General features: G+C 63.3%; 55 protein-coding genes and 3 pseudogenes. 31 read left to right on the plus strand and 27 right to left on the minus strand.

The genetic code is table 11. From position 1 onward, the window contains the following. Positions 1–139: 139 nt before the first annotated feature. From LB559_RS21350 to LB559_RS21360, 3 genes are all read right to left on the minus strand, one after another. Entirely contained in the window at positions 140–790 is a 651-nt protein-coding gene (locus tag LB559_RS21350; RefSeq protein WP_224674917.1) for a dihydrofolate reductase family protein, read from the minus strand. A 126-nt stretch (positions 791–916) separates the two neighbouring features. Continuing rightward, positions 917–1741: a protein-L-isoaspartate O-methyltransferase family protein gene (locus tag LB559_RS21355; protein ID WP_224674918.1), complete on the minus strand. Its 825-nt coding sequence runs from the start codon at positions 1739–1741 to the stop codon at positions 917–919. 87 nt (positions 1742–1828) lie between these two features. Then, positions 1829–3193, minus strand: a complete 1365-nt coding sequence (locus LB559_RS21360) for an Nramp family divalent metal transporter (protein WP_013530120.1) — start codon at positions 3191–3193, stop codon at positions 1829–1831. A 235-nt stretch (positions 3194–3428) separates the two neighbouring features. Between LB559_RS21360 and mntR the strand changes: the two genes are divergently transcribed. The 4 genes from mntR to LB559_RS21380 all read left to right on the plus strand — a co-directional run bounded on the left by mntR (position 3429) and on the right by LB559_RS21380 (position 6703). After that, on the plus strand, positions 3429–3878 hold the full coding sequence (gene mntR / locus LB559_RS21365) for a manganese-binding transcriptional regulator MntR (protein WP_024504117.1): 450 nt from the start codon (positions 3429–3431) through the stop codon (positions 3876–3878). A gap of 89 nt (positions 3879–3967) precedes the next feature. Next, the gene (locus tag LB559_RS21370; RefSeq protein WP_013530122.1) at positions 3968–4156 is read left to right on the plus strand and encodes a hypothetical protein; all 189 of its coding nucleotides are present in this window, start codon (positions 3968–3970) and stop codon (positions 4154–4156) included. Between the two features lie 198 nt (positions 4157–4354). Next, on the plus strand, positions 4355–5281 hold the full coding sequence (locus LB559_RS21375; protein WP_224674919.1) for a neutral zinc metallopeptidase: 927 nt from the start codon (positions 4355–4357) through the stop codon (positions 5279–5281). Positions 5282–5437: 156 nt separating this feature from the next. Continuing rightward, a complete protein-coding gene (locus LB559_RS21380; RefSeq protein ID WP_063168787.1) occupies positions 5438–6703 on the plus strand; it encodes a TCR/Tet family MFS transporter in 1266 nt (421 codons plus the stop codon). A gap of 73 nt (positions 6704–6776) precedes the next feature. Here LB559_RS21380 and carA read toward each other — a convergent pair whose 3' ends face one another. Next, the gene (gene carA / locus LB559_RS21385) at positions 6777–7994 is read right to left on the minus strand and encodes a glutamine-hydrolyzing carbamoyl-phosphate synthase small subunit (RefSeq protein WP_013530125.1); all 1218 of its coding nucleotides are present in this window, start codon (positions 7992–7994) and stop codon (positions 6777–6779) included. 276 nt (positions 7995–8270) lie between these two features. On the opposite strand from carA, the gene LB559_RS21390 reads away from it, so the two are divergent. Then, positions 8271–8720 carry a GatB/YqeY domain-containing protein gene (locus LB559_RS21390; RefSeq protein WP_013530126.1) on the plus strand — a complete coding sequence of 150 codons (450 nt, stop codon included), beginning with the start codon at positions 8271–8273 and terminating at the stop codon, positions 8718–8720. 479 nt (positions 8721–9199) lie between these two features. On the opposite strand, the gene LB559_RS21395 is transcribed toward LB559_RS21390, so the two are convergent. Then, positions 9200–9772 (minus strand): TetR/AcrR family transcriptional regulator, encoded by a 573-nt coding sequence (locus LB559_RS21395; protein WP_224674920.1) that lies wholly within the window; start codon positions 9770–9772, stop codon positions 9200–9202. Between the two features lie 136 nt (positions 9773–9908). On the opposite strand from LB559_RS21395, the gene LB559_RS21400 reads away from it, so the two are divergent. After that, complete coding sequence (locus LB559_RS21400; protein WP_024504113.1) at positions 9909–10613, plus strand: DUF4336 domain-containing protein; 705 nt, start codon at positions 9909–9911, stop codon at positions 10611–10613. Here the strand turns inward: LB559_RS21400 and LB559_RS21405 are convergent. Then, entirely contained in the window at positions 10576–11541 is a 966-nt protein-coding gene (locus tag LB559_RS21405) for a LysR family transcriptional regulator (RefSeq protein ID WP_013530130.1), read from the minus strand. The two genes, LB559_RS21400 and LB559_RS21405, sit on opposite strands and share 38 nt — an antisense overlap. A 101-nt stretch (positions 11542–11642) precedes the next feature. Between LB559_RS21405 and LB559_RS21410 the strand changes: the two genes are divergently transcribed. The 3 genes from LB559_RS21410 (at position 11643) to LB559_RS21420 (ending at position 13242) form a co-directional block, all read left to right on the plus strand. Then, positions 11643–12545: an alpha/beta fold hydrolase gene (locus LB559_RS21410; protein ID WP_064994553.1), complete on the plus strand. Its 903-nt coding sequence runs from the start codon at positions 11643–11645 to the stop codon at positions 12543–12545. Positions 12546–12723: 178 nt separating this feature from the next. Further along, positions 12724–12969 carry a hypothetical protein gene (locus LB559_RS21415; protein ID WP_013530132.1) on the plus strand — a complete coding sequence of 82 codons (246 nt, stop codon included), beginning with the start codon at positions 12724–12726 and terminating at the stop codon, positions 12967–12969. Positions 12970–13026: 57 nt separating this feature from the next. Then, a complete protein-coding gene (locus LB559_RS21420; protein ID WP_013530133.1) occupies positions 13027–13242 on the plus strand; it encodes a hypothetical protein in 216 nt (71 codons plus the stop codon). Positions 13243–13304: 62 nt separating this feature from the next. On the opposite strand, the gene LB559_RS21425 is transcribed toward LB559_RS21420, so the two are convergent. Continuing rightward, a complete protein-coding gene (locus LB559_RS21425; RefSeq protein WP_013530134.1) occupies positions 13305–13745 on the minus strand; it encodes a DUF2267 domain-containing protein in 441 nt (146 codons plus the stop codon). Between the two features lie 580 nt (positions 13746–14325). On the opposite strand from LB559_RS21425, the gene LB559_RS21430 reads away from it, so the two are divergent. After that, positions 14326–14661 (plus strand): hypothetical protein, encoded by a 336-nt coding sequence (locus tag LB559_RS21430; protein WP_224674921.1) that lies wholly within the window; start codon positions 14326–14328, stop codon positions 14659–14661. Positions 14662–14693: 32 nt separating this feature from the next. Here LB559_RS21430 and LB559_RS21435 read toward each other — a convergent pair whose 3' ends face one another. From LB559_RS21435 to LB559_RS21445, 3 genes are all read right to left on the minus strand, one after another. After that, complete coding sequence (locus LB559_RS21435) at positions 14694–15611, minus strand: NADP-dependent oxidoreductase (protein WP_224674922.1); 918 nt, start codon at positions 15609–15611, stop codon at positions 14694–14696. A 212-nt stretch (positions 15612–15823) separates the two neighbouring features. Beyond that, a complete protein-coding gene (locus tag LB559_RS21440) occupies positions 15824–16180 on the minus strand; it encodes an SPW repeat protein (protein ID WP_027162069.1) in 357 nt (118 codons plus the stop codon). Positions 16181–16759: 579 nt separating this feature from the next. After that, on the minus strand, positions 16760–17737 hold the full coding sequence (locus tag LB559_RS21445; protein ID WP_224674923.1) for a murein L,D-transpeptidase catalytic domain family protein: 978 nt from the start codon (positions 17735–17737) through the stop codon (positions 16760–16762). A gap of 583 nt (positions 17738–18320) precedes the next feature. On the opposite strand from LB559_RS21445, the gene LB559_RS21450 reads away from it, so the two are divergent. Continuing rightward, positions 18321–19034, plus strand: a complete 714-nt coding sequence (locus tag LB559_RS21450) for a DNA helicase (protein WP_013530139.1) — start codon at positions 18321–18323, stop codon at positions 19032–19034. 20 nt (positions 19035–19054) lie between these two features. Here LB559_RS21450 and LB559_RS21455 read toward each other — a convergent pair whose 3' ends face one another. After that, positions 19055–20008, minus strand: coding sequence for a hydrogen peroxide-inducible genes activator (locus tag LB559_RS21455; RefSeq protein ID WP_224674924.1), 954 nt, complete (start codon positions 20006–20008; stop codon positions 19055–19057). Between the two features lie 265 nt (positions 20009–20273). Here LB559_RS21455 and katG point away from each other — a divergent pair, with 265 nt between their 5' ends. Together katG and LB559_RS21465 are read left to right on the plus strand one after the other, a co-directional pair. After that, on the plus strand, positions 20274–22469 hold the full coding sequence (gene katG, locus LB559_RS21460; protein WP_224674925.1) for a catalase/peroxidase HPI: 2196 nt from the start codon (positions 20274–20276) through the stop codon (positions 22467–22469). A gap of 182 nt (positions 22470–22651) precedes the next feature. Continuing rightward, positions 22652–23209 (plus strand): GNAT family N-acetyltransferase, encoded by a 558-nt coding sequence (locus LB559_RS21465; RefSeq protein ID WP_224674926.1) that lies wholly within the window; start codon positions 22652–22654, stop codon positions 23207–23209. A gap of 8 nt (positions 23210–23217) precedes the next feature. On the opposite strand, the gene LB559_RS21470 is transcribed toward LB559_RS21465, so the two are convergent. Beyond that, positions 23218–23634, minus strand: coding sequence for a MerR family transcriptional regulator (locus LB559_RS21470; protein WP_013530143.1), 417 nt, complete (start codon positions 23632–23634; stop codon positions 23218–23220). A 105-nt stretch (positions 23635–23739) separates the two neighbouring features. Here LB559_RS21470 and LB559_RS21475 point away from each other — a divergent pair. After that, positions 23740–25955 (plus strand): annotated as a pseudogene (locus LB559_RS21475) (heavy metal translocating P-type ATPase). Between the two features lie 60 nt (positions 25956–26015). Here the strand turns inward: LB559_RS21475 and LB559_RS21480 are convergent. Then, positions 26016–27200 carry an MFS transporter gene (locus LB559_RS21480; protein ID WP_013530145.1) on the minus strand — a complete coding sequence of 395 codons (1185 nt, stop codon included), beginning with the start codon at positions 27198–27200 and terminating at the stop codon, positions 26016–26018. A gap of 220 nt (positions 27201–27420) precedes the next feature. Next, positions 27421–29085 (minus strand): Na/Pi cotransporter family protein, encoded by a 1665-nt coding sequence (locus LB559_RS21485; protein ID WP_013530146.1) that lies wholly within the window; start codon positions 29083–29085, stop codon positions 27421–27423. A gap of 387 nt (positions 29086–29472) precedes the next feature. Between LB559_RS21485 and LB559_RS21490 the strand changes: the two genes are divergently transcribed. From LB559_RS21490 to LB559_RS21520, 7 genes are all read left to right on the plus strand, one after another. Beyond that, entirely contained in the window at positions 29473–29844 is a 372-nt protein-coding gene (locus tag LB559_RS21490) for an RcnB family protein (RefSeq protein WP_013530147.1), read from the plus strand. Positions 29845–29985: 141 nt separating this feature from the next. Further along, complete coding sequence (gene dnaG / locus LB559_RS21495) at positions 29986–31923, plus strand: DNA primase (RefSeq protein WP_063168778.1); 1938 nt, start codon at positions 29986–29988, stop codon at positions 31921–31923. Between the two features lie 426 nt (positions 31924–32349). Next, a complete protein-coding gene (gene rpoD / locus LB559_RS21500) occupies positions 32350–34371 on the plus strand; it encodes an RNA polymerase sigma factor RpoD (RefSeq protein WP_013530149.1) in 2022 nt (673 codons plus the stop codon). 182 nt (positions 34372–34553) lie between these two features. Next, entirely contained in the window at positions 34554–34847 is a 294-nt protein-coding gene (locus LB559_RS21505) for a GYD domain-containing protein (RefSeq protein ID WP_027162061.1), read from the plus strand. A 131-nt stretch (positions 34848–34978) separates the two neighbouring features. Beyond that, positions 34979–35347, plus strand: coding sequence for a thiol-disulfide oxidoreductase DCC family protein (locus LB559_RS21510; RefSeq protein WP_224674927.1), 369 nt, complete (start codon positions 34979–34981; stop codon positions 35345–35347). Positions 35348–35506: 159 nt separating this feature from the next. Beyond that, positions 35507–36202, plus strand: coding sequence for a PadR family transcriptional regulator (locus tag LB559_RS21515; RefSeq protein ID WP_013530152.1), 696 nt, complete (start codon positions 35507–35509; stop codon positions 36200–36202). Between the two features lie 111 nt (positions 36203–36313). Then, a complete protein-coding gene (locus LB559_RS21520; RefSeq protein WP_024505488.1) occupies positions 36314–36613 on the plus strand; it encodes an HlyU family transcriptional regulator in 300 nt (99 codons plus the stop codon). A gap of 147 nt (positions 36614–36760) precedes the next feature. Here the strand turns inward: LB559_RS21520 and LB559_RS21525 are convergent, their stop codons facing one another. Further along, positions 36761–37531 carry a hypothetical protein gene (locus tag LB559_RS21525; RefSeq protein ID WP_224674928.1) on the minus strand — a complete coding sequence of 257 codons (771 nt, stop codon included), beginning with the start codon at positions 37529–37531 and terminating at the stop codon, positions 36761–36763. Between LB559_RS21525 and LB559_RS21530 the strand changes: the two genes are divergently transcribed. Beyond that, positions 37521–37793: a hypothetical protein gene (locus LB559_RS21530; RefSeq protein WP_145923780.1), complete on the plus strand. Its 273-nt coding sequence runs from the start codon at positions 37521–37523 to the stop codon at positions 37791–37793. The genes LB559_RS21525 and LB559_RS21530 overlap by 11 nt on opposite strands. A 48-nt stretch (positions 37794–37841) precedes the next feature. On the opposite strand, the gene LB559_RS21535 is transcribed toward LB559_RS21530, so the two are convergent. The 6 genes from LB559_RS21535 to LB559_RS21560 all read right to left on the minus strand — a co-directional run bounded on the left by LB559_RS21535 (position 37842) and on the right by LB559_RS21560 (position 41710). After that, on the minus strand, positions 37842–38051 hold the full coding sequence (locus LB559_RS21535) for a hypothetical protein (RefSeq protein ID WP_013530154.1): 210 nt from the start codon (positions 38049–38051) through the stop codon (positions 37842–37844). Positions 38052–38143: 92 nt separating this feature from the next. Beyond that, positions 38144–38779: an outer-membrane lipoprotein carrier protein LolA gene (locus LB559_RS21540; protein WP_063168774.1), complete on the minus strand. Its 636-nt coding sequence runs from the start codon at positions 38777–38779 to the stop codon at positions 38144–38146. Between the two features lie 56 nt (positions 38780–38835). Next, on the minus strand, positions 38836–39099 hold the full coding sequence (locus tag LB559_RS21545; RefSeq protein ID WP_013530156.1) for a YMGG-like glycine zipper-containing protein: 264 nt from the start codon (positions 39097–39099) through the stop codon (positions 38836–38838). Positions 39100–39217: 118 nt separating this feature from the next. Beyond that, complete coding sequence (locus LB559_RS21550; protein WP_224674929.1) at positions 39218–39826, minus strand: hypothetical protein; 609 nt, start codon at positions 39824–39826, stop codon at positions 39218–39220. A 96-nt stretch (positions 39827–39922) separates the two neighbouring features. Next, positions 39923–41125: an MFS transporter gene (locus tag LB559_RS21555; protein ID WP_224674930.1), complete on the minus strand. Its 1203-nt coding sequence runs from the start codon at positions 41123–41125 to the stop codon at positions 39923–39925. Positions 41126–41251: 126 nt separating this feature from the next. After that, a complete protein-coding gene (locus LB559_RS21560; protein ID WP_063168771.1) occupies positions 41252–41710 on the minus strand; it encodes an Lrp/AsnC family transcriptional regulator in 459 nt (152 codons plus the stop codon). A 170-nt stretch (positions 41711–41880) separates the two neighbouring features. Here LB559_RS21560 and LB559_RS21565 point away from each other — a divergent pair, with 170 nt between their 5' ends. Both LB559_RS21565 and LB559_RS21570 read left to right on the plus strand, forming a co-directional pair. Continuing rightward, positions 41881–42615: an AzlC family ABC transporter permease gene (locus LB559_RS21565; protein ID WP_224674931.1), complete on the plus strand. Its 735-nt coding sequence runs from the start codon at positions 41881–41883 to the stop codon at positions 42613–42615. Next, positions 42612–42910, plus strand: a pseudogene (locus LB559_RS21570) (AzlD family protein). The gene LB559_RS21565 and the pseudogene LB559_RS21570 overlap by 4 nt, the downstream one beginning before the upstream one ends. Before the next feature lie 54 nt (positions 42911–42964). Here the strand turns inward: LB559_RS21570 and LB559_RS21575 are convergent. After that, positions 42965–43600: an FMN-dependent NADH-azoreductase gene (locus tag LB559_RS21575; RefSeq protein ID WP_224674932.1), complete on the minus strand. Its 636-nt coding sequence runs from the start codon at positions 43598–43600 to the stop codon at positions 42965–42967. A gap of 113 nt (positions 43601–43713) precedes the next feature. Here LB559_RS21575 and LB559_RS21580 point away from each other — a divergent pair, with 113 nt between their 5' ends. Then, a complete protein-coding gene (locus LB559_RS21580; protein ID WP_024505493.1) occupies positions 43714–44670 on the plus strand; it encodes a LysR family transcriptional regulator in 957 nt (318 codons plus the stop codon). Here the strand turns inward: LB559_RS21580 and LB559_RS21585 are convergent. Beyond that, positions 44603–45229, minus strand: a complete 627-nt coding sequence (locus LB559_RS21585) for a TetR/AcrR family transcriptional regulator (protein ID WP_024505494.1) — start codon at positions 45227–45229, stop codon at positions 44603–44605. The genes LB559_RS21580 and LB559_RS21585 overlap by 68 nt on opposite strands. Positions 45230–45295: 66 nt before the next feature. Here LB559_RS21585 and LB559_RS21590 point away from each other — a divergent pair, with 66 nt between their 5' ends. Continuing rightward, positions 45296–45721: a VOC family protein gene (locus LB559_RS21590; RefSeq protein ID WP_224674933.1), complete on the plus strand. Its 426-nt coding sequence runs from the start codon at positions 45296–45298 to the stop codon at positions 45719–45721. Positions 45722–45730: 9 nt separating this feature from the next. Here LB559_RS21590 and LB559_RS21595 read toward each other — a convergent pair whose 3' ends face one another. Next, positions 45731–46681: a S1C family serine protease gene (locus tag LB559_RS21595; RefSeq protein WP_013530167.1), complete on the minus strand. Its 951-nt coding sequence runs from the start codon at positions 46679–46681 to the stop codon at positions 45731–45733. A 227-nt stretch (positions 46682–46908) separates the two neighbouring features. Here LB559_RS21595 and LB559_RS21600 point away from each other — a divergent pair, with 227 nt between their 5' ends. The 3 genes from LB559_RS21600 to LB559_RS21610 all read left to right on the plus strand — a co-directional run bounded on the left by LB559_RS21600 (position 46909) and on the right by LB559_RS21610 (position 49396). Next, positions 46909–47781, plus strand: coding sequence for a S1C family serine protease (locus LB559_RS21600; protein WP_127369560.1), 873 nt, complete (start codon positions 46909–46911; stop codon positions 47779–47781). A gap of 8 nt (positions 47782–47789) precedes the next feature. After that, positions 47790–48419 (plus strand): helix-turn-helix transcriptional regulator, encoded by a 630-nt coding sequence (locus LB559_RS21605; RefSeq protein ID WP_224674934.1) that lies wholly within the window; start codon positions 47790–47792, stop codon positions 48417–48419. A 110-nt stretch (positions 48420–48529) separates the two neighbouring features. Next, positions 48530–49396: an SDR family oxidoreductase gene (locus LB559_RS21610; protein WP_013530170.1), complete on the plus strand. Its 867-nt coding sequence runs from the start codon at positions 48530–48532 to the stop codon at positions 49394–49396. A 133-nt stretch (positions 49397–49529) separates the two neighbouring features. Here the strand turns inward: LB559_RS21610 and LB559_RS21615 are convergent. After that, a pseudogene (locus LB559_RS21615) lies at positions 49530–50046 on the minus strand (TIGR00645 family protein). A 304-nt stretch (positions 50047–50350) separates the two neighbouring features. After that, positions 50351–52501, minus strand: coding sequence for an OmpA family protein (locus LB559_RS21620; RefSeq protein WP_224674935.1), 2151 nt, complete (start codon positions 52499–52501; stop codon positions 50351–50353). A 197-nt stretch (positions 52502–52698) separates the two neighbouring features. Here LB559_RS21620 and LB559_RS21625 point away from each other — a divergent pair, with 197 nt between their 5' ends. Both LB559_RS21625 and LB559_RS21630 read left to right on the plus strand, forming a co-directional pair. Continuing rightward, a complete protein-coding gene (locus tag LB559_RS21625) occupies positions 52699–53145 on the plus strand; it encodes a YcgN family cysteine cluster protein (RefSeq protein ID WP_013530173.1) in 447 nt (148 codons plus the stop codon). Positions 53146–53401: 256 nt separating this feature from the next. After that, the gene (locus tag LB559_RS21630) at positions 53402–53758 is read left to right on the plus strand and encodes a hypothetical protein (protein WP_013530174.1); all 357 of its coding nucleotides are present in this window, start codon (positions 53402–53404) and stop codon (positions 53756–53758) included. A 213-nt stretch (positions 53759–53971) separates the two neighbouring features. Here the strand turns inward: LB559_RS21630 and LB559_RS21635 are convergent, their stop codons facing one another. Further along, complete coding sequence (locus tag LB559_RS21635; RefSeq protein WP_013530175.1) at positions 53972–54685, minus strand: SIMPL domain-containing protein; 714 nt, start codon at positions 54683–54685, stop codon at positions 53972–53974. Positions 54686–54707: the final 22 nt, after the last annotated feature.

A 54707-nucleotide genomic window follows, 5' to 3' on the forward strand; every position in this document is an offset into this window, starting at 1 on the left:
GGTCCGGGCGGCCACCCGGACCTTGGCTCAATCGCTCTAATCCCACGAAATCTCTCTCGTGTAGATACAAGGTGGCGCTGCGAAGCAGCGACGGAGTGGGGGTCGATCTTTCATCGTGGGGCGAGGAACCCAGGTCCTGCTACTTCCAGTTCTTCCGCCGCTCGAGCTCGGCGTCCGACGGCTCTCCCGTGACAAACGACCCGACCTTGACCTCGCCCGCGCGTTCGTAGGTCGCCATGATGACGCCGGTGCCGGTTGCGTGCGACTTAATGAGCTTGAAGGCGGCCGGGATCGCGCTGTCGCCGAACAGCCGCTTGCCCTTGCCCAGCAACAGCGGGAAGAACATCAGCCGGATCTCGTCGATCAGCCCGTTGGCGAGCAGCGTTTGGATCAGGTTGCCCGATCCCTGGATGAGCAGGTCGGGTCCATCCTCCTGCTTGAGGCGGCGCAACGCCGCAACGATATCAGGCCCGAGCGATTGCGTGTTCTGCCAGGTGAGGGTGTCGGGCCGATGCGTCGCGACATATTTGGTCGCGGGGTTGAAGGCATCCGCGATCGGATCTTTCTGATACGGCCAGTAGGCGGCGAAGATATCGTAGGTCCTGCGGCCGAGCAGCAGGGCGAAAGGCTTGGAGAACAGTTCATCCATCGCCGCGCCCCCCGCCTCGTCGAAGTAATGGAAGGTCCAGCCGCCGAACTTAAAGCCGCCGACCGGATCCTCTTGCGGGCCGCCGGGCGCCTGCATGACGCCGTCGAGGCTGATGAATGTCGCAGAGATAATCTTTCTCATTCCAATGCTCCCGTTCTTCGGTCCACGCCGTCGTGGCGGACTTCAGCCCAAGGACGGGCGACGAGCCACCGGTCCGACAGGACAGGACGAAATTTTGGAAAATCACCGTCATTTGCGAGGTCCGGCTTAGAGAGTTTCCGACGAGAACCAGACATCGCCCGATATGGCGGTGGCGGTGGCGTCCGGCGCCCTGTCCTGGACCAGCCAGATCGAGCGGCTGCGCGCGGCCTGCTCGCCGGTGGGGATCATCGCCGCGGGGTCCGCGACCGAGGCGCCGACACAGGGAATGAACCACGACCGCATGAACGGATCGCAGGCGAAGCCTTTTTGCGTGCGTGTCACCATCACCGCCAGCGGGACGCGCTCGGCCGGCCGCCAGGGAAAGATCATGCGGCCGCCTGGCCGCAGCGCCTTCAGCCATCCGGCCGGGGGCGCTGCGACCCCGGCATTGACATAGATGATGTCGGATGGCGGCAGGGGCGTCGTCACGGCATCGCCATGGACCACCGTCGCATTGCCATAGGCTTCGAGATTTTGCCGCGCCAGATCGGCCAGCTTCTCGTCGAGTTCGAAAGCGGTGACGATGCCGCCTGGCGAAACCAGCCGGGCCAGCACGGCGGTGTAGTAGCCGGTGCCGGCGCCGATATGGCAAACCGCCTCACCGGGTTTCGGTTCAAGCTTTCCAATCCACATGGCGTGCAGGAATGGCTCGCCATTGTTGATGCCCTTGTCGTCGTCGAGCGCCACCAGCACGTTCTGATAGATATGAGCCGGATCGGCGCTCGGTGTTCTGACCTTGCCGTTGCCGGCGACGACCGTCCACGGTCCGGGACCGAGAAACGCTTCGCGCGGCACGTCGGCGAAAGCCGCTTCCAGACGTGGGTCGGGCGAGCCGGCATTGGCGGCCAGCAGCCGCGCGTAGAATTTCCTGATGTCTTCGATCCGGGTCATGATGCCGGAAAACATAGCGCGGATTGCCGATTTGTCGCGAGGCTGCCCCCTGCGCAGAGGGCAGCCGGTTTCCAGGCGAAGCGGAACTCAGCCGACCCCGAACATGGTGTCGTAGAGCAGCTTGAAGTTGAGCACCAGGATGATCGCGGCGACCACCCAGGCAAGGGCTGCGACGCCGCGCGGAATGGCGAGATTGCCCATCTTCTTCTTGTCGGAGACGAACTGCACCAGCGGGACGACCGCGAAGGGCAGTTGCATCGACAGGATGACCTGGCTGAACACCAGCAACTGGCCGGTGCCCTTTTCGCCATAGAGCGCGGTGACGACCACCACCGGGATAATGGCGAGGCCGCGCGTCAGCAGCCGGCGTGCCCAGTTGGGGATGCGCAGGCGCAGGAAGCCTTCCATAACAATCTGGCCGGCGAGCGTGGCCGTCACCGTCGAGTTCAGGCCGGAAGCCAGCAGCGCCACCGCGAACAGGATCGAGGCGATGCCGAGGCCGAGCAGCGGCGACAGCAGCTCGAAGGCCTGGCCGATCTCTGCGACGTCCTGGTGGCCGGTGTTGTGAAAGGCGACCGCGGACACGATCAGGATCGAGGCGTTGACGAATAAGGCCAGCATCAGGGCGATGGTCGAGTCCGTCGTCGCCCATTTGATGGCGTCGCGCTTGCCCTTGTCGGTGCGTTCATAGGCGCGGGTCTGCACGATCGAGGAGTGCAGATAGAGATTATGCGGCATGACGGTGGCGCCGATGATGCCGATGGCGATGTAGAGCATCGCCGGATTGGTGACGATTTCCGACGACGGCACGAACATGGCATGCAGGATCGAACCGGCCGGCGGGGCGGCGACGAAGATCTGGATGGCGAAGCAGCTGAAGATGATGATCAAAAGCGCGATGACGAAGGCTTCGAGATAGCGAAACCCCTTGTTCATCAGGAGCAGCACGAGGAAGGCGTCGAGCGCCGTCAGCATGGCGCCGCCGATCAGCGGAATGCCGAACAGAAGCTGCAATGCGATCGCGGTGCCGATGACTTCGGCCAGGTCGCAGGCGATGATGGCCAGCTCGCAGGCGATCCACAGCACGAAGTTCACCGGCCGGGGATAATAGGCCCGGCAGGCTTGGGCGAGGTCGCGGCCGGTGGCGATGCCGAGCCGTGCCGCCAGCGCCTGCAAAAGGATCGCCATCAGGTTGGACAGCATGATGATGAACAGCAGCGTGTAACCGAACTGGGCGCCGCCGGCGAGGTCGGTCGCCCAGTTGCCGGGGTCCATATAGCCGACCGAGACCATGTAGCCGGGACCCATGAAGGCGAACAGGCGACGGAACCAGACGCCCGAGTTCGGCACGGCGATAGAGGAATTGACTTCGCGCAGGCTGGGCTGCTCGTCCTCGTCGGGCCTGGCGAACCGCCATGAGGAACGGGAGGCTGTGGCTTCGGCTTCGGACATGAAGGATGGCTTTCCGCGAGACTGGACGATGTTGCCTTAAGTTATGCCATGGCTCAATATTATGCAATATGCTATATTTCATTGTCGTTGCTTTTTATCCGGCTGGCGGTCATCGGGTGAAACGGCAATCGGAAGCCCCGGTTGCACCTGTTGCGGAATGCAAATAAACGGCCTGAAGAATCAGAGCCCGTGCTATGAAAGCATGGATGGCAAATAGTCCTGGGAGGAGCGCGTATTGGTGCTGAAGAACAGACCAGTTCCGCGCGAGCCGCTGCTCGACGCCGAAATTCATTCGGAGGGCTTCCGGCAGCAGCGCGAAGCGCGCCGTAGTGCGTTGGTCGAGGATTATGTCGAACTGATCGCCGACCTGATCGAAGACGGCAACGAGGCGCGTCAGGTCGACATCGCCGCACGGCTCGGTGTCGCGCAGCCGACAGTGGCCAAGATGCTGACCAGGCTGTGCGCCGACGGTCTGGTGTCGAGAAAACCCTATCGTGGCGTGTTCCTGACCGAAGCCGGCCGCAAAGTCGCGGAGGAAAGCCGCATCCGCCACCAGACGGTGGAAGCTTTCTTGCGCTCGCTCGGTGTCAGTGCGGAGACAGCGCGCATCGATGCCGAGGGCATCGAGCACCATGTCAGCGCCGAGACGCTGGAAGCCTTCCGCAAGGCGATGACGGCGCGCTGAGCGCCAGAGTTCCCGCGTCGCCGGAACCGTCGCACGCCAGACACGTTTGCACCAGATCCGTGCGATTGGCGCGCGAAAGGGAGGAAACGATGGGCATCGAACAAACGCCGGCGGCAAAGGGCAAGCAGGCAGCCGAGGGACTGAAACAGGCGGCGGCCAGGGATGAGCGCAAGACCGAAGCCGAAACCGGCCATCCGCTGAAAAAGGGCGCGGCGCGTTTCGAGGAGCGTTCGAAGAGCTCCGACGGCAAGAGCGCCGGCGCCAAGCAGGAAGATTAGCTCTCTGTCGGGCTTACGTGATCGGCGTAGGCCACGGGGACGATTGCAACGCCGAGCCGCTCGCCACAACGAACTTGGCCGCAAGGCAACGCGTGTGGCCAAAAAGGCCATCGAAAAATGCTGTGACTTGGCGCAACCGTTGGGATAATTGTTTGTCGCCCCGGAGCAACGGGGAGGTTTGCTGCACGAGGAGTTGCCATGCTCTGGAAGGGCCGTCGTCAGAGTGACAATATCGAGGACGACCGCAGCGACAGCGACAGCGGCGGCGGCGGACTCGGCGGCGGCGGTGGCCAGTTCCGCATTCCGATCGGCGGCCGCACCGGTGGCGGGGGCAGCATCTTCCTCGTCATCCTGGTGGTGCTGGCCGGATGGTATTTCGGCTTCGATCCTTCGACGATCCTGGGTGGCGGCGACGGCGGCCTGCTGCCGGGCGGCGGCGGCCAGATCACCGACAACAGCGGCCAGGACAGCGGCACCGCCCCCGCCAATGACGAGATGAAGCAGTTCGTGGCGACCGTGCTGGCCGAGACCGAGGACACCTGGACCGGCATCTTCAAGTCGCAGGGATTGACCTACGAGGATCCCAAGCTGGTGCTGTTTTCCGGCCAGGTCCGTTCGGCCTGCGGCTTTGCCTCCGCGGCGGCCGGACCGTTCTATTGTCCCGGCGACCACAAGGTCTATCTGGACATGACCTTCTTCCAGCAACTCGACCAGCAGTTCGGCGCTTCGGGCGAATTTGCCCGCGCCTATGTGATCGCGCATGAAATCGGCCATCATGTGCAGAACCTGACCGGCATCATGTCCAAGTTCAACCAGATGCGGCAGAGCATGGGCGAGGTCGAGGCCAACCAGATGTCGGTGCGAATCGAGCTTCAGGCCGACTGCTTTGCCGGTGTGTGGGCCCACTACACCGGACAGAAAGGCATATTGGAGCAGGGCGACATCGAAAGCGCGCTGAACGCCGCCAAGCAGATCGGCGACGACACGCTGCAGAAGAAGATGCAGGGCTATGTCGTGCCGGAAAGCTTCAACCACGGCACCTCGCAGCAGCGGCAGACCTGGCTGGCGCGTGGTTACAAGAGCGGCAAGCTGTCGGATTGCAACACGCTGAGTGGGCCGATCTGACCAGACCGTTGTCGAGCTTCACCTGCCGGCGATGCTGCCGTCAGGTGGTGTCAGGATGAATAGATTCGGCCTGTTCCTGCATTGTTCCTTTCCGCGAGCTCGCCTACAAGGTGCGTCCGCCTGCGCCTGAGGGCGAGCAGAGGAGCTTGATCCTGCATGATCGACCCCAAAACCGCCAGACGGGGCCTTGCGCTCGTCTTCACCACGCTGCTGCTCGACATTATCGGCTTCGGCATGATCATGCCGGTGCTGCCGGCCTATCTCCGGGAATTGACCGGGGTCAGCATCAGCGGCGCGGCGATCGAAGGCGGCTGGCTGTTCTTCGTCTATGCGGCGATGCAGTTCTTCTTCGCGCCGATCATGGGCGGCTTGAGCGACCGGTTCGGGCGGCGGCCGATCCTGCTCGCATCGGTGCTGACCTTCTCCATCGACAATCTGATCTGCGCCGTCGCCTGGTCCTACCCGATGCTGTTCATCGGGCGCGTGCTGGCCGGCATTTCGGGCGCCAGCTATTCGACGACATCGGCCTTCATCGCCGACATCTCGAACGATGACAATCGGGCTAAGAATTTCGGCCTGCTCGGCATCGCATTTGGCGTCGGCTTCGTCATCGGGCCGGTTCTGGGCGGGCTGCTCGGCACGTTCGGGCCGCGCGTGCCGTTCTATTTCGCCGCCGGGCTCGCCTTCGTTAATTTCCTCATCGCTTTGTTTTTCCTGCCGGAAACGCTCGATGACAAGCACCGCCGCCGCTTCGAGTGGAAACGCGCCAACCCTGTCGGCACGCTTCTGCAGATGCGCCAATACCAAGGCATCGGCTGGATCGGGCTTGTCTTCTTCCTGATGACGCTCGGGCATATGATGTATCCGGCGGTCTGGTCGTTCGTCTCCAGCTACCGCTATGGCTGGAGCGAGCAGCAGATCGGCTTCTCGCTCGGCGCCTTCGGCCTGTGCGGCGCGATCGTCATGGCGACGGTGCTGCCGCGCGTCATCCCGAGGCTTGGCGAGTGGAAGACGGCGGTCATCGGCCTGACATTCACGGCAGCCAGCGCCTTCGGCTACGCCTTCGCGTCGCAAGGCTGGATGATCTATGCGGTGATCGTCGTCGGCTGCCTGGAAGCGCTGGCCGACCCGCCGCTGCGGAGCCTCGCCGCCGCCAAGGTGCCGCCTTCGGCGCAAGGCGAACTGCAGGGCGCGATGACCTCGATCTTCTCGATCACCTCGATCATCACGCCGCTGCTCTACACGGCGATCTTTTCCTGGTTCACCGGGCCAAGCGCGCCGGTGACCTTCGGCGGCGCGCCCTATCTGCTGGGAGCGTGCTTCCTGACGCTGGCGGTCATCGTCTTTGTGACGAAAGTTGCGAGACCGGCAGCGCGCACGAATGTCGCCACCGGTGTCGCTGAGGATGGAGCACAGGTGTGAGTCACAACCGCATTGCGCTCACCAGGGAGCGCCATCCCGGCAGGGCAATGAGGGGCGGCGCTACCGGATCGCGCTAAGCCCGTTCGGCCAGCAATTCCTCACCGCGCTTTTCGCGGATCAAATTGACGAAGCGGCGGAACAGGTAGTGTGAATCCTGCGGGCCGGGCGAAGCCTCGGGGTGATGCTGGACCGAGAACACCGGCCGGCCGGTCAGCGTGATGCCGCAATTCGAACCGTCGAACAGCGAGACGTGGGTTTCCTCGACGCCCGATGGCAGCGAGTCGGCATCCACGGCAAAGCCGTGGTTCATCGAGACGATCTCGACCTTGCCGGTGGTGTGGTCCTTGACCGGATGGTTGGCGCCGTGATGGCCCTGGTGCATCTTGGCGGTCTTGCCGCCCAGCGCCAGCGCCAGCATCTGGTGGCCAAGGCAGATGCCGAACACCGGGATGTCGGTCTTCAGCAGATCCCGGATGACCGGAACGGCATAGTCGCCGGTGGCTTCCGGGTCGCCGGGGCCGTTGGAGAGAAAAATGCCGTCCGGCTGCATGGCGAGGATTTCCTCGGCGCCGGACTTGGCCGGCACCACGGTGACCTTGGCGCCGAGGCCGGCGAGCAGGCGCAAGATGTTGCGTTTGACGCCGTAGTCGATGGCGACGACGTGCATTGTCGGTTCGATCTGTTCGCCAAAGCCTTCGTTCCACACCCAGGGCGTCTCGCGCCAGACCGAGGACTGGCCCGAGGTGACCTCCTTGGCGAGATCGAGCCCGATCAGGCCCGACCATGCGGCGGCGCGGCGCTTGAGATCGTCGATGTCGAACACGCCATCGGGCGCATGCGCGATGACGGCGTTGGGCATGCCCTTTTCACGGATCAGCGCGGTGAGCGCACGGGTGTCGATGCCCGACAAAGCGACGATGCCGCGCTTCTTCAGCCACTGGTCGAGACCAGTGCCGGCGCGGTAGTTGGACGGGTTGGTGACATCGGCCTTGAACACGGCGCCGACGGCGCCGGCGCGAGCGACCGGATTGAGATCCTCGATGTCCTCGTCATTGGTGCCGATGTTGCCGATATGCGGGAAGGTGAAGGTGACGATCTGGCCGGCATAGGACGGATCGGTGAGGATTTCCTGATAGCCGGTCAGCGCCGTGTTGAAGCAGACTTCGGCGACAGCGGAGCCGGTGGCGCCGAGACCGCGACCTTCGATGACGGTGCCGTCGGCCAGCACCAGAAGGGCGGTCGGCTTTTCCGTGGCCCAAGCGGGGGTCAAGGCGGGCGTCATCTCGGCCATGCGGCACTCCTGTCAGGCCGCGCGCTGCAACCGGCCCGGCGGGCCATCTGCGCGGCAAACGGCGCGAAGCGGCGATTTCGCGGCTTCCACGCAGTCAAATTTCCGTTCATGCAAGGCCCAGTACATAGGGGAAGGGGGCAGGGCGGTCAATGATCATGCGAAATGCCGCCATATTTTATTTCGCCTAGCAAAATCAGTGGCTTGCCTCGGCACATCAGAGTTTGCCTTGGCTCGCCCGCGGCGCTATTGTCCGCGCCGATCGAAGGAGAATGCACCATGCGCGGCAAAATCGCCGAATCCCTGAAGAGCGCGATGAAGGCGCAGGATAAGCACCGGCTGCCGACATTGCGGCTGATCCAGGCCGCCATTCACGACCGCGACATTGCCAATCGCGGGTCAGGCAAGGAGCCGGCCAGCGACGAGGAGATCCTGCAGATCCTGGCCAAGATGGTGAAGCAGCGCGAGGAATCGGCCAAAGCCTTCGATGACGGCAAGCGGCCGGAACTGGCCGCGCAGGAGCGCGGCGAGATGGAGATCATCCGCACCTTCCTGCCGACGCAACTGGACGATGCGGCGGTAACCGCGGCGGCGCGCGAGGCGATCGCCGCGACCGGTGCGGCCAGCCAGAAGGACATGGGCAAGGTGATTGCCGCGCTGAAACAGAAATATGCCGGCCAGATGGATTTCGGCAAGGCGAGCGGCATCGTCAAGGGTCTGCTGCAGTAGGGTGCTGCTCATCTCGTCGCTTGGGTGGCCGACCGGGCGGAATCCAGATCCGTCCGGAATCCAAGTCCAGGAATTGGAACCCGGATAGCGCCGAGATGTTTATCCGTCATGCAACTGGAGAGATGCCATGACTGAGAACGAAACCCGCTATGAAACCGGTGCGACGAAATATCCGGCAAAGACCGGTGCCGACGCTTCCGATGAATTCTCCCAGGATGCGGCCGCCAACGAGAAGCCTGCCGGCGGAATAGGGCTCACCCGCCGGATGGGCGAAGTGGAAGACCGCACCCGCCAGTCGGAGGGACAAAACCCGCCAAGACAAGTCACGCCGAGCGCCGCAACCGAAAAGACGTCCGGGGCCGGCCCCGCTATCGCGGAGCGTTCAAAGGACGCCAAGGCTCCGAAGAGCAGCCAACGAAGCGAAGGCCGGGAGCACTCCTGCGGCGCTTTGGAGATCGGCGGACAAGTGGTTCGCGTAGTTAGCGTTTGCCGATCCCTTCAACGACGATGCGGATGAGGTGCCTGATCTCGTCCTCGCTGAATGACCCGGCCGAAAGCGCCGAAAGCATCGCCTGGCCGTATATTCCAAGCAGGACCAGCGCCATGAAATTGGCATCGTCATCCCTGCGAATGACACCTTGCCGTTGGCCGAGCACCAGAAGGTCCCGGACCAGGCGCTGGAATGAGGGCCGGTCGGGCGGCGGCTGCAGGGACGGACGCTCGGCGGGGGCAAGAGCCAGCCTGGCAAGCGAGGGATTGGCCAGGCACCAGCCGGCGCTGTCGAGAAAGACTGTCTCGAGCATGACGAATACATCTTCGTTCGCCGCCATGCGGGCGCGGTAGGCGGCATCGCCCGCCTCCACGCGGGCGATGAGCCGCAACGCGATTTCTTCTTTCGAACTGAACAGATTGTAGACCGTTTTGCGGGTCAAGCCGGCGCGCGTCGCGATCTCCTCGACCGAGGTGTTGGCAAACCCCATCTCCCGAAACGCCAGGTCGGCGGCATAGAGGATGAGGCTTCGCGACCGTTCGGTCCGCTTTGGGGTTGTCATTTTTATACCCTAGTGTAAATTTACACATATGTAAACTTTTGCTGCGTGACCGCCGCATTGCGGCAGCCGCCAATCCCGCGAAGGGTCGACCGTGGCGCATCGGAATTCAAGCGGCTCTATGGGAAGCAATGTGCAAATGGCTGGTAGTCTCAAGGAATTCGGCCTTGGGATCTGGATTGCGGATGGTCCGATCGTCACGGCGGCCGCCGGCTTTCACTATCCCACGCGTATGGCCGTTATCGGATTGTCCGGGGGCGGTTTGTTCATCTGGTCACCGGTAGAGCTCACGAACGAGCTGCGCGCCGATGTGGACGCTCTGGGCGTGGTGCGCTTCCTGATCCCGCCCAATTCGCTTCACCACGTGTTTCTCGCTGACTGGCAACGCGGCTATCCCGATGCCAAGGTCTATGCGCCACCCGGCCTGCGGGAAAAGCGCCGAGATATCCTCTTCTGCGGCGAGCTCGGCGATACGCCTGCCGCCGACTGGGCGGACGATCTCGACCAGGTCGTCGTGCGCGGCAACAGGATCACCACCGAGATTGTCTTCTTCCACCGCGCAAGCAGGACAGTGTTGTTCACCGATCTGATCCAGCATTTCCACGCCGGATGGTTCAAGGGCTGGCGGGCGCTCGTAGCCCGGCTGGATCTGATGGTGGCCGCAGAGCCCTCAGTGCCGCGAAAATTCCGCGCCGGCTTTACCGACCGGCGCGCCGCGCGTGCCGCTCTTCAACGCATACTGGCATGGCCGGCCGAAAGAGTGCTGATGGCGCACGGCGAACCAGTGACGGAGGACGCTCAAACGTTCATCCGTCGCGCTTTTCGCTGGCTGGTTGGCCGCTGACTTCCTCGGCGGATTTCGGCGCTTCGAGCACACGGCGCAATGCCGGCGCTTCCTGCTGGATATGATCCCACAGCCGGTTCGCGATCGGCCCATGCGGCCGGTCGCGGCGGCGCGCCACCACCAGTTCGTCGGTGCGGCCCGGCAGATGACGGCCGGCAATGGAGTGCAGGCGTCCGTCCTGCAGTTCTTCCTCGATCAGGAAGCGGGGCAGGTGGCCCCAGCCAAGGCCCTGCAGGATGATCTCCTTCTTCATGCCCTGGTCGGCGACGAGGCATTGCGGCGCGCCTTCGATCAGCGAATAGTTTTGTTGTGGCGAATGGCGGGCGCTGTCGCGCATGACGCATTGGGTGAGTGCCTGCATCTGGTCCGGGGTGATCGGCTGCTCGATACGCTGAGGCAGAAAGCCCGGCGCCACCACGGGAATGAAGGACACCTTGCACAAATCGACCCATTCCACCCGCGCATCGCCCTTGTCGACCCAGTGCAGGATCAGGTCGGCTTCGTCGTCGAAGAGACGCTCCCATGGGCCGCCCACCGCTTCGAAATGCAGATGCAGGCGCGTGCCGGGCAACTGTGCGAAGAATCGCCCGAGCATGCCGAGCACCTGCGGGCGCGGGCATAGGTCGCCGATCACCACATGGATCTCGCTTTCCTCACCCATCGCCAACTGGGCGGCATGGACGCGCAAACCGTCCATCTCGCGCAGCAGCGATAGCGCTCGGCGGTGGAACGACAGCCCGGCCTCGGTCGGACGCACGCGATAGCCGCTGCGATCCAAAAGGACGAGGCCGAGCTGTCGCTCCAGCTTGGCGACGGCGGCGAACACCGCGGGGTGCGAGCGATACAGCATGGCCGCCGCAGGCTGAAAACCGCCGGTGCGGACCACCGCATCGAAGCATTGCAGATCGTGCAGGGTGAATTCGGCCATGTCAGTTTTTGTTACAGAGATTGTCTTATCTTTGTAATATCAACAAAATCGCTCCACAGCTAGGCTCTGTCTCGTTCAACGTTCCAGAAGGAATCTTCATCATGAATGAGCTGAATTTCGTCACAACGGGCGACGGCACGCGCATCGCCTACCGCTTCGACGGCGAGGCAAGCAAGCCGGTGCTGGTGCTGTCGAATTCCATCGGCACCACGCTGCACATGTGGGATGGGCAGGTCGGCGAATTGTCGAAGCATTTTCGTGTCCTGCGCTACGATTTTCGCGGCCATGGCGGATCGAGCGTTCCGGTCGGCGCCTATTCGCTGGACCGGCTTGGCCGCGACGTCATCGAGTTGCTCGATGCGCTCGACCTGCAACGCGTACATTTCCTTGGCCTGTCGCTCGGCGGGTTCGTCGCGCAGTGGCTCGGCATCCACGCGCCCGAGCGGATCGACCGGCTGATCCTGAGCAACACCTCGTCGCATCTGGCGCCGGCAAGCTATTTCGACGAGCGGATCGCTGCGGTGCGCCAGGCGCCGGACATGTCGGAAACCGCCGAGACGTTCCTGAGCAACTGGTTCCCCGCGTCGCTGGTTGCCGCCAACGAGCCTGTGGTCGAAGACTTTCGCGCCATGCTGCTGGCTATCGACCGGCAGGGCCTGGCGGGTCTGTTCGCGGCGGTTCGCGACGCGGACCTTCGCCGCACCGTGGCACTGATACCCCGGCCGACGCTGGTGATCGCCGGTCGGCACGACACGGTGACGGCAGCCAGCCACAGCGAGCTGATCGCCGCGACGGTGCCCGGCGCGAAGCTGGTTGTGCTGCCTGCGGTCCATCTGTCGAACATCGAATATCCGGCAGAGTTCATCCAGGCTGTCATCGATTTCTGCGCGGAGCCGAGTGCCGCGACGGCAAAGGCATCCGGCACCAGCCCGGCGGTTGCCGAGCGTTCAAAGGACGCTGCGGTTCACAAGGGCGGGCGCCAGCCGGAGCCTGCGTCAATGTGAGCGCCGGGCCGAGCCGAGCCATCTGGCGAGAAGCTTTTCAACGCCTTTCGGAACGATCCCGTCACCTTGTCATTATCAGCACGAAGGCAGGCTCGGCCAGGCAAACGCCGTAACCGACCTTAGAGACGGCCGGCGACGCCACTTTCGGGCGCCGACACGAACACGCCGGAGGAAAGCGATGACTGGACGCAAAACCCACGATCAACAAATTCGCATCATTGAAGAGCGGGAAAACACAAAGAACGCCGGCAAGGATTTTGATGCCGAGGCGGATCTGAAACGATCAGCGGCGGAACGCGAAGCACTGCGCAAGGGAGCGGACATGAGGACCGATACACCGGACCTCGTCGATCCAGACGACCGCAACATGCTTCGCGGCAAGAATCAGGAAAGCGCCCATCACAAGAACCGTGCCGACGACTAAAGCGCGTCACGGACCAGCAACGCTCCTGGAACATTCGTCATAGATTGGAGGCAGCCCATGGCACGCGGCAGCAAGAAGCACATCGGAGCAGGTTCACAGGGAAAGGGTTCCGGCACAGGCGCCATGACCGTGACGCCAAAAGACAAGCTCGAAGAAAACAAGGTTCTGTCCAATCGCGACAAGGCACAGCATTCCAAAGAACGCGGTTTGGACTCCAGGCAGGTCGCGACCGAGCAGCATCAGGATCATGCCGCCAACCGTTTGCGGGACTGACGCCCGACAGGGGCGCCAGCCTCGGCCTGGCTGTCCGGGGAGCCGTCAGATTCGTGCCATCTCTATTTGACACCGAGGCTTTCGGGCCAGAGCGCCTGAATTTCCTTCGGCAGCGCATCGCGCACCTTAGCCGATTGGCCAAGATCAATATGCCGTGCAAGAACTCGGAATACCGAGCGTGCTGCATCCTCGGGATCGACGGGGCGGATCGATTTCAATTCCTCGCCGATGTGCTGCGAGAAGTTTTCCAGGGAGCGCGTTTTGTCCGGCTCGGCTGCGGGCCGGTAGTGGTCGTAATAGGCGCCGCGCACCAGGAGCGGCAGTTCCGCCCCAAGTTTGGCCGCAAGCCCGATCTGCAGCCTGTCCCTTACGGTCCGCAGGACCGCGCCCAATATGTGCCATGCAATTCGCCGATCCGGACCATGATCGTCCATGATCTCGTCGAGCCAGATGTTGGTTGTCTGCAGCGTCCTGTCAAAGACATCCAAACCGGTAGCGCTCATCATCGCCTCCTCATCAAATTCATGTCTGGTTTCGAAACGATGCTCAGGGACAGTCGTTTCGCTATCTGTCGACAAAATTGGCTCGGCCTGTGATCCGGCTCTGCCCCGGGATCCACGGTAGCGGTCTTGGTTGCGCCGGAACCCCTTCCGAAGCAGTTCGTTCCTGGGTGGGCGGCTTTGAGGAGCTGGTTGGGGGGAGCGCGTCCTGCAACGGGTTTTTTGCGATGCCTGCAAGGAAGACAAAAACCACTGAAGGCGAGAACCGACAGCAACTCCTGCAGATGATGACGACGGAGCATTTGGTGCTGGGGACCGCCAGGGCGGCGACTATTCAGGAGGCAAATCAGCGCGCAAATTTGTTCCTGACTTCGGTATCCAGCGCCACGATCGCCCTTGCTTTCGTGGCCCAGGTGACGAGGATGGGGCTTCCTTTCATGCTGTTCAGCCTGATCCTGTTGCCGTGCCTCTACTTCATTGGGCTGGTGACATTCGTCAGGGCTGTGCAGGTGGCCATCGAAGACATGGTCCACGCCCGCGGCAGGCACGCATCAGGCACTGCTACACCGAGCTCACCCCTTCGATGGCGCGCTATCTGGTTCACTCCACCCATGACAACCAAACGGCTCTGCTGGCCGATGTCGGCCTCAAGCCAAGGCCCTGGCAAGCGTTCGCCGGAACCGCAGGGATGGTGAATGTCGTCAACGGTGCCATCGCCGGTGTCTTTGCCGGCGTGATGCTCAAGGTTGTCGTTGGCTCGACGGCCAGTCTCGCCGTGACCGTCGGCATTCTAGCTTTTGCGGTGAGCAACTGGTGCCTGTGGCAACATCACAGGTGCAGTTGGGCAAGCGCGGAACACAAGCTGAAGGTGCTGTTTCCAAACGTGCCGGACAGCGACGGCAAGGCGCGGATCGGATAACCCGTTCGAGAGGGCAGGAGCATCAACTCGCGCTAGGCGGAAACCTCAAGCACGATCTTGCCACGCACATGCTCATTTTCCAGCCGTTCTTCCGCTTTGGCGACCTCTCCAAGAGGGTAGGTGGCTTGCACGAAGGGGGTGACCTTGCCGGCCTCGATGAGGCGGCCGATCTCGGCAAGATGCGCCGCATTCGGCTCGGCCAGGTAGGAGACGCCACGCGCCCGACGCAAGTTTGCCTTTTCCTGCGACCGTTGGGAAAGCGTGGAAACGAGCGTCCCGCCAGGCTTGAGCACCTCCCAGGAGCGCTCCTGCGTGTCGCCCGCGACAAGATCGAACACCAGGTCGACCGCATCGACGACCTCTTCGAAACGCTGATTCTTGTAGTCGACCGTCTGATCGGCGCCAAGCTCACGGACGAAAACGACGTCCTCGGCGGAAACGGTTGTCGCGACGAACGCGCCCGCGGCCTTGGCCAGCTGGATCGCCAGATGACCGACGCCGCCGGCGCCGCCATGGATGAGAACCCGTTGTCCGGATTTGAGGCCGCCATGATCGAAAAGGCCTTGCCATGCGGTGACGCCGGCAAGCGGCACCGCCGCGGCTTCGACATGGCTTAGACGATCCGGTTTGGCAGCCGCCTCCGTCGCCTTGACCACGACATATTCGGCATTGCCGCCCCGGTCATGACCAAGCATCGCAAACAACGGGTCGCCCTTCTTCAACGTATGCGCTCGCGTACCGCATATTTCCACCGTGCCGGATACGTCGCGCCCGAGCGTGACCGGCAGGGTCTCGCTCACCGACCCTTCGCGGGTCTTGTAGTCGATCGGATTGACGCTTGCGGCGCGGACCCTGAGCACAACCTCGTCGTCAAGGGGCTGAGGCGAGGGGACCTGATCGATCGAAAGGACCTCAGGTCCGCCAAAAGCGTGGATGCGGATTGCTTTCATGTCGGCATACCTCCTGTTGTCTGGCTTTCGGCGACGCTGTCTGCAGGGCTGTCGTCAGCGGCTGTGCAGCCGAGGTTGCGGCGGCAGGCACGCTGGCCTCCCAGGGGGCCACCGTCAGATGATTTTCCACCATCATCGGCGACCCAGCGGGATGCCAATTTGTCGGCGGCCAATCCGTCACGATCAGGCCGCCGCAAGGACGCCCAGTCCTGCTAGGCCGTAGACTGCGTCGGCGGGTTCTGGTTCATCATCCACAGCTCGATCGCAGCCAGAACCGCGACCAGAACGCCGATTACAACATGCACGCCCATGGCTGTGGTTGCCTGGAATCCAAGCACCCAGGGAGACACAACTACCCAAAGACCCACAACGAGGTTCAGCCATTCCTCCCAGACAGCAAAGGCGAAGAGGGCGGCAACCGAAAGCACGACAATCACGATGCCGCTGCCCATGGCATTCTGGGACTGTGTCCCCGCCGCGAAGGCGAATATCCATGGAGAGAAGAAGAGAATTGCTCCGAGGACCAGATTTGCTACGTCACAGAGCTTGGCGTTTGACCATTGGTTCATGATTTTCTCCATCAAGCGTGCTCTCCACGCTTCCGAAGCTCAATCGGCGGCCTTGAAACCGTCGGTCACATGGCGGCAAGGCTACAACCAGACTTGCTGGCTTTCTAACTGGAGAGCAGGCCGTTGGTTCCAACCAATCGGCCTGGCACGGCACCGGGAACTCTCCTCGCCGGGAGCATTCAGCCACTCCCGATCCGTTCGCGACATACAACGCGGCGGGAAGGTGCGAGGCGCAGTCGATTACCCATGTGATCGCCTCTCGATCATAGTCGTCACCCGGAGCGCCAGTCCTCGAAGAAGACGTTCAATGTAAGCGTGATGTGTTCGCGTTCTGGCAGCCTTCTGTGCCGCTTCCTTCCTGCCGCGGGTACCCTTGGTCCGGCGGCGGCCGCCCGCGCCATGGGCGCGCGTTGTCTCTGGGGACCATCGCGCCGAGGTTACAAATGAACCTATCCCAGCCTTTGGCTACCGACATCGACGACGCGCGGGGAGTCAGACGCTGCCAAACCTCGGAGATCGGGATCGATACCGGTTCACGACGGCTGATCAATGCGCATGGTTCGCATGCCGAAGCGGACGTCACGGCTGCGTGCAAATCGGCACTGGCTGCGGCGGCGGTGCCGGATGATCCTTCCTGTATTGGGCGATGATCGGCTCGAGGGTCTTTCGCGGCCAGAATTTCGGTGTGCCGATTTCCTTCAGGCAGGACGCGTTCCAATAGGTGCCCGGCTGTGAATGGTTGGCTGCGACCGCGGCGATGTCGCGCGATTCCGGGTAGATGTAGAGCGTCGTCGGATTGTCCTTGACCATCGGGATAATCTGCTGCGCATCCGCCGGCGACCAACTGGTGCAGCCATTGCTGCGACCGCCGGCATAATCCACCAGCTTGCCGAACGGTACGAAGCCGTCATGGTCGGCATGCGAGCTGTTCGGATTTTTGCGCAGGCACAGGCCGTGCAGCACCTGGGCCGCGTGGCCGCCGATCACCCGCTGCCTGGCGTTCGCGGCTTCGCCTTCGCCGTCGAACTGGATGAAGGTGCGCTGGAAAGCCACGTCCCGTTTCGCACCAGTGCGGTAATAACCCTTGAACGAGGTTTTCGCCTCGCGGGTCATATAGGCGCCGCCGGCCGTCAACGATGAATCCATCGCATTGCCGAAGTTCCTAGCGCACCGCTTGCCGTTCGAAAAATCGACGACGCCCTTCAGATTCCGCCCGCTGCCATGACCCGACGAAATCGCGCGGAAGGACTCGCTGGCCTCGCAGATGACGTAGTAGCGGCGGCCGAGCACGCCATTGCCCAGATCGCTGGGGCGTGTGGCATCCATGGCGAAGTAGCAGGGGTTCTTGACGGCCCCTTGGGCGACCTTCTTCCGATAAAGCGCGCGGGCACGTTCGAGGACAATTTGTGAGATCTGGCCGTCGCTGTTGCCGACATGGGCCTGCAGCCAGGCCGGAACGTCAGATGATGCGGCAAAGGATCGAGCCGACACCGTCACGGCGATGACGGCGACGAAAAAGCTGGCGACGACGCCCAGACAAACAGATCTCAACCGCACCGGATCAATTCTCCTGTCGAAGCGAATGGCTATTTCTTGCGGTATTGCCGCGAGAATCGATCATAGATGGCCTCGCATTATCAGGCGAAACACATCTTGTTTAGCGTGCCCGCATGAAGATCCGTAAAGCAGGTCGATGCATGCAAACGCCTACGCCGACATGCTGGCTCCAGGCTTGCGGCGGACGTCTTCGCATCCTTGAAGCAGGGCAACGAACTCGGGTTGGCGGGTTCCTTCGAGCTCGTCGGCGCGTTGGCTGACGGAGCATCAAACGAAAAACCCGCCTGTGCGGCGGGCCATTGGCGCAAATCAGCACCATGGACAAATATGTACCATAGATGAGTGCAGGGAGTCAAGAAAAAATTCCTATCGCGAAAAGCCGCGAGTTCGGAACCTGATCTCTTGAGTTCCGCGATTTTCGATACGCAGGGATTGAGCTATCATCTGATTCTGGCGTGGCTCACGCCTCCTCCCTCCGCCGGGAAAGCATCATCCATGCAGGGCTCTCTCATCACCGAACCAACTGTTCGAGCGCTTGGCATAAGGAGGGGTTGCGAAAACGGCTCGCACCAGGAGGTTTGTCATGAAGCTGTCCGCGCCCATCTATCATCTGAAGCGTCAAGCCAGGCTGTTGTCCCGCGAGGCCAAAATTCCGCTCCACGAAGCGCTTGATCGCGTTGCAGTACGGGAAGGCTTCGCCAGTTGGAGCCTGCTTGCGGCCAAGGCAGCCGGGGCGGCGCCTGCCGGCACACTGTTTGCGCAACTTGCGCCCGGCGATCTGGTCCTGGTGGGTGCACGACCCGGCCACGGCAAGACGCTGATGAGTCTCGAACTGGCAATCGAAGCCATGAAGTCCGGCAGTCGGGGCGTGTTCTTCACGCTGGAGTATACGCAGCGGGATGTGCTCGACCGGTTTCGAGCCATCGGGGCAGACCCGGTGCAGTTCAACGACCGGTTCGTGTTCGACAATTCCGACGCCATCAGCGCCGACTACATCGTCAAGGCATTGGGCTCGGCGCCGCGCGGCACGCTGGTGGTGATCGACTATCTGCAACTGCTCGACCAGAAGCGGCAAAATCCGGAGCTGATGGCGCAGGTTCGCACGCTGAAAGCGTTTGCCGGCGACAGGGGATTGATCCTCGTCTTCATCTCGCAGATCGACCGGTCCTACGACCCGGCGCAGAAGCCGGTTCCCGATATCGGCGATGTGCGGTTGCCGAACCCTCTGGATCTGTCGCTGTTCAACAAGACCTGCTTCCTGAACAAGGGCGAGATCCGGTTCCACGCGGCAGGCTGACGATCGGGTCAGCCAAGCCTTCATTGGGCGGCTGCCGGCAGATTCACGGGCTGCGCAAGCAATGCCGAGCCGTGCTGCGCCCGCAACGTATCGGCCGCCTGGCGAACCACTTCGGATATAAGCATCAGCTGTTTGGCGATCGGGCTTGTCTTGCGCCAGATCATGCCGATCGTCCGCGACGGTTGGGGGTTGGCAAAGTGGGCGACAGACACCGCCGCCGAGCGCGTCTCCACCGGCACGGCCATTTCGGGAATCAAGGTGACGCCGACACCGGCGCCGACCATTTGCACCAGGGTCGACAGCGAGCTGCCGTCCAGCAACTCCCTTGGCCGCGCCGAATGCATGTTGCAGAACGACAGCGCCTGATCGCGAAAACAATGGCCTTCCTCCAGCAGAAGCAGCCGCATCTCGCGCAGCATTTCGCGGTTGGGGACCGACTTTCCCTCGTCCTCGCCGGGCCGGACCAGCACGAAGTTCTCGGCAAACAGCACGATTTCCGTCAGCGAGGGTTCCGACACCGGCAAGGCGACGATGGCCGCGTCGAGCCGGCCGTCGGCCAGTTCCTGGATCAGCTTCTGCGTTTGCGTTTCGCGCACGTGGATATCGAGCCCGTCATGCATGCGGGCGAGGTTGCCGATGATGGCAGGCAGGAGGTAGGGTGCGATCGTCGGGATCACGCCGATGCGCAACCGTCCCACCAGCCGGTCGCGCGAGGCGCGGGCCAGATCCGTCAGCTCATCCACCGAGCGCAGGATGTCGCGGACGCGCAAGGCGAATTCCTCGCCGAAATTGGTCAGCCGGACCTGGCGTGGGCCTCTTTGGAAAAGCTCCGTGCCCAGCGTTTCCTCCAACTCCCGGATCTGCACCGAGATGGCGGGCTGCGAGATCGAGCAGGCATCGGCGGCGCGGCCGAAATGATTGTGCCGGGCCAGCGCCTCGAAATAACGCAGCTGCTTCAGCGTCAGGTTTGTCATAATGTCATCTTATCGCTGCAATCAGGAAATCCAACTTAAATTAATCAAGCGGCTTTGCTATAGGAGTCGTAACGAAGATGAGGAGCAGCCGGGACCGCCTGGTGAGGCGCATGCCCGCAGCAACAGGACATCCAACATATTCGGTCGCGTATCGGGCTCAGGTCATCGCGCCAGCCATGAAACGGACCGCCTACAGGGACATTTTTGTGTCCCTGTTCACGCAGCAGTTGAACAGCTCAACACAGCCACGATCGGAGAGAAGAACATGGACGCACAGACCGATGATCCCAGTGCCGGCAAATGCCCCGTTGCGCACGGATCCTCCAGCAGGACGAACCGTGACTGGTGGCCGAACCAACTGGACCTTGGCGTTCTGCATCAGCAGTCGAACCTTTCGGACCCGATGGGCGAAGAGTTCGACTATGCCGAGGAATTCAAGTCGCTCGATCTCGATGCGGTGATCAAGGACCTGCACCAGGTGATGACGGATTCGCAGGATTGGTGGCCGGCCGACTTCGGCCATTACGGGCCGCTGTTCATCCGCATGGCCTGGCACAGTGCCGGCACCTACCGCATCGGCGACGGCCGTGGCGGCGCCGGGGCCGGCCAGCAGCGTTTTGCTCCGCTCAACAGCTGGCCGGACAATGCCAATCTCGACAAGGCGCGCCGGCTGCTGTGGCCGGTCAAGCAGAAATATGGGCGCAAGATCTCCTGGGCCGACCTGCTGATCCTCACCGGCAACGTCGCGCTGGAATCGATGGGCTTCAAGACCTTCGGTTTTGCTGGCGGCCGCGCCGACGTCTGGGAACCCGAACAGGACGTCGATTGGGGTTCGGAAACCAAGTGGCTCGACGACAAGCGCTACTCCGGCGACCGCGAACTCCAGGGCCATCTCGGCGCCGTCCAGATGGGTCTGATCTATGTCAATCCGGAAGGGCCGAACGGCAAGCCGGATCCGCTGGCCTCGGCACGCGATATTCGCGAGACGTTCGGCCGCATGGCCATGAACGACGAGGAGACCGTGGCGCTGATCGCCGGCGGCCACACCTTCGGCAAAACCCACGGCGCCGGCGATGCCTCGCTTGTGGGTGCGGAGCCGGAAGGCGCCGGCATCGAGGCGCAGGGCCTCGGCTGGTCGAGCAAGCATGCCACGGGCATCGCCGGCGATGCCATCACCTCGGGCCTCGAGGTGACCTGGACCACGACGCCGACCAAGTGGAGCAACAACTTCTTCGACAATCTGTTCAACTTCGAATGGGAGCTGACCACGAGCCCGGCGGGCGCGCATCAGTGGACGCCGAAGGGCGGCGCCGGCGCCGGAACCGTGCCGGATGCCCACGATCCGTCCAAGCGCCGCGCGCCTGCCATGCTGACGACCGATCTCGCGCTGCGGGTCGATCCGGCCTACGAGAAGATCTCGCGGCGCTTCCATGAGCATCCGGACCAGTTCGCCGACGCGTTTGCCCGCGCATGGTTCAAGCTGACCCATCGCGACATGGGGCCGGTCGTTCGCTATCTCGGCCCGCTCGTGCCGAAGGAAGAGCTGATCTGGCAGGATCCGATCCCCGCGGTCGACCACGAACTGGTCGGCGAGCAGGACATTGCGTCGCTGAAGGCGAAGATCCTGGCATCGGGCCTGTCGGTTTCCGAATTGGTCTCGACGGCGTGGGCCTCGGCCTCGACGTTCCGCAATTCCGACAAGCGCGGTGGTGCCAATGGTGCACGCATCCGGCTGGCGCCGCAGAAGGATTGGGAGGTCAACCAGCCGGCGGAACTGTCGAAGGTGCTGGCCAGGCTGGAAGCCATCCAGAAGGAGTTCAACGCGGCACAGACCGGCGGGAAAAAGATCTCGCTGGCCGACCTCATCGTTCTCGGCGGTGTCGCCGCTGTCGAGAAGGCGGCGAAGGATGGCGGCCACGAGGCCAAGGTGCCGTTCACGCCCGGTCGCATGGATGCTTCACAGGAACAGACGGATGTCCATTCCTTTGCCGCGCTCGAGCCGAAAGTCGATGGCTTCCGCAACTATGTCAGGGGCAAGCAGCCGATGTCGGTCGAAGCCATGCTGGTCGACCGGGCGCAATTGCTGTCGCTGACCGCACCCGAAATGACGGTGCTGGTCGGCGGTCTTCGTGTGCTCGGCGCCAACACGGCCAACTCGAAGCACGGCGTGTTCACCGACCGGCCGGGTACGTTGACCAACGACTTCTTCGTCAACCTGCTCAGCATGAACACGATCTGGGATCCGGCCGCCGGCTCCGACGAAGTCTACGAGGCGCGTGACCGCAAGACCAAGGCGGTCAAGTGGACCGGCACCCGTGCCGACCTGATCTTCGGCTCGCACGCCCAATTGCGCGCGCTTGCCGAGGTCTACGGGTCGGCGGACGCCAAGGCGAAATTCACCAGGGATTTCATTGCGGCATGGACCAAGGTGATGAACGCCGACCGCTTCGACATCGCCTGAGATCGCTAAAGGTGCTCCGGCGCGGCCGCGCCGGATCGCCGGTCCTCCCAAGGACACAACGCCAGGGCCGCGTTTCCAGTGATGGGAGCGCGGCCTCTGTCGTATAGGGCCGCGCTTTGGTGGACCGTGCCTCCCTGGTCAAGCATGCTATTTTGTGGGCATCGCGTCTGCACCGGTGCACCATGATCGAAATCGTCAAACCCGCGCTCGAACATCTGCCGTCCTACAAGGCGGCACTCGAACGCGGCTGGTCGCCGGACAATGTGCGATTGCTGGAAGCGACGCGCGAGCAGCTTGCGGCAATCGAAAGGGATCCCGTGGCTTTTCTCGCCGACCTCGATGATCCCCAGGCCGGGGGCGGTCCGATCACCTTGCCCGACGGCAAAAAGGTGCCGCGCCTGCCGGGCTTCCGCCGCTGGATCTGGGACGGCGAGGCGTCGGGCTCGATCGGCTTTCGCTGGCAGAAGGGCACGTCGGACCTGCCGCCGCATGTGCTCGGCCATATCGGCTATGCGGTGGTGCCGTGGAAGCGGCGGCGCGGCTACGCTACACAGGCGCTGCGCCTGATGCTGGAGGAGGCGAGGGCGGTCGGCCTGACTCACGTCGAGATCACCGCCAAACCGGGCAATCCGGCCTCGCACAAGGTGATCCTGGCCAATGGCGGCAAGCTCGTCGAACGCTTTTTCGAGGACGCCGCCTATGGCGGAGCAGAAAGCTTGCGGTTCCGGATCGAGCTGTAGGATGTATCTCAACCATGCTCATCGGCGCACAGCGCATGATCCGACAGCGCGCGGATGACGTAGCAATCGCCGACCGTCTGGCCATTGCAGCACGTGGCGATGCGTTCGAGCTCGGCCTCGAGCCGCTTCAACTGGGCAATCTTTTCCCGCACCGAGATCAGTTGCTCCTCTGCGATCTTGTCGGCGTGGCCGCAGGGTTGCTCGGGGTGGCCGCTCAAATCGATCAGAGAGCGGATGTCCTCGACGGCGAAACCGAGATCGCGGGCGTGGCGGATGAAGGCCAACCGCTCCAGCTCCTGCCTGGAATAGCGGCGCTGGTTGCCTTCCGAGCGCTCGGGTGCGGCAACAAGGCCCATCTGCTCGTAGTAGCGGATGGTCGGCACCTTGACCCCGGTGCGGCGCGAGAGATCACCGATCGAAAACATGAATTGCCTCTTGAAGCTCTAGTGACTAGAGCAATTACAGTGCCTGACATCAGCGTTCAAGACCCATACGGCGACGCCGCGCGGGCAAGACAGACAGGTGATGTGATGACGGCGCCCCTCGACCAGGTAAAAATCAGGCAGACGCGGTTCAAGATCGGCGGCATGGATTGCGCCTCTTGCGCAACCAAGATCGATACGGCGGTGCGTCGCCTAGACGGCGTCGCCGATGTCTCGGTTTCGGTGACCGGTGTGCCAGCATGACGGTCAGCCATGGCGGCGCGTTGCCGGAAGACAGGGTGCTGCAGCAGGTTGCTCGGCTCGGCTACGGCATCGTCAGGGCCGAGGCACATGTATCGCCGATGTCAGACAAGGCGCACGCCGATCACGTCCACAATGACCATGAAGGCCACGATCATGCGAGCCACGATCCCGATCCCGATCATGGCCATTCCGAGACGGGGCAGGCGTGGTGGCGTTCCCGCCGGGCGGTGCTGACGCTCGCCTGCGCGGCAGCGCTTCTCGCCGCATACGGCATCGGCCATCTGTTCCCGGTGGCGGAACGCGGGGTGTTCCTGGCCGCGCTGTTGGTCGGCCTGGTGGCGATCGCACGGCGCGCGCTGATGGCGGCATTGGCCGGCACGCCGTTTTCGATCGAGATGCTGATGACCATCGCGGCGATAGGCGCCGTGATGATCGGTGCCACTGAAGAGGCCGCCGCCGTGGTGGTGCTCTTCCTGATCGGCGAGCTTCTGGAGGGTGTCGCCGCCGGCCGGGCGCGGGCGAGCATCCAGGGACTTGCCGGTCTGGTGCCGAAGACGGCCTTGGTCGAGCGCGCAGGCGGCACATCGGAGTGTCCCGCCGAAGACCTTGCGGTCGGCGACATCATCCTGGTGCGGCCGGGCGACCGCATCCCGGCCGATGGCGAGATCATCGAGGGCGCGAGCGAAATCGACGAGGCGCCGGTGACCGGCGAGAGCACGCCGAAGCGCAAGGGCGCTACGGACGCCGTCTTTGCCGGCACGATCAGCACCGACGGCGTGCTCAAGGTGCGGGTGACGGCGGCCGCTTCCGACAACACCATCGCCCGAATCGCGCGGCTGGTGGAGGAGGCGCAGGAAGCCAAGGCGCCGACAGAGCGCTTCATCGACCGCTTCTCGCGCACCTACACGCCGGCGGTGCTGGCGGTCGGTGCGCTGGTGGCATTGTTGCCGCCGCTGCTTGCCGGCGGCGACTGGAACGAATGGATCTACAAGGGCCTTGCGATCCTGCTGATCGGCTGCCCCTGCGCGCTGGTCATCTCGACCCCGGCGGCAATCGCCGCGGGCCTGGCGACCGGCGCGCGGCGTGGCCTGTTGATGAAAGGCGGTGCGGTGCTGGAAGGCTTTCGCCGGCTCACGGCGGTCGCCTTCGACAAGACCGGTACGCTGACCGCAGGCAAGCCTGTCGTCACCGACATCGTGGCGTATGGAAGGGATGAACGCACCGTGCTGGCGCTGGCGGCAGCACTGGAGCAGGGCTCCAGCCATCCGTTGGCGATGGCGATCCTGGACCGGGCCAAGGCCGACAAGGCGCCGGTGCCGCCGGCTCTCGCGGCGAAGGCAATCTCGGGCAAGGGTGTCGAGGGCAGCGTTGGCGGCGTCGCCGTCTTCCTCGGCTCCGGCCAGGCGGCGGGCGAACGCGCCGACATGACGCAAGCGCAGCGCCTCGCCGTCGACAGCTTCAACGGCCAGGGCAAGACGGTGTCAGTGCTGGTCGCCGATGGCGTGGTGGCCGGGCTGATTGCCATGCGCGACGAGCCGCGGCCGGATGCTGCGGCCGGGATCGCGGCGCTGGAGGCCGAGAGCATCCGCACGGTGATGTTGACCGGCGACAACAGTCGCACGGCGCAAGCCATCGCCGCTTCGCTCGGCATCGAGGCGCGGGCGGACCTGTTGCCCCAGGACAAGCAGCGCATCGTCGGCGAATTGCAGCGCGAGGGTTTCAAGGTCGCCAAGGTCGGCGACGGCATCAACGACGCGCCGGCGCTCGCGGCCGCCGATATCGGCATTGCCATGGGCGGCGGCACCGACGTGGCGCTGGAGACCGCGGACGCGGCGATCCTGCACGGCCGCGTCATGGACGTCGCGCGTATGGTGAAACTGTCGCGGGCGGTGATGGCCAATATCGGCCAGAACATCACCGTGGCGCTGGGGCTGAAGGCGGTGTTACTGGTCACCACCATTTTGGGCATCACCGGCCTGTGGCCGGCGATCCTGGCCGATACCGGCGCGACCGTGCTGGTCACCGCCAACGCCATGCGCCTGCTGCGCTGGCGCGGGTGAAGTGTTTTTGGTTGATCACGATCTTTTCGGAAAACCGGCGTCCACTTTCCGGATCGGGATCTACTCGGCTGGGGCTGTCAGCGGCGGCGTGGCGTTGCTGCGCCCTTCCCAGACATAAGAGGCGAGCGCCACTGCCACGGCGACCAGCATGGCGATGGCGCCGAGCAGCGGCAGGCTGCGGTAGCCATAGCCGCTGTTCAGCATCGCGGCGCCCAACGAAGCGGCCAGCGCGATGCCGACATTGAAGCCGGACGGAATGAGCGACGAAGCGAGGTTGGAAGCATCTGCCGTCCAGGCCAGGATGCGGGTCTGGATCGGCGTGCCGATGGCGAAGTTGAGACCGCCCCAGATGACGATCGCCACAACCATCGGCAGGGGATAGGGGCTGACGGCATAGATCACGCCAAGCGTCACCGCCTGCAGGGCCAGCATGGTGATCAATGACGGCATCAGCTTCCAGTCGGAGAGCTTGCCGCCGAGGAAGACTCCAAGGGTCGCGCCGACGCCGTTGAGCAGCAGCACCCACGGCACCAGGTTCTCGTCGAGACCGGTGACTTCGAGCAGTGTCGGGGTGATGTAGGTGAACAGGCCGAACTGGCCGATCATCAGCATCAGCATCAGGATCAGCGATGTCCAGACCTGCTGGCGGGCCAGCACGCGGACCTCGCGGGCGAAGCCGGCGGGCTTGGCCGATGAGCCGGTGGTGCGCGGCAAAAGGGCTGCCATGGCAAGCGTTGCCGCGACACCCAGCGCGCACATCACCCAGAAAGTCGCACGCCAGCCCCAGATGTTGCCGATCGCGGTGCCGGCCGGCACGCCGATGACGTTGGAGACGGTGAGGCCGGACAGGATGACGGCGACAGCCATGCCGCGCTGGTCCTCGCGCACGAGACCGACGGCGACGACCATGGCGACGCCGAAATAGGCGCCATGCGCGACCGCCACGGCAATGCGCAACAGAAGCATCGAGGTGAAATCGGGCGCCAGCGCGCAAGCCGCCTGGCCAATGGTGAAGGCGATGGCGAGGCCGAGCAGCAAGGTCTTGCGCGACAATGACTTGGTGGCGAGCGCCAGCAGCGGACCGCCGATGGCGATGCCGCCGGCATAGCCGGAGACGAGATAGCCGGCGGAGGGAACCGAGACGCCCAGGCCTTGCGCCACCTGCGGCAGCACGCCGGCAATGACGAATTCGGTGGTGCCGAAGGCAAAGGCGGCGATGAACAGGGCGATGAGCGGAAGCGACATGGGGAAGCCTTAGCTGGAAGCGCCTCAAACCACGGATGGGCTTTGCGGGCAATCCAGAAATTTTTGTCGCGAGTTTAGGTTTTCTTCAGTGGGGGCGAGGCGGTGAAGCGCCAATCTCCCCCCTTGTGGGGGAGATGGCCGGGGTAAAGGAAGCGCGCGAACCTATCCAAGCGCGCTCCCTTCCTCTCTCTCCGGAGGCCTCGTGGGGGATTGCTATTCTTCAGCTCGCTTTCAACCGCGACCCCGTCAGCAGGCCGCGCTCTTCAAGCACCGGATAGGCCATCGAGGCCAGCAGCGAATTGATCTGTTTCAGGTCGCGGATGGTGTCGAGATGGATCGAGCTGGTTTCGACGCTCTTGGCGGTGCCGTCGCGCAGCCGCACGAAATGGCTGGCGCTGGTTTCCTTTTCGCGGTCGCGCAGCCGGTCCTTTTCCAGCACCAGCTGACGGGCGGTCTCGGGATCGCGCGACACCAGAACGTTGAAGGCAAGCCGCGCATTGGCCAGAACCGAGCCATGGAAGGCGCACAGCTCGGCCCAGCCCTCGTCGGTGAATTCCAGTCCGCGCTCGAACTTCTTCTTCACATGCACCAGCATGTTGCGCACGATGATGTCGCCGACCTGCTCGAGCTTGACGCAGGCGCCGATCAGTTCCTGGCAGCGCAGCGCCTCGTCCTCGGTCAGCGGGTTCCTGGTCAGTTTGGCGAGGTAGAGCTTGATCGCGGCGTGCTTGCGGTCGACGCGGTCGTCGAGTGCGGCCAGCGCCTTGATCTTGTCGGCGTCGGCACTTTCATAGAGTTCGATGATACGCTTGAGCATGATCTCGATCGTCTCGCAGACCCGCACCACCTCGCGGGTGGCATTGGCCAGCGCCTGGCTCGGCACGTCGAGCGCGCTTTCGTTGAGCGCGGACAGCTCGACGACGTCAAGCGAGGCGGCCGGCACGGGCTTGGTGCCAAGTGCGACGATCTTCTCCGAAGCGCGGTAGACGAAGCCTGCCAGCGGCAGGCCGGCGAGCAGGATCAGCACATTGAACAGGATGTGGGCATTGACGATCTGGTCCGCCGCCGTCGAACCGAGAAAGGCGAAGTGCGGCCTGAAGATCATGACCAGGATCAGCATGACCAGCGAGCCAAGCCCGCGCATCAGGAGATTGCCGATCGGCACGACGCGCACTTCGGGGCTCGACGAGCGGGTCAGCATCGGCGCGATGATCGAGGAGCCGAGGTTGACGCCAAGGATGAGAACGACGCCAAGTTCGGGCGTGATCAGGCCACGGCCTGCCAGCGTCGCCATCAACAGCACCGCCGCGATGCTCGACTGGAACAGCCAGGTGATCAGTGCCGCCAGCAGATAGGCGGTGATGGAATCGGTCGAGAAGTAGTTGATGATGACCGGCATGAGCTGGCTGTTGCGCAGGGGCTCCGATGCCTGGCCGATCATCTCCAGCGACAGGATCAGAAGGCCGATGCCGACCAGGATGCGGCCGGACTGGCGCCAGTCGCGCCGCTCGGTGGCCATGAACATGACCGTGCCGGTGATCAGGCACAGCGGCACCAGCAAGGTGAGGTCGAAGGTCAGCAGCTTGACCACCAGCGCCGAGCCGATCTCGGCGCCGCGCACCGCCAATTGGCCCGCGGCGCCAGAGACGATGCCAGAGCCGGCGAAGGAGCCGACCAGCAGCGTGACGGCGGTGGAGCTCTGCAGGGCGATGGCAAGGCCGGTGCCGGCCAGCACCGCCATGATCGGATTGCGCATGGTGGCGCGGAGGCGATGGCGCAGCACGTCGCCATAGGCGCGTTCAACGCCGGTCTTCACCATGCGGGTGGCAAACAGCATCAGCGCCACGGCGCCGGCCAGATGCAGAAGGACGACGGACCCGCTCATTTCGTCCCCCGCATGCAAACAGGGCGCCCGCCCTGTTTTGCGTGGCGATCAGAAGGAAAAACGAGGGAACGAATCATGTTCATGGCGGTGACTTATAATAGCTCGAATATTTTAGCCGGATAATAAAATCTTGTCGATTTCAAGGGCCGTTGCCGCGCGACAGGCGGTGTCGGAGAATGGACGGACGCGCAAATGGTTGCATTGCGGGGCGGGCGCGAAGCGGCGGATAGGCCGAGTTTGCGGTGCGACTGGCTCCTGCCTTTGCGATCATGTTCAGCTTCCTTGGGTAAATCAAGGAATCCATTACATAATTGTAATGCGTGCGTTCAGTTTCGGTTCATCGATGGGCAGCTACTGCTTCGATATCGACAACCAAGGAGACTTCTCATGAAACGCATCGTCCTTTCCGCACTCGCTTTCTCGATGCTGGCCGCCACGTCGCTCACCGGCCAGGCCGCACCGCTGAATGCGCCGAACGCGCCGCAGTCGAACTACAGCCAGGTCGACTGGCAGAAGCCCGGCCACCACAGCGATGTGAGGAAGCGCGTTTACAAGAAGAAGGTCGTCGTCGTGAAGCGCAACAACTGGCGGCATGGCCAGAAATATTCCGGCTGGAAGCGCCATCAGCCGATCCGCGACTATGGCCGCTACGGCCTGCATCGCCCCGGCCGCGGCCAGGAATGGATCCGCGTCGGCAACGACTATGTCCTGGTCGGCATCCTCTCCGGCGTCATCTTCGGCGCGCTTGCCGCGCATTAATCGGCACCTTGCCGGACATTGAAAAGGGAGGCGGCCCGCTACGGCCGCCTTTCTTTTTGCCTGTGGAAACCGGGTATGGCCCGCATTAAGGGTCGTCGGATTTCGCGGGCGTGATTATATAATCGGGAAACGAGTTCCCCGATGCGCTTTCCACCCGCCTTCCTCGACGAGATACGCGACCGCGTGCCGATTTCATCGGTGATCGGCCAGCGCGTCGCGTGGGACCGCAAGAAGACCAACGCGCCGCGCGGCGACTATTGGGCGTGCTGCCCGTTTCATGGCGAGAAGAGCCCTTCCTTCCACTGCGAGGACAAGAAGGGCCGCTACCACTGTTTCGGCTGTTCGGTCTCGGGCGATCATTTCAAGTTCCTCACCGAACTGGACGGGATGAGCTTTCCCGAGGCGGTCGAGAAGATCGCCGACATGGCCGGGGTGCCGATGCCGGTCCGCGACGCGCAGGAGGAGCGGCGCGAAAAGGAACGCGCCAGCCTGACCGACGTCATGGAGATGGCGACCGCCTTCTTCCAGGAACGGCTGCAGGGACCGGAAGGCGCCAAGGCGCGTGCCTATCTGCGCGACCGCGGCCTGACGCCGGCGACGCAGCAATCGTTCCGGCTCGGTTTTGCGCCCGACAGCCGCAATGCGCTGAAGGAGCATCTCGCCGCCAGGGGCGTGCCGAAAGCCGATATCGAGGCCTGCGGACTGGTGCGCCACGGCGACGACATCCCGGTTTCCTATGACTGGTTCCGCGACCGCATCATGTTTCCGATCCCGGATTCCAGGGGGAAGATCATCGCCTTTGGCGGCCGCGCGCTGCAGCCCGATGCGCTGGCCAAATACATGAACTCGCCCGACACCGAGCTCTTCCACAAGGGCAACGTGCTTTATAATTTCGCCCGCGCCCGCAAGGCCTTGGCCAAGGGCGGCACGGTCATCGCCGTCGAAGGCTATATGGATGTCATCGCGCTGGCGCAGGCCGGCTTCGAGAATGTCGTGGCGCCGCTCGGCACCGCGCTTACCGAGAACCAGCTCGAGCTGCTGTGGCGCATGGCGCCGGAGCCGATGTTATGCTTCGACGGCGACAAGGCCGGGTTGAAGGCCGCGTGGCGGGCCGCCGACATGGCGCTGCCGTCGGTGCAGGCCGGCCGCTCGGCGCGTTTCGCGCTGCTGCCGGAAGGCAAGGATCCCGACGATCTGGTCAAGGCCGAAGGACCGGATGCGTTTCGTAGCGTTCTGGCCGAGGCGCGGCCGCTGGTCGACCTTTTATGGATGCGTGAGACGGCGGGCGGCGTCTTCGATACGCCGGAGCGGCGGGCCGAGCTCGAGAAGACGCTGCGCGAACTGACCAGCCGCATCCGCGATGAAAGTCTCCGCTACCATTATCAACAGGAGATGCGCGAGCGCGTGTTGAGCTTCTTCGGCTCGCAGCGCGGCACCAGGCAAAGCGGCCGCCAGGATGGGCGCCCGGGCCAGGGCAAGGCAGCCGCTCCCGGCGGGCAGTTCGCCAAGAGCGGTGGCGGCCGCATTGCGATCACCGAAAGTCTCGGCCAGTCGGCTTTGGTCAAACGCGGCGGCGAGGGGATGTCGGTGCGCGAGGCGACGATCATCGTCGCATTGGTCAACCATCCGGCACTGATCGACGAGAATTTCGCCCATATCGAGTTTCTCGATCTTGCCAACTCCGATCTGAGGCGGCTGCATGCGGCAATCCTCGATGCAATGGCGCATGACATGGCCAATGACCGGCAGGCGGTGATTGCGACGATCGAACGCGCCGGCTGCGCCGAGATCTGGGAGCGGGCGGTCGGCCTGATCCGGCGAATGCGGCAATGGCCGGCGCTGGAGACCGCCGCCCTCGAAGATGCCCGCGATGCTTTCAGCCAGGCGCTGCACTTGCAGCGCAGCGCGCGCACCTTACATAAGGAACTGAAACAGGCGGAAGCGGCGCTCGCCACCGATCCCACAGACGAAAACTACCGGCACCTGATCGAAATTCAGGCGCAATTCCAGGATGTGCAAGCCACGGAAGCGCTGATCGAAGGGTTTGGCGTCTCCTCGGGCAGGGCAGGGCGAGCTTAGTTGGAAGCGAGTGAATTGAGAAAGCGTCGTTGCGCGTCGAAATGGCGCGTAACGGGCTAAGTCGGGTAATTGATTCGCTTTTTTCATGCGAATCATGCGAGAGGCGCTTGACCTTCTGGCAGATTGGCGGAATCAGGACGATTCGAAACGTTAACCCGAACCCGCGTCGACGGGAAATAAGCGATGTGAGGTACTGGTCACTGGACAGGCAGCCCGCCTGCCACAGATATCAGGGTTAATCTGGACTTAATGGATGTCGCCCAAAAAGGGGAAACCCGGTTTTGGGGCAACGACATACACCAAACGAAACGAGTTGATGCAGTTACTGGCCCGGTGAAGCGCGTTTCATAAGCGAGCGCATCCGATTTGACTGGTCCGACAGCTTACGCGGCTTTGAAGTTCGGCCGCTAGGAGAAGATAAAGACTATGGCGACAAAGGAAAAGGAAGAGGTCGAAACCGAACGCGAAGGCGCCACCGATGGCCCTCTGCTCGACCTTTCCGATGATGCTGTCAAGAAGATGATCAAGGCCGCCAAGAAGCGCGGCTATGTCACCATGGACGAGCTGAATTCGGTGCTGCCCTCAGAGGAAGTGACCTCCGAGCAGATCGAGGACACGATGGCGATGCTGTCCGACATGGGCATCAACGTGGTCGAGGACGACGAGCAGGGCGAGGAGCCCGAGGCCGCCGACACCGCGGCCGATGCCGAGGAAGACGCCAACGAGTTGGCTGAGCAGACCGGCACCGCGGTCGCCGCCACCACCACCAAGAAAGAACCGACCGATCGCACCGACGATCCGGTGCGCATGTATCTGCGCGAGATGGGCTCGGTGGAGCTTTTGTCGCGCGAGGGCGAAATTGCCATCGCCAAACGCATCGAGGCCGGCCGCGAGACGATGATCGCGGGTCTGTGCGAAAGCCCGCTGACCTTCCAGGCCATCATCATCTGGCGCGACGAACTCAACGAATCCAAGATCCTGCTGCGTGAGATCATCGATCTCGAAGCCACCTATGCCGGCCCCGAGGCCAAGCAGGCGCCGGTGGTCGAGCGCGTCGAGGAAGCCAAGGTCGAGGACAAGCCGCGCCGTTCGCGCGACGACGAAGACGACATCACCAATGTCGGCGCCGATACGCGTGGGCTGACGGATGACGACGACGAAGACGAGGACGAAGCGAGCCTGTCGCTGGCCGCGATGGAAGCGGAACTCCGCCCGCAGGTGATGGAGACGCTCGACGTTATCGCCGACACCTACAAAAAGCTGCGCAAGCTGCAGGACCAGCAGGTCGAGAACCGTCTGGCCGCGGCCGGCACGCTGTCGCCCAGCCAGGATCGCCGGCTGAAGGAACTGAAGGACCAACTGATCAAGGCGGTGAAGTCGCTGTCGCTCAACACGGCGCGCATCGAGGCGCTGGTCGAGCAGCTCTACGACATCAACAAGCGCCTGGTGCAGAACGAAGGCAAGCTGCTCAGGCTCGCCGAAAGCTACGGCGTGCGTCGCGAAGAGTTCCTGAAGGAATATCAGGGTTCCGAGCTCGACCCGAACTGGACGCGCTCGATCGGCAACCTGACCTCGCGCGGCTGGAAGGAATTCACCAAGAACGAAAAGGATGCGATCAAGGACCTGCGCGCCGAGATCCAGAACCTCGCCACCGAAACGGCGATCTCGATCCTGGAATTCCGCAAGATCGTCAACCAGGTGCAGAAGGGCGAGCGCGAAGCGGCGATCGCGAAGAAGGAAATGGTCGAGGCCAATCTGCGCCTCGTCATCTCAATCGCCAAGAAATACACCAATCGCGGCCTGCAGTTCCTCGACCTGATCCAGGAAGGCAATATCGGCCTGATGAAGGCGGTCGACAAATTCGAATACCGCCGTGGTTACAAGTTCTCGACCTACGCGACGTGGTGGATCCGGCAGGCGATCACGCGTTCGATCGCCGATCAGGCGCGCACCATCCGCATTCCGGTGCACATGATCGAAACGATCAACAAGATCGTGCGCACCTCGCGCCAGATGCTGCACGAGATCGGCCGCGAGCCGACGCCGGAAGAACTGGCCGAAAAGCTTGCCATGCCGCTCGAAAAGGTGCGCAAGGTCTTGAAGATCGCCAAGGAGCCGATCTCGCTCGAAACGCCGGTCGGCGACGAGGAGGATTCGCATCTGGGCGATTTCATCGAGGACAAGATGGCGATCCTGCCGATCGACGCGGCGATCCAGGCCAATCTGCGCGAGACCACCACGCGCGTGCTGGCCTCGCTGACGCCGCGCGAGGAGCGCGTGCTCAGAATGCGCTTCGGTATCGGCATGAACACCGACCACACGCTGGAAGAAGTCGGCCAGCAGTTCTCGGTTACCCGCGAGCGTATCCGCCAGATCGAAGCCAAGGCGCTGCGCAAGCTCAAGCACCCGAGCAGGTCGCGCAAGCTGCGCAGCTTCCTGGATAGCTGAGACTTACCGATGCAAAGAGTTCAAGGGCGCCGATGGCGCCCTTTTTTGTTTGTTGGGCGTGACTCTTGCGGGCCAGGCCCTTCGGGAGGATAATTTCGCTGTCGGATGCATTTCTGGGCGATAACCCGGATGCCCGCCCCGGCGAAGCCGCCGTGCTCCGTGGCCCCGGAGGGAGGTGTGCCATGACAAGCTACATCGTGCTGATGAACTGGACGGAGCAGGGTGCCAGAAACGTGCGCGAGTCACCGAAGCGGCTCGACGCCGCCAGGAGGCAACTGGGAGACATGGGCGGATCGTTCAAGGCGTTTTACCTGACCATGGGCGAATACGACATGGTGGCGGTGGTCGAAGCGCCCGACGACGCGGTGCTGGCGCGCTTCTCGCTGATGCTGGCGGCGGCCGGCAATGTCAGGACGCGGACGCTGAAGGCCTTTCCCGAATTGGCCTACCGCGAGATCGTCACCTCGCTCGGATAAAGCCCGTAGCGGAAGGGCCGGACCGGCTGGCCCGATACATTCTCCTTCGCGCGAGCGACCGAGCGACGTCTTGACGGCGCCCGATCGTTCGTGGTCCTTCAAGTTTGCGCTACCAACCAAATGCCGGAACTATGCTGACCGTCTGGTACAATACGCGCTGCCCGGTCTGCGATGCCGGGATCAGCAGGCAGAAGCGGCGGCTGATCGAAGCGGTCAAGGCTGGGCGGATCGAGTTCCGAGACATCAATCTTGAACCGGCAGCGCTTGCCGGACATGGCGCGTCGCTTGAGGATATCCGCCGCCGGCTGCACGCCACCGATGCCGAGGGCCGACTGCTGGTCGGCGCCGATGTCGCCATCGCGGTATGGAAGGTCACGCCGGGCGAGGGCTGGCTGGCGACGCTGTTCGGCAATCGGGTTGCCTTGCCGCTGACACGCTTTGCCTACGATCGCTTTGCCGATCTTCTCTATGCCTGGAACCGGCACAAGGGGCGCTGGTAGCCGAATTTATCGGTGGCCGCCGTTCGCAACGAAGCGGCCGAGACTGGAAAATCGAGCCCGCTGGTGCTGCATTCAGATACATCGTAAGATATATCTTGACTCCATCGATTGACTTGCCTAATTAAGATATATCGTAAGATACAACTCAAGGAGCAATCAATGCACAAACACAATCATTTCGGGCGCGGTCATTTCGGCGAGCGCATGTTCATGCACATGGCCGGCAAATTCGGTGGCAGAGGGGGCGGCGGCTTTGGCCCGTTCGGCCACGGCGGCCGTGGTGGCGGGCGCGGCGGTCCGGGCGACATGTTCCGCGCCGGACGCATGCTGGCCGACGGCGACCTCAAGCTGATCACGCTGTCGCTGCTGGCCGAAGCGCCGCGTCACGGCTACGACATCATCAAGGCCCTGGAAGAGCGCACCAGCGGCATCTACAGCCCGAGCCCGGGCGTGGTCTACCCGACGCTGACCTTCCTGGAAGAGGCCGGCTATGCCGCCTCCGCCGCCGACGGCAACAAGAAGGTGTTTTCGATCACCGAGGCGGGCCAGGCGCATCTCGCCGACAACCGCGAGATGATCGACGGCGTGCTCGACCATCTCGAACGCTTCGGCCGCAAAATGGCCAAGGCGCGCGACTGGTTCGGCTGGAACGACGAGAGCGAAGAGGGCGGGCGTCGTGGCGGCCGCGGTGGCCGCGGGGATCGTTCGGAAGCGCGCGACGAATTCCGCGCAGTCCGTCACCGGCTGCGCGCGGCTCTGGGCGACTTCGTCGACGCCCCGGCCGACAAGCAGGCCGAGGCCATCGCCATCCTCGAAGCCGCCGCCGAGGCGCTGGAAGCGCTGTCGCACAAGTAAGCTCGTCCGCCGATGGGACGCCGCCCTTGCCCGCTGGGCCAAGGACCGATAGTGAAATTCATCCCGCGTCACTCTACATGGTGCGGGATGAATGCTGTTGGAGGAAGTCCGATGTCTTTTCTGAAGCGTCTTTTCGGCGGTGGCGGCGGCGGAACCCAGACGGCTGAGCCGACGAGTGCAGCGCCAGCCAAGCAGGTCGAGCACAAGGGCTTTCTGATCAGCGCCACGCCCTACAAGGCCGATGGCCAGTACCAGACCTGCGGCGTCGTCTCCAAGGAGATCGACGGCGTGGTGAAGGAACACAAATTCATCCGCGCCGACCGCTTTGCCGGGCTCGACGACGCCGTCGACATCTCGATCAAGAAGGGCATCCAACTGGTCGACGAGCAGGGCGATCGGGTTTTTGGATAGGCAGGACCGGTCGAGGCGAAAATCTTCGGCATCTCGCAATGAGCCCAACCGATCAGCGTGAAGATGCTGTCAAGCGTGTTAGGAACGCCAAACAAGGCCTGGTCTCCGCAATGCCATCAAAGCCGGCTCACTCTACAGGCCGCCTTGCTATGGCAGTAAATGCATGAGTTCGTCCGGCATTGTGGTAACCGCCGGCACTGGAGTAGCCGCCGGCGTGGGATCGGCCGGATCGGCAACATTCGTTCCACCGATGACGTAGCCCGGTTCTTCCGAGTACGAGTAGACTTTCGTTATGATGCCTGATTTGAGCGCTTCAGCGTCCCAGACGTTATAAAGGCCCTGCGGCGTTGCCAGCCCCATCATGGCGAACACATCGGCGCTGTTGACGCCCATTTCGTCGAAATAGTCGGACAGCAACTGCTTCAGCGCCGGATCAGGCACCGTCGAAATCTCATCAAGGCTTCTTCTGCCGTTGTGCATTCGGGGTGTCTTCCGGCCGTTCGTTATCTGATGGACGGCGATCCGGGCATTGGCAGCTGCGGCGCGGACCTGGCCCCCAGCCAAGGCCCATGGGCAGGCCGAGAAACAGTACGCCCCACCAGAATGAACTTCCCCTTCCGACCAGCCGTTCCTGACCATCTTTTGCGGACAGCGTGGCACCAGCATCGGGCAGCCGTTCAACTGCGTCCTGCCTATCGCAGTTTCGAGGCCGGCGGCGCGGATCATGTGTCCCATTTCGAGCGCCGCATCCACGTTCCCGCCGCCAGACTGAAACACGACAGGAAGCCTTTCTCCCTTCAGTTTCCGCAGAAATTTCTCAAATTGCTTGGCGGTATCAGGTTTTATTATGCCCTCGGCAGATATCCATTGGACGCAGTTGACGTTGCAATCGCCGTTCCGAACCAGAATGAAGTTCATCGGCCATTCTTCGGGCGCTTTCTGCTTTGCGACGGCCGATGCAGTTGCAGTCAAGGCGACAAAGGCGATCAAGCAAAAGGTTACCAGCGGACCCAGGCGAGTTGTCACGATGAAAAGCCCCACTTACCGACGAATAACTACTATCGCCTTAGGTCTGTCTGATACAACCTTCTTTAACTCTCCGCTCGACGACGCCGTGGACATCTCGATCAAGGAGGGCATCCAGTTGGTCGACGAGCAGGGCGATCGGATTTTTGGGTAGGCAGGACCACCTCTCCGCTGGAGGTCGCAGATCGCGACCGCCAGCGGGTCAATTCGTCCTGGCGGGATCGATCGTCATCAGGCGTGCCCTTGCCTCGATCAGGTGCCTTTGCGCGGCCCTTATCCGGCTGCACAATGCCAGATTGAGGGCGACGCCACCTTCCTCATCCAGCAAGTCGTTCGCGCACTTCAAAGAGTGCTCAGCTCTCCTTATACGCAGTCTGGCTTTGGCCGCTTCCATGCTGTGAATTTCAATCATTGCGCCGCGTCCTTTGCGGTTCCGGTCCCTTCATGGACTAAACCGCTGGTGATCGCATTGGTTCCGGCCAGGGAATATGCCCGCGGCTTCGGCTATTTCGTTGTCGTGTTGAATTCACGGTTTGCCGTGTAATCGATCACGAAGGTGCCCTCGGGAGCGCGAACGCCCTGCTTCACATTTGATATAGTCACCGTTGTGGTAAGTCCCTTCTCGTCGGTGAGGCTCCATCTGCGCAGATCGAGAGATTTACTGTCGAACACCATGGAGATGCTCGAATTGCCGAAGGTCGATCTGTCGGCCAGCTTGACGGTAACTTGGGCGCCATCGTCCCTGATGCTTTTCACGCGATTGCCGGAGAAGTCGACCTTATTGTCGAGCAGCAGCTTAAGCGGCGTCTTCGAGAGAGCATAAAGCCGCGATGTCTTCAGCTTTCTGTTATAAACCACCAGGGATTTGCCATCTGCAATCACGCTGATCCCTGATTGGCCTGCATAGTTGAATCGGATCTTGCCGGGGCGTTGTAGAAAAAACCTGCCACGGGTCCTCTCCGCATTTGGACCCGACTGGACGAAGTCCCCGGACATGGACTTTACCGATGAGAGGTGATCGGCAATCGTCTTGCCATCAACAGGCGCGGCGGAGATCGCGGCGGTGGATGCCGCATACATCGCGGCAGCGCTGGCAACGGCGAACCAGCAACCCAGCAGTACTTTGATCCGATAGCCCATCGCTTATCCCACCTCCGGAGCAGGCGCGTGATCGAAAGAGATCCCGCGCCTCCAGGTCAGTAACCCTCCGGGCATCGTGCAACGTAAACCCGGCCATACTGATCGCGATATCTGCACTGGCCGGCTTCGCTGGCGTGCCCGATGACGGCCCCGGCTATCGCGCCAACCGCACCGCCAACAACCGCCCCTTGCACAGGATCGCCGGCCACCGCGGCGCCTACCGCTGCGCCACCCAAGCCGCCGACGGCAGCGCCTTGTTCTGTACGGGAGCACGCCGAGAGCGGAATGAGCAGGCTCAAAATGAGCAGCGTCTTTTTCATTGGTTCTCTCCTGGGCTACTATTAGCCAAAGCTTAAATGCTCAAGAAAGCTTTTCGATCCATCGTGGGTTGCCTGTCCGTCAAGCGCCGGGCCGTGGCGGACCCGTGTGCCCTCCGGCTCAAACGCCTGCAATCGCCAAAAGCCAGGCCAGGATATCGAGCAGCAGAAACAGCAGCGCAATCTGCAGCGCCACCCGCAGCCGCTGGATAATTCGCCAGTTGCCGGCCATGTCCGCTTTGATGCGAAGCGCAAGCGCGCGGCGCATGGCCGACATCGTCGTCGGCCTGTCGCCGTCGACATATTGATCAAGCAACTCTTCGGGATCGAAGCGGAATGTGTATTGGTGGTAGGGCCAAAGCATGAAGACGATCAGCCCGCCAATGCCGAACAGCAGGGCCACCGCAATCCAGTCCCAAGGCCCGAGCCCGTTGGAAAGGGCCGCACCGCCAAGCAACGAGTTTGCGAAGGCGGTGGCGAAGACAAGGCTGCCGGCGCGGCTGCTCATGTTCTCCACAAGGGTTTGCTGTTGCGTGAGACCTCTCACTGCTTCCTGATAAATGAATGCAAGACGCGGATCGTCGTCGGCAACAGCGCTTGCGGCAATTCTGTTGCTTTCGCTTCCACTCGGATGTTCGACCATCAGGGTGTCCTCTCTGGCGTGGACTGGATGCGCGAGCTCAGTCGAGATCGCTTGGTGCAAACGTTGCCCGTAAACTGCCTCGCGCAAGGGGGAACGGATGAAACAGGGGACAGGATCCGCAGTGAACCGAACGGGCCAGGCTGATTGCGCGCCCGGCCAGCAAGGTGTGGAAATCGACGCGGACTAAGCCGGCTGCAACTCCCTGCGCGGCAGCGGCGGAAACGCGATGGCGATGCCGACCGCCCCGAGCCCGATAAGAGCCGAGCCGATGAACAGCCAGGAATAGTTGGCGTAGGCGTCGAACACCATGCCGCCGGCAAGCGGGCCCAGCGCCATGCCGAGGCTGGACAGCATGGTGGCGGCGCCGAACACGGTGCCGAGGATGCGCTGGCCGAAATATTCGCGCGCCAGCACCGCATAGAGCGGCATGACGCCGCCATAGGTGGCACCGAAGATAACGGCCAGCATGTAGAACTGCTCAAGCCGGCTGATCGAGAGATAGGCGGCAATGACGATCGCCTGGATCGCCAGGCCCGCGATCAGCACCGGCTTGACGCCCAGCCGGTCGGCCAGCACGCCGTAGAAGAGCCGGCCGCCGAGGCCTGCCAGGCCTTCGACACTGTAGATCGAGACCGCTGCCATGGGGGCGACGCCACACAGCATGGCATAGCTGACCATATGGAAGATCGGGCCGGAATGCGCCGCACAGCAGGCAAAGAAGGTCAGCCCCAGCACGATGAACTGCGGTGAGCGCAGCGCCTTGCCGACCGTCAGGCCGGCGCCTTCGGCAACCGGCGCGGAGCCGGTCTCGGCCATGACGGGCTTCGGTGGTTGGCGCACCAGCAGCACCGCCGGCAACAGCAATACCCAGGCGGTAATGCCGATGTCGAACATGGCGGTGCGCCAGTCATAGGCGGAGATCAGCCAGCGGGCGAAGGGCGAAATCGTCATCGGCGCCACGCCCATGCCGGCCGAGACCAGCGAGACGGCGAGGCTGCGGTTGGTGTCGAACCAGCCTGTGGTCAGCGCGATCATCGGCGCGAAAAAGGCGCTTGCCGCGAGGCCGACCAGCACGCCATAGGTAATCTGGAAGCTCAGCAGCGAACCGGCCCGGCTGGCCAGCACCAGCGCCAGCCCGAGCAGAACCGCGCCGGTCATCACGACGATGCGGGCGCCAAAACGGTCCGATATCGCGCCCCAGGCGAAGCCGCCAAGGCCCATCACCAGGAAGTTGAGCGTCATGGCGCTCGAAATGCCGGCGCGCGACCAGTTGGTGTCGATCGCCATCGGCTCGAGAAAGATCGCCAGCGAAAACATCGTCCCGATGGCGACACAGGACATCAGCGCGCCAGCCGCGACGATGACCCAACGATAGGAAAAGCTCATTCAAATCTCCCATGCCAGAGGGCAGCGCTCAGCGCTGCTTGCATCCGAAGGACGCCGGCAGCGAGGCTGATCCTACAATCCGGTTGCATTTTTTATCCAGTCTGGCCCGACGCAGTTTTCAGCAGATCAGACCGGCAGTTCCGACGTGTATTTGATCGTCTGGCTTGGGACGTCGGTCTTGACGTTCTGCACGCCCTTGATGCGGCTCAGATGCTCCGACTGGAAGCGGCGGTAGTCGTCGATGCCGGCCGCCACTACGCGCACCATGGCGTCGCAATCGCCGAGCATCAGATAGCACTCCATCACCTGCGGCAGCTTGGCGACTTCGGTGGCGAAATGCTCGATCGTGTCCTCGTCCTGCGTCTTCAGCCAGATACGGGTGAAGAAGGTCAGACCCTTGCCGATGCTGGCCGGGTTGAGCACGGCGACGTAGCGGTCGATGACACCGGCTTCCTCCAGCAGCTTCACGCGACGCAGGCAAGGCGATGGCGACAGCCCGACCTCATTGGCCAGATCATTGTTGGCCATGCGGCCGTCGCGCTGCAGCGCCCGCAGAATCCGCTTGTCGATCTCATCCAGCTTCATGGCTACAGATTCCATCTATTCGAAAATTTGTAACATAAAATGCCAGAATTGGGCGAAATACAACAATCTCCGCAACCAAATTGCGGACCGATTTCGGTATGTTTGCTGCCGACATCAGTTGATTTCAAACGCAGGGAAGCGGCGGCCGCGAGGTCAGCCGATGAAGACACATGAGCATTTCACAGGCAGTCGAGACGGTGGCAGATGGTTCGAAATCCGAATTCCGCCGTGGCGTGGCGTCCTGCGCGCCGGTGCTGTTCGGCACCATCCCTTATGCGCTGGTGCTTGGCGCCCAGGCCACGCAGAAAGGCTTGAGCACGGTCGAACTGTCTGCCATGACAGGGCTGAACTTCGCCGGCGGTTCGGAGTTCGCGGCGATCCAGTTGTGGACGTCGCCGCCGCACATCGTGCTCATCGTCGCCATCACCTTCCTGGTCAACAGCCGTCACCTGCTGATGGGTGCGGCACTGGCGCCGTTCCTGCGCGACCTGCCACGGCGCAAGGTGTTTCCGGCGCTTTTCCTTATGTGCGATGAAAGCTGGGCGCTGGGCTTGGCCGATGCCAAACAGCGTACTGCTGCCGGCATTACGCCGGCCTTTAGCCCGCGCTACTATATGGGCGCGGCGCTGGCGATGTATCTCACCTGGGTGGCCTTCACCACGCTGGGTGCCTTGCTCGGTCCGATGCTCGGCCATGTCGAGACCTATGGTTTTGACATGGCGTTCCCGGCTGTCTTCCTGGTGCTGATGCGCGGCATGTGGACGGGTATGGCGGCGGCGCGGCCCTGGCTGGTCAGCCTGGTCGTTGCAGCACTGGTCTATCTCTTCGTTCCCGGTGCCTGGTATGTCGCCGCCGGCGCCATGTCGGGTCTGGTCGCGGCCTGGCTGATGGCGGGTGATGCATGATCGATGCAACGACCCTTTTCACCATCGTGCTGATGGCCGGCGTCACTTACCTGACGCGGATCGGCGGCTATGTCGTCCTGCGCAACCGCACGCTGGGCGCCCGTGCCACGGCTGTGATGGAAGCTGCGCCCGGCTGCGTGCTGATCTCTGTCATCGCACCGGCCTTGTGTCGCGGAATCCTGCCGACCTTTTAGCGCTGGCCATTACCTTGGTCGCAGCCACGCGATTTTCCATGCTGCCGACCGTGCTGGTCGGGGTCAGCGCCGCTGGTCTGCTGAGGCACCTCATCGGCTAGAACGCAAAAGGCAGGCGCGAACGCCTGCCTTCGATGCGGACAAATCTCGGCTGTTTACGCGGCAGCCGCGACACCCTGGCTGGCGGCCACAACGGCGTCGACCTTGGCGGTCGCCTTGGCGAGCGCTGCTGTCACCGCGTCAGGACCCATGCCAACGCCTTCGATGCGGATGACATCGACATCGGTCATGCCGAGGAAGCCGAGCACGCCACGCAGGTAGGGAATGGCGTGATCGAACTGCACGGCCGCACCTTCCGAATAGATGCCGCCGGAAGCTAGCACGATATAGACCTTCTTGCCGGTGACCAGACCCTTGGGGCCGTTCTCGCCATAGGAAAAGCTCTTGCCGGAGCGGGAGATGTGGTCGACCCATGACTTCAGGGTCGAGGAGATGTTGAAGTTGATGAAGCCGGTGGCCAGGATCACCGTGTCGGCGGCGAACAGCTCGTCGAGCACGACATCGGAGACGCCGACGACTTCAGCCTGGCGCGGGGTGCGCGCTTCGGCCGGGGTATAGATGCCCGTCGCATAGTCGGCATCGATGTGCGGCAACGGATTGGCGACGAGGTCGCGCACGACGAGCGTGTTCGACGGATCGGCGGCGACGAGCTTTTCGGCGAATTCGGTGGCGATGCGGGTCGAATGCGAGGCAGCGCCGCGCGGGCTCGAAGTGACAAGAAGAATGGACATTTTGGGCTCTCTCCAGCGGTTGGAATGATTTGTCCCGCCAGATATGGGGCTTTCGATCCATTCAATAAACTGGTATATTTTCTATACGATCCATCCATAAATTGGATATAACGATGCAACCCAACCCGACGCTCGATCAACTTCAGATCTTTGTGACAGTCGCCGAAGCCGGCAGCTTCTCGGCCGCCGGCCGCAAGCTCAACCGGGCACAGTCCGTCATCAGCTACGGCATCGCCAATCTCGAGGCGCAGCTTGGGCTGAAACTGTTCGAGCGCGAGGGCACGCGCGAGCCGCAATTGACGGAGATCGGCCGGGCGATGCTGGAGGACGCACGGCGCATGATCGGCGTGCTGCAGCGCATCCGCTCGCGCGTCGACGGCCACCACCAGGGGCTCGAGGCCGAGGTCGCGCTGTCGGTCGACGCGACGCTGCCGTCACCGGTGCTGGTTCGGGTGCTGAAGGCATTCGAGGCGCAGTTTCCGACCGTGATGCTGCGGCTGCACATCGGCACGCTCGGCCTGATTCCCGACCATGTCGTCAGCGGGCAGGCCGACCTTGGCATTGGCGGCCTGCTGGGCGATGTCGACGTGAACCTTGTGCGCATCGGCTTCATGTCGATCGTGCTGGCCGCCGCGCCCACCCACCCGCTGGCCTTGCTGCCGAAACCGGTGGCGATCGAGGATGCACGCGAACACACCCAACTTGTCGTCACCGACCAGTCGGAGCGCACCAAGGGGCGCGACTTCGGCGTCTATGCCTACCGTACCTGGCGGCTGACGGATGTCCGCACCAAGCATATGCTGATGCGCGAGGGGCTGGGCTGGGGCGGGCTGCCGCGCTGGCTGATATCAGACGACCTGGCGAGCGGCCGGCTGGTCGAGATCGACCTCGAATCCTTCAGGGAGGTGAGTTCGCCGCTGTTTGCCATGCATCGCAGCGATCGCAGCCCGAAGCCGGCGGCGGCCTGGCTGATCGACCAGTTCAAGCGCCAGCTCGGCTGCTTCAACGAGTTCGAGCCGGGCGAGGTGCCGGATGAGGAGCACGAGACAGCCCATCGATCAGCGCCATGAGCACGGCGCGGTAATCTTGCGCTGAGGCGCCGGCCTCGATGGCCAGGGCGGCACGGTCGAAGGCGGAGCCGAGCAGTGCGGTCAGCGCGTCGGCCGGCAATCTCGTCATCGTCTGCGCCCGCATCGCCGCGACCAGCCCTTCGCGCAGAGAGCGGTTGCCGTGGCGATTGTCGATCGCGTCCATGGCGGCGCGGCCAAGCACGGCCGGGCCGTCGAGCAGCAGCAGCCGCGTGCGTCCGGGCGCGCGCATGGCGGCGAGATAGGCGTCGGAGCCGGCAATCAGCGCGTCATGGGCAAACAGCGATGGCGGCGAGGCGCGCTCGATCTCCTCGGCGACCGCTGCCGCCTCCTGCTCGACCACGGCAGCAAACAGTGCCTGCTTGTCGGCAAAATGATGGTAGAGCGCGCCGCGCGTCACGCCGGCGGCGGCGACGATCTCCGGCGTGCCGGTCTCGGAATAGGATTTCTCCGTGAACAGCTTTCGCGCCGCGGCAATCAGGTGGGCGCGCGTCGCTTCGGTGCGGTCGCGGTTGGAACGACGCGCGAAATCGTGTTGCATACATGCAGCCTGTATGTTAATTCGGTTTACATGCAGACTGTATGTTAATTGACGGGAGAAGGAAAGATGAAGACCACGAGCTATTACCCGGTGCTGATGACCGGCGACGTCGCCGGCACGGCGGCCTTTTATGTGAAGCATTTCCGCTTCCAGCCCCTGTTCGAAAGCGACTGGTATGTGCATCTGCAATCGGGGGAGGACAGAAGAGTCAATCTCGGCATCGTCCAGGGCGGCCATGAGACCATCCCGGAAGAGGGGCGGGGCCGCGCTTCGGGCCTGCTGATCAATTTCGAGGTTCGCGACCCGGACGCTGTCTATGAGCGCGTCGTCGCCGCCGGCCTGCCGATCCTGCGCTCGCTGCGCGACGAGCCCTTCGGCCAGCGCCATTTCATCACCAAGGACCCCAATGGCGTGCTGATCGACGTCATCAAGCCGATCCCGCCGAGCGAGGCGTTTCTGGCGCAGTATGCGGAAGGGGTGGCGGGAGCCTGAGCGCCCGCCTCAACTGGCCCTTGCCACCGGCGTCACCGTCACCTGGCTGACACCGGTGCGGCGCACGACGGTGCACAGCGTCTCGCGGCCGATGCGTTCGGCGTCGAGCATGCGCACCAGGTCGTCGACGCCGGTGACAGGACGGCCGTCGATGGCGGCGATGATGTCGCCTTCTTTCAGGCCGGCCTTGGCCGCCGGGCCGTCCTTCTCGACGCTGCGCAGGCGAACCGCCGTGCTGGTCGAGACTTGCGACAACAGGGCGGCGCGGCGCGGCAAACTGGCAGTGTCGGCCGAGACGCCGATGAAGGCGCGGCGGACACGGCCGAAGCGGATGATCTCCGAAATGACGAAATTGGCGGTGTTGGAGGCGACCGCGAAGGCGATGCCCTGCGCGCCATGGATCATGGCGGTGTTGACGCCGATCACCTCGCCGGCCGACGAAACCAGCGGCCCGCCGGAATTGCCGGGGTTGAGCGCTGCGTCGGTCTGGATGACGTCGTCAATCAGCCGGCCGGTCGAGGCGCGCATGGAGCGGCCGAGCGCCGAGACGACGCCGGAGGTGACGGTCCATTCAAAGCCGAGCGGATTGCCGATGGCGATGGCGATCTGGCCGCGCCGCAGCCGCTTGGAATCGGCGAGCGGTGCGACATCGGCAAAGCTGCCGTCGGCGCGCACCAGCGCGATGTCGGTGTCGGGATCGCGGCCGAGCACGCGGCCTTCGCGGGAGGCGCCGTCCGGCATCGAGACGCGCACTGTCCTGGCATCGCCGACGACGTGGAAATTGGTGACGACCAGTCCGTCCGGCGCGATGACGAAGCCGGAGCCGTGGCCGCCCTGGCCGCCAACGCGTTCGATGCGGCAGACGGCCGGGCCGATGCGGTCGACGGCGTCCGCAACGGTCGTCGAATATGCGTCGAGCAATGTATCGTCAGGTTCGAATTTGGCTGCGGCGAGGGCCATGGAGGGGCTCCGTATTTTCGGGCGAAAGGATGGTTTTTTTTCCTGTGCGTGTCGTTGTCCTAAAACCGCTGAGCACTTTTGGGCGACACGCACTATATGTGCGGAGCGGCTGGAACCGCCGCGACCTGACCAGATGGCCAGTCAAACCGGCAACTAGCCGTCAGGCGAGTACCTCTGAACGCGCTGTCGAGCGATATCTGGGGCATGGATGAACCCAGGAGACCAATATGAGCGATTTCAATCTGAGTGCGTTTTCGCAAGCCATCGCCGATCTCGCCGCCCAGGCGGCACCGGCAACGGCTGGCTTCGCCACGCATCATCACCGCACGGCAAGCGCCTTCCACTGGCGTGACGGTTATTTCGTCACCGCCGAGGAGGCTGTCGAGGCCGGCGAGGAGATCGAACTGACGCTGGCCTCGGGTGAGGCGGTGAAGGCAGAACTGGTCGGCCGCGATCCGTCGACTGGCGTTGCCCTGCTGAAGCCGGCTACGGCCATCAACGCCGTGCCGTTGGCTAGGGCTGACGCGGTGCGGCCAGGCAACATTGCCATCGCCATCGGCAATAGCAACGGGTCGGCTCTGGCCGTTTCGGGCTCGGTCGGCGAAGTCGGTCCGGCCTGGCGCTCGATGCGCGGCGGCACCATCGACCGGCGCATCAATCTGGCCGTCGGTGCCGGCGGCCGTTTCGAGGGCGGCCCGGTTCTCGACGCCAAGGGTGCGCTGATCGGCATGCTGCTGTTCGGGCCGCGCCACCGGGCGCTGGTCATGCCTTACGAGACGATCGAGCGGGCGGTTGCGACGCTGCGCGAAAAGGGCCATGTCGCGCGCGGTTATCTCGGCGCCGGCCTGCATCCGGTACGCGACCGCGACGCGCATGGCGCGATGGTGATGAGCCTCGATGACGATGGTCCCGCCAAGGCCGCCGGTCTCTCTCTCGGCGATATCATCGTGGCGTGGAACGGTGAGGCGGTGCATGGACCGCGCGACCTGATCCGCAGGCTCGGACCAGACAGTGCGGGCGCTTCGGTGACGCTCGGCGTGGTGCGCGGCGGCGAACAGCGCGATGTCGGGCTGACCATCGGCGAAAAGCCGCTGAGCTGAGGGCATCCATGGACACGCTCACCAGCGACCGGATCATGCATGACGGTGCCGTCTCGCGGCGGCTGGTGGTGCTGATTGCGCTTGGCGATGCGTCGCGCGCCGAGCGCCTGGCGGCCTCGCTGGCCGCGAGCGATGACCTGCTGCCGGTGGTGGCCGGCAGGGCTGACGTCGCCATCGTTGACGACAGCAGCGGCGGTGCCGTGCCGGCCGCCATTCCCCGGGTTCTGCTATCGGGAGGCGCCAATGGCGAACGGCCCGCGGGCGAGGTGTTGGCCGTCCTCCAAACGGGCGCGGACGATTTGTTGATCGCTGCGGCGGCGCGGCTGGCGGCGGCCGGCTATCGGGTATCGGGCGAGCGCAGAACCGGACGCCATGAGGATTTCCATGCCGGCGATGGCGAGCCGTTCGAAGATGAAGCCTCCGACGAGCATGCCGTCCGTCCTTCGCTGTCGCCACGCGAGGCGGAAGTGCTGGCGCTGCTGGCCGAGGGCGCACCCAACAAGGTGATCGCGCGGCGGCTGAACATTTCCGTGCACACCGCGAAGTTCCATGTCGCCGCAATCCTGATCAAGCTCGGTGCCGCCAACCGCACCGACGCGATTGCCACTGCGATGCGGCAGGGGCTGGTGCTGGTTTAGTCATAAACCCTACGCTGCGTAACGCGGTGTCCGGCGTGTCGGGTCTTGCGCTGTGGTCGCCCGCCGCGCAAAGCTTCGCGTCTGACGTGTTGCAAGGGAGGCGCAAGGAAATGTCGCTCAAGGGAAAGACGCTGTTCATCTCCGGCGGATCGCGCGGCATCGGGCTGGCGATCGCGCTGCGCGCGGCGCGCGACGGCGCCAATGTGACGATCGCGGCCAAAACCGCCGAACCGCATCCGAAGCTGCCCGGCACAATCTATAGCGCGGCAGAAGAGATCGAGCAGGCCGGCGGCAAGGCGCTGCCCGTGCTGTGCGACATCCGTGAAGAGGCACAGGTGGCCGAGGCGGTCGCCAGGACCGTGGAAAAGTTCGGCGGCATCGATATCTGCGTCAACAATGCCAGCGCCATCCAGCTCACCGGCACGCTGGAAACCGACATGAAGCGCTACGACCTGATGCATCAGATCAACACGCGCGGCACCTTCCTGGTGTCCAAAATGTGCATTCCGCACCTGAAGTTGGCCAGCAATCCTCACATCCTGAATCTGGCACCGCCGCTCGACATGAAGGCCAAGTGGTTCAAGAACCATGTCGCCTACACGATGGCCAAGTTCGGCATGTCGATGTGCACGCTGGGCATGAGCGCCGAGTTCGCCAAGGACGGCATCGCCGTCAATTCACTGTGGCCGATTTCGACCATCGACACGGCAGCCGTGCGCAATCTGCTGGGCGGCGCGACGGTGGCGGCAATGAGCCGTTTGCCCGACATCATGGCCGATGCTGCGCATGCCATCTTCATGCGGCCGGCGCGCGAAGCGACCGGCAATTTCTACATCGACGAAGAGGTGCTGCGCGCCGAGGGCGTCAGCGATTTCTCGATCTATGCGCCTGATGCGACCGGGCCGCTGGCCGGCGACTTTTTTGTCCCCGACGAGGTGTTTGCCCGCACGGACAGCAAGATCAGGAATATTTACTAGAGCTGTTCGTTTTGACGCGACGGGCGTCGAGCCAAGACCTTCGCCACCAGCAGAGTCGTGGGAAAGCCCTGCTCGAACAAGGCGGTAGGGCATCGTTCCTGCGGGATTGATTCAACGTCCGGCAGGCGCAGGCTCACGCCTCGTCCTTCTTGCCTTTGCTCAGGCCCATCAGCCGGTCGATATAGGCGAGCATGAGCGCCGAGACGACGAAGGCGAGATGGATGATGGTCAGCCACATCAACTGGTCGGTCGTGTAGGACGATGAGTTCAAGAACACCTGCAAGAGGTGGATCGACGAGATGGCGACGATGGTCGAGGCAACCTTGACCTTCAGCGAACCGACATCGATGGTGCCCAGCCAGTGCACACCGCCGTCCTGGTCGTCGAAGCGGCTGACGAAATTCTCGTAGCCCGAGATGATGACCATCACCACCAGCGAGGCGACCAGCGCGGCATCGATCAGGCCGAGCATCTTCAGGATGGTGTCGGTGTCACCGAGCGTGAACGCCAAGGTAATGAACTCATAGAGCTTCTTGCCGAAGGACAGCGCATAGACGGCCAATGCCAGGGCCAAGCCTATATAGAAAACGACGAGCAGCCAGCGTGAAGCGAGAATGATCGATTTCGATGGCGAGTTCGAGACGCTTCATGGGATGATTCCGGCGGGTTATCTCTCAGCAATGGCCGTATTCGACGAGGCCGCCACCGTTTGCAAGACAAAAAACCCCGCCGAACAAGGTCCGGCGGGGCTCAATGCGTCCCGCTGGAGTCGGGACGGGGCAGGGAACGCCCAGCACCGAATCTGGGGTGGCTGCGCTCGCGATTCAATGAGCCGTGTCTAATGCCCGTAAAATTCTTGTTGAACCCGACACATCCATCCACCCCCGGTTGTGCCGGGGGTGGATGCTTCTCTTGCCGATTCCACAAACCGGGTCATGATTTTGAAATCATGACCTAATTGTTGCTGGCGACCGGTGCCACCAGCGAGGTGATGCGGCGGATGGCGACGCGGCGGTTCTCGCGGTTGGGCGCCGCCGTGTTGACCTTCAGATACTCCTCGCCATAGCCCTGTGTCGTCAGGTTTTCCGGCGGGATGCCGAAGGCATTGGTCAGAGCCTCCGCCACCGCTTCCGCGCGGCGATCGGAAAGAGCGAGGTTAGCCTCCGGTGTGCCGACCGCGTCGGTGTGACCTTCGATCAGGAAGGTCTCGGCCGGGTTCTTCTTCAACAGCTTCTCCATGGCGGTCGCTACGCCCTCGAGCTTCTGCACCTCGGTGTCGGAGATGGAGGCCGAACCGAATTCGAAGTTGAGCGTGTCGAGATCGACGCGACGTGCGATGTCGCGCACGCGGGCCGAACGCTTGACCTCGTCGATCGAATAGAGGCGCTGGACCTTCTCGACCGGGGGCTGTTCGAGGAACTCGTAGTAGTCATCGGGGCTCTCGACGTCCTCGGAATCGAGAATGTATTCCCGGCGCGGGATGGTCAGCCGCATCGGCGGCAGGTCGTCGCCGGGATCACGCCAGTCGCTGTCATCTTGATAGTGCCGCTCGTCGACATAGCTCAGCACATATTCGTGTCCATCCGGCGCGATGCGCGAACGCTGGATAACGTCGCCATAGCGGTTGCGGATGGTGACGATCCGGACACCGTTGTCACGCTCGACGATTTCCCGGGTGCGATCGCCCGACAGATCCTCATAGTAGACTTCTTTGGCACCGCGGGTGACGCGCGGGGCGTCATTGCTCTGGACAAATGTCTGGTTGTTGAACTGCAGGATGACGCGATCGCCGAGTTTCCTGACGACGTCGACGCCTTTCGGACGCCGACGATCGCGGGCGATCTCATCGGGCGCACGCTCTACGCGCGTACCCTTCTCCTCGGTCACCGGGACGATCTTCTCGGGCTTGATCTCCTGCTGTGCGGCCCTGTCGTCGGTGGGCGGCGGACCCTGGTCGATGGGAGCAGCCACCGGCTTGCGGCCCTGATCGCCACCTTGCTGGGCATTTTGTCCGCCATTCTGCTGCTCGCCATCCTGCTGAGCATTCTTGTCGCCACGTTTGCGGCCGCCGCCCCTGCGCTCGGCGTCCTTCTGGCTGTCCAGGATGGGAGCGGCGTTTGGATCGGCCGGTGCTTCGCCTTGCACCGGGTTTTCGCCCTGTGCCGGTGCTGCCGTCTGACCATTGGCCGGTTGTTCGCCGGTGGCGGGTTGTTCGGGCGTCGCCGGCTGCTCGCCAACAGGTTTCCTGCCGTGCTTCTTCGTCGTGTCCTGGGGCTGCTCGCCTTGGGCCGCCGGCTGCTCGCCGGCAGGGGCCGTCGCCTCTCCAGCGGGAGCTTCCTTCGGCGCCGGGGCGACTTCAGGTTGGGTTTGCTGATCCTGCTTGTTCTTCTTGCGCGGCTGGGCCTGCTCGCCGGGCTGATTGTCGTTGGCCGGCGCGACCTGTTCGGCCGGCGTCTGCTCAGTCTGCTGCTGCTGATCACGCTTCTTTCTGCGCGGCTGCTGTTCCCCTGCGGGTGCTGCCTGTTCGGCCGGCGCCTGCTCGGTCTGCTGCTGCTGGTCACGCTTCTTTCTGCGCGGCTGCTGTTCCTCTGCGGGTGCTGCCTGTTCGGCCGGCGCCTGCTCGGTCTGCTGCTGCTGGTCACGCTTCTTCCTGCGCGGCTGCTGTTCCTCTGCGGGTGCTGCCTGTTCGGCCGGCGCCTGCTCGGTCTGCTGCTGCTGATCACGCTTCTTCCTGCGCGGCTGCTGTTCTTCGGCGGGAGCGGCCTGTTCGGCCGGCGCCTGTTCGGCCTGCTGCTGCTGATCACGCTTCTTCCTGCGCGGCTGCTGTTCCTCGGCGGGCTGCTCGCTCTGGGCAGGCGCGGCCTGCTGTTCAGGCTCGGCCTTCCTGCGCTCGTGTTTCTGTTCGGGTTCCGCCTGCTGCTTCTGCGCGCAGGCCTCGGCCGATTCGCCCTCGGCGCATGCTGCTTGCGCCAGGATGAATGGGGTTGCCGTGCGCTGGGCAAGACCGGACGCGACACTTCCCTGAAGCGGGAACGCGCCCAACGGCGCGGATGCCATCAACAGGCCAAGTGCGGTGCCTGCCAGAATCCGTGGTTGGCGTTTCATCGAAATTCTCCTTGTGGGGTCCCATCCTTGCCGAAACCGATCTTGTGCCGATTGGTTCCAGTCTGGCACGGATAGAGGCCGTACGGGGCGATTGACCGACCTTTTGAAGGCAACTTCATGTCATTCACCTGGCGATAGCCGCAATTGCGACCATTGCCGCGCTTGACCTTGCCTGCGGCCGGGGCCACATCCGGGAAATGGAAACGCCATTCTGGAAAACCAAGGCGCTGGAGGCGATGAGCCCGGCCGAGTGGGAATCGCTGTGCGACGGCTGCGGTAAATGCTGCCTGTCAAAGCTTGAGGACGAGGACACCGGCGAGATCTACTGGACCAGCGTCGGCTGTCGGCTGTTCGACGCCGAGACCTGCCGCTGTTCGGACTACGCCAACCGGCTGGCGCGCGTTCCCGACTGCGTCGGGCTGACGCCGCAGAATGTGCGAACCATCAGTTGGCTGCCCAGTACCTGTGCCTATCGGCTGGTTGCCGAGGGCCGCGACCTCTACTGGTGGCACCGGCTGGTGTCTGGCAGCGCCGAGACCGTGCATGAAGCCGGCATCTCGATGCGCGGCCGGGTCAAGGCGAGTGAAACCGATCTTGCCGAGCCGGAAGACTATTTTGACTATGTGCTGGACGAGGAGCCGTAGGACCAGCGGCGGCGAGCAACAGCCTTACGTTCGAAGGCATTTGGCCAATCCGCGGGGGGTCGGAATCGGGCGCCGAGTCAGGCATTCCGGCCTTCACCAAGGGCTGGGGAGGATGGCGAATGGCCGGAACTTCCTTCTTCCCGCCATATGAACCGGAGATGAACGGCAGGTTCGTAAAGAGTTCAGACAGGCAGGCGCATTCTCCCCCCATTGGTTCACGAGGACGGGCGAAGGCCCGCAAAAAGGAGAGAAGACGATGTTCAACACGATCAAGACGGCAGCCCTTTCGGCCCTGGTCGGTCTCGGCACGCTGGCGGCCGTTCCCGCCCACGCCGACAGCCTCTATCTCGGCTTCGGCAACAACAACGACCCGCGTTTCGGCGTCTATACCGGTGACGACGGTTATCGCCATCGCCGTGATGAACGCCGCGGCGACTGGCGCCGTGGCTGCTCGCCGGACCGCGCCCTCGACAAGGCCGAACGCATGGGCCTCCACCGGGTCCGCATCGTCGACGTCAACCGGCGCACGGTGAAGGTGGCGGGCCGTCAGGACGGCGACCGTGTCGTGGTGGTGTTCGCCAACGAGCGCGGCTGCCCGGTTATCTATCGCTGAGGTTCGACAATCAAGGCCGACCCCTCTTTGAGGGTCAGCCTGGCAGCATGATCTTTAGCAAGATCAGCTGGGACTAGCGGAGCCCCTTTCCGTTTGAAGGGTGTGGCTCGAAAAAACCCCGCGGGAGAAATCCCGCGGGGTTTTTCATGCGCGCTATTGGCTGGTGATGCATCCGTGGCTGGGCAAGACCCAGCCACGGATCCTCAGAGCCGCTTACTTCAGTTCGAAGGTGACGGTCACCTGGACATTGTAGGAATTCTCGCCGGCCTGCACGGGAGCCGCGCCACCCGCCGCGGCATCGAAGGCCTTGGCGTTGATCGGCATCGGCGCCGGCGCAATGTTCTGATCTGATATCTCGAGCACCCGGCCGAGGCTGGCGCCTGCGGCCTCGGCCAGCGTCTTGGCCTTGGCCATGGCGTTGGCGACCGCCTTCTTGCGCGCCTCGGTGACCGTGGCTGCCGGGTTGTCATTGGTGAAGGCGATGCCGCCACCCTGGTTGACGCCGAGCGACACCGCCTTGTCGAGGATCTCGCCGGTCTTGTCGACATCGCGCACCCGCACCGAAAGCGTGTTGGTCACCTGATAGGCGACGAGTTCGGCTTCCTGGCTGCCGTCCGGCTTGTTGGTGTAGTTGTAGCGCGGGTTGATCTGGATGCCGGCGGTCTGCAGGTCCCGGTCCTTGATGCCGGCGGACTTCATCGCCGCGATCACGGCGGCCATGGCGTCATTGTTGGCGTCGAGCGCGGCGCGCGCGGTCTTGGCCTCGCGCATGACGCTCAGCGTCAGGACCGCCAGATCGGGGGCCACGGTTGCTTCGCCTTCGCCCGACACGATGATGCGGGGCGGCGTCGGCAGATCGGTGGCTCCAGCCATCGCCGGAAAAGCGATTGCAGCGGCGAGCGCGAGAGGCAAAAGATGTCTGGTCATGAAAATCTCCTTGGTCTGCGAT

Source organism: Mesorhizobium sp. BR1-1-3, assembly GCF_020165455.1.
Taxonomy (GTDB): Bacteria; Pseudomonadota; Alphaproteobacteria; order Rhizobiales; family Rhizobiaceae; genus Mesorhizobium; species Mesorhizobium ciceri.

What these genes read in the sequence shown, in the direction of transcription:
- LB559_RS21350 (WP_224674917.1), bottom strand. Translation starts at nt 790, where the DNA reads ATGAGAAAGATTATCTCTGCGACATTCATCAGCCTCGACGGCGTCATG.
- LB559_RS21355 (WP_224674918.1), bottom strand. Translation starts at nt 1,741, where the DNA reads ATGACCCGGATCGAAGACATCAGGAAATTCTACGCGCGGCTGCTGGCC.
- LB559_RS21360 (WP_013530120.1), bottom strand. Translation starts at nt 3,193, where the DNA reads ATGTCCGAAGCCGAAGCCACAGCCTCCCGTTCCTCATGGCGGTTCGCC.
- LB559_RS21370 (WP_013530122.1), top strand. Translation starts at nt 3,968, where the DNA reads ATGGGCATCGAACAAACGCCGGCGGCAAAGGGCAAGCAGGCAGCCGAG.
- LB559_RS21375 (WP_224674919.1), top strand. Translation starts at nt 4,355, where the DNA reads ATGCTCTGGAAGGGCCGTCGTCAGAGTGACAATATCGAGGACGACCGC.
- LB559_RS21380 (WP_063168787.1), top strand. Translation starts at nt 5,438, where the DNA reads ATGATCGACCCCAAAACCGCCAGACGGGGCCTTGCGCTCGTCTTCACC.
- carA (WP_013530125.1), bottom strand. Translation starts at nt 7,994, where the DNA reads ATGGCCGAGATGACGCCCGCCTTGACCCCCGCTTGGGCCACGGAAAAG.
- LB559_RS21390 (WP_013530126.1), top strand. Translation starts at nt 8,271, where the DNA reads ATGCGCGGCAAAATCGCCGAATCCCTGAAGAGCGCGATGAAGGCGCAG.
- LB559_RS21395 (WP_224674920.1), bottom strand. Translation starts at nt 9,772, where the DNA reads ATGACAACCCCAAAGCGGACCGAACGGTCGCGAAGCCTCATCCTCTAT.
- LB559_RS21400 (WP_024504113.1), top strand. Translation starts at nt 9,909, where the DNA reads ATGGCTGGTAGTCTCAAGGAATTCGGCCTTGGGATCTGGATTGCGGAT.
- LB559_RS21405 (WP_013530130.1), bottom strand. Translation starts at nt 11,541, where the DNA reads ATGGCCGAATTCACCCTGCACGATCTGCAATGCTTCGATGCGGTGGTC.
- LB559_RS21410 (WP_064994553.1), top strand. Translation starts at nt 11,643, where the DNA reads ATGAATGAGCTGAATTTCGTCACAACGGGCGACGGCACGCGCATCGCC.
- LB559_RS21415 (WP_013530132.1), top strand. Translation starts at nt 12,724, where the DNA reads ATGACTGGACGCAAAACCCACGATCAACAAATTCGCATCATTGAAGAG.
- LB559_RS21420 (WP_013530133.1), top strand. Translation starts at nt 13,027, where the DNA reads ATGGCACGCGGCAGCAAGAAGCACATCGGAGCAGGTTCACAGGGAAAG.
- LB559_RS21425 (WP_013530134.1), bottom strand. Translation starts at nt 13,745, where the DNA reads ATGAGCGCTACCGGTTTGGATGTCTTTGACAGGACGCTGCAGACAACC.
- LB559_RS21430 (WP_224674921.1), top strand. Translation starts at nt 14,326, where the DNA reads ATGGCGCGCTATCTGGTTCACTCCACCCATGACAACCAAACGGCTCTG.
- LB559_RS21435 (WP_224674922.1), bottom strand. Translation starts at nt 15,611, where the DNA reads ATGAAAGCAATCCGCATCCACGCTTTTGGCGGACCTGAGGTCCTTTCG.
- LB559_RS21440 (WP_027162069.1), bottom strand. Translation starts at nt 16,180, where the DNA reads ATGAACCAATGGTCAAACGCCAAGCTCTGTGACGTAGCAAATCTGGTC.
- LB559_RS21450 (WP_013530139.1), top strand. Translation starts at nt 18,321, where the DNA reads ATGAAGCTGTCCGCGCCCATCTATCATCTGAAGCGTCAAGCCAGGCTG.
- LB559_RS21455 (WP_224674924.1), bottom strand. Translation starts at nt 20,008, where the DNA reads ATGACAAACCTGACGCTGAAGCAGCTGCGTTATTTCGAGGCGCTGGCC.
- katG (WP_224674925.1), top strand. Translation starts at nt 20,274, where the DNA reads ATGGACGCACAGACCGATGATCCCAGTGCCGGCAAATGCCCCGTTGCG.
- LB559_RS21465 (WP_224674926.1), top strand. Translation starts at nt 22,652, where the DNA reads ATGATCGAAATCGTCAAACCCGCGCTCGAACATCTGCCGTCCTACAAG.
- LB559_RS21470 (WP_013530143.1), bottom strand. Translation starts at nt 23,634, where the DNA reads ATGTTTTCGATCGGTGATCTCTCGCGCCGCACCGGGGTCAAGGTGCCG.
- LB559_RS21480 (WP_013530145.1), bottom strand. Translation starts at nt 27,200, where the DNA reads ATGTCGCTTCCGCTCATCGCCCTGTTCATCGCCGCCTTTGCCTTCGGC.
- LB559_RS21485 (WP_013530146.1), bottom strand. Translation starts at nt 29,085, where the DNA reads ATGAGCGGGTCCGTCGTCCTTCTGCATCTGGCCGGCGCCGTGGCGCTG.
- LB559_RS21490 (WP_013530147.1), top strand. Translation starts at nt 29,473, where the DNA reads ATGAAACGCATCGTCCTTTCCGCACTCGCTTTCTCGATGCTGGCCGCC.
- dnaG (WP_063168778.1), top strand. Translation starts at nt 29,986, where the DNA reads ATGCGCTTTCCACCCGCCTTCCTCGACGAGATACGCGACCGCGTGCCG.
- rpoD (WP_013530149.1), top strand. Translation starts at nt 32,350, where the DNA reads ATGGCGACAAAGGAAAAGGAAGAGGTCGAAACCGAACGCGAAGGCGCC.
- LB559_RS21505 (WP_027162061.1), top strand. Translation starts at nt 34,554, where the DNA reads ATGACAAGCTACATCGTGCTGATGAACTGGACGGAGCAGGGTGCCAGA.
- LB559_RS21510 (WP_224674927.1), top strand. Translation starts at nt 34,979, where the DNA reads ATGCTGACCGTCTGGTACAATACGCGCTGCCCGGTCTGCGATGCCGGG.
- LB559_RS21515 (WP_013530152.1), top strand. Translation starts at nt 35,507, where the DNA reads ATGCACAAACACAATCATTTCGGGCGCGGTCATTTCGGCGAGCGCATG.
- LB559_RS21520 (WP_024505488.1), top strand. Translation starts at nt 36,314, where the DNA reads ATGTCTTTTCTGAAGCGTCTTTTCGGCGGTGGCGGCGGCGGAACCCAG.
- LB559_RS21530 (WP_145923780.1), top strand. Translation starts at nt 37,521, where the DNA reads ATGAAGTTCATCGGCCATTCTTCGGGCGCTTTCTGCTTTGCGACGGCC.
- LB559_RS21525 (WP_224674928.1), bottom strand. Translation starts at nt 37,531, where the DNA reads ATGAACTTCATTCTGGTTCGGAACGGCGATTGCAACGTCAACTGCGTC.
- LB559_RS21535 (WP_013530154.1), bottom strand. Translation starts at nt 38,051, where the DNA reads ATGATTGAAATTCACAGCATGGAAGCGGCCAAAGCCAGACTGCGTATA.
- LB559_RS21540 (WP_063168774.1), bottom strand. Translation starts at nt 38,779, where the DNA reads ATGGGCTATCGGATCAAAGTACTGCTGGGTTGCTGGTTCGCCGTTGCC.
- LB559_RS21545 (WP_013530156.1), bottom strand. Translation starts at nt 39,099, where the DNA reads ATGAAAAAGACGCTGCTCATTTTGAGCCTGCTCATTCCGCTCTCGGCG.
- LB559_RS21555 (WP_224674930.1), bottom strand. Translation starts at nt 41,125, where the DNA reads ATGAGCTTTTCCTATCGTTGGGTCATCGTCGCGGCTGGCGCGCTGATG.
- LB559_RS21560 (WP_063168771.1), bottom strand. Translation starts at nt 41,710, where the DNA reads ATGAAGCTGGATGAGATCGACAAGCGGATTCTGCGGGCGCTGCAGCGC.
- LB559_RS21565 (WP_224674931.1), top strand. Translation starts at nt 41,881, where the DNA reads ATGAGCATTTCACAGGCAGTCGAGACGGTGGCAGATGGTTCGAAATCC.
- LB559_RS21575 (WP_224674932.1), bottom strand. Translation starts at nt 43,600, where the DNA reads ATGTCCATTCTTCTTGTCACTTCGAGCCCGCGCGGCGCTGCCTCGCAT.
- LB559_RS21580 (WP_024505493.1), top strand. Translation starts at nt 43,714, where the DNA reads ATGCAACCCAACCCGACGCTCGATCAACTTCAGATCTTTGTGACAGTC.
- LB559_RS21585 (WP_024505494.1), bottom strand. Translation starts at nt 45,229, where the DNA reads ATGCAACACGATTTCGCGCGTCGTTCCAACCGCGACCGCACCGAAGCG.
- LB559_RS21590 (WP_224674933.1), top strand. Translation starts at nt 45,296, where the DNA reads ATGAAGACCACGAGCTATTACCCGGTGCTGATGACCGGCGACGTCGCC.
- LB559_RS21595 (WP_013530167.1), bottom strand. Translation starts at nt 46,681, where the DNA reads ATGGCCCTCGCCGCAGCCAAATTCGAACCTGACGATACATTGCTCGAC.
- LB559_RS21600 (WP_127369560.1), top strand. Translation starts at nt 46,909, where the DNA reads ATGAGCGATTTCAATCTGAGTGCGTTTTCGCAAGCCATCGCCGATCTC.
- LB559_RS21605 (WP_224674934.1), top strand. Translation starts at nt 47,790, where the DNA reads ATGGACACGCTCACCAGCGACCGGATCATGCATGACGGTGCCGTCTCG.
- LB559_RS21610 (WP_013530170.1), top strand. Translation starts at nt 48,530, where the DNA reads ATGTCGCTCAAGGGAAAGACGCTGTTCATCTCCGGCGGATCGCGCGGC.
- LB559_RS21620 (WP_224674935.1), bottom strand. Translation starts at nt 52,501, where the DNA reads ATGAAACGCCAACCACGGATTCTGGCAGGCACCGCACTTGGCCTGTTG.
- LB559_RS21625 (WP_013530173.1), top strand. Translation starts at nt 52,699, where the DNA reads ATGGAAACGCCATTCTGGAAAACCAAGGCGCTGGAGGCGATGAGCCCG.
- LB559_RS21630 (WP_013530174.1), top strand. Translation starts at nt 53,402, where the DNA reads ATGTTCAACACGATCAAGACGGCAGCCCTTTCGGCCCTGGTCGGTCTC.
- LB559_RS21635 (WP_013530175.1), bottom strand. Translation starts at nt 54,685, where the DNA reads ATGACCAGACATCTTTTGCCTCTCGCGCTCGCCGCTGCAATCGCTTTT.